This window comes from Hydrogenophaga sp. NFH-34, from assembly GCF_021401345.1.
Classification (GTDB): Bacteria; Pseudomonadota; Gammaproteobacteria; order Burkholderiales; family Burkholderiaceae_C; genus Hydrogenophaga; species Hydrogenophaga electricum.
The window spans coordinates 1-55,303 of sequence record NZ_JACBGE010000008.1; the positions used below are offsets into that span (position 1 = coordinate 1).

A 55,303-nucleotide genomic window follows, 5' to 3' on the forward strand; every position below is an offset into this window, starting at 1 on the left:
GTTGGCCGAGATATTCAACCGGGTGGCCGGGCAGGGCACGGCGCTGCTGCTGATCGAGCAGAACATGTCTTTGGTGGTGCGGGTGGCGCAGCGCTACCTGGCCATGGCCAAGGGCTCGGTGGTGGCGCAGGGGCCGGTGGTGCATTCGCGCCAGGGGCTTGAGGAGCTGGAGCGCCACGTGATGGTCTGAGGCCGGCGGCGGCTGGTGTTGCCCAGCGCAGATGGGTGCTCGGTCGCGAGGCAGCGACGCACGGACCAGCGCTCCCGCGGCAACCCAACCTTCAGCCTTTGTCCCTCCCCTTTGTTCAACGGCTGCCGGACCGCTTCCGGCTTTCTCTCTCATTCCTACAAGGAGACATCCATGTTTGCTCGAAGAACTCTGGCACGCCTGATCGCGGGCGCTGCTGTCGCCGCCTGTCTGCCCATGGGCGCGTGGGCGCAAGGCAAGGAGCCCGTCAAGGTGGGCCTCGTCACCTCCAAGACGGGCGTCTGGGCGGAGATGGGCGAAGAGGTTGCGCGCGGTATCAAGTTCGCGATCGACGAGGCCAACGCGGCAGGTGGCGTCGATGGTCGCCGCATCGAGGTCGCTGAAGGCGACGACGAGGGCACGCCCGACGCCGGCCGTCGGGCCGCCGAGAAGCTGGCCCGCGAAGGCCACAACCTGCTGATCGGCTCGATCGGTTCGGCGGTCTCGCTGGCGATCATGCAGAGCCTGGACCGCTGGGACGCGGCCTACTTCGCCACCATCAGCAAGAGCGACAAGATCACCGGCGACACCTGCAAGGCCCGCGCCATCCGGACGGTGCAGTCCGATGCCATCGACATCGCCATGATCAACAAATGGGCGGCCAATCTCAAGGGCGACAACTTTGCGGTGATCGCCTCGGACTATGCCTGGGGCCACGATTCCGCTTCGTCCTTCAAGAAGGCGGTCGAAGGCAAGGGCAAGAAGGTGGTGCTGAACCTGTTTGTGCCGCTCGGCACCAAGGACTACTCGCCTTACATCGCCCAACTCAAGGCGGCCAAGGTCGACACCATCTGGGCGGCGATCCCCGCCCGGGACGGCATTGCCTTCATGAAGCAGGCCGGCGAGTTCGGCCTGATGCCCCAGACCCACGTGCTGGGCCACGCCATGCTGTCGGACTTCATGGTGCGCGGCACCAGCAACTTCCAGGAAAACATGGTCGGCACGCTCGGTTATGGGCCTGACTTCGACTACCCGCGCAACAAGGCCTTTGTCGCCGCCTGGCGCGCGAAGTTCAACCGCCCGCCGACCGAGACCGAGGGCCTGGGCTACCTGGGGGCCGCGGTGATGCTGGAAGGCGTGAAGCTGGCCAAGAGCCCCAAGCCGGCCGAGGTGATGGCGGCGCTGCGGGGCGCCCAGGTCGACACCGTCCTGGGCAAGCTCACGGTGCGTGCGGCCGACAACCAACTGCTCGTGCCCAACTTCATCGCCCGCGTGAAGAACGTGGGCGGCCAGATGCGACCGGTGGTGGAAGAGGTGTTCGAGCCGTCCAACGCACCCGCCGCTTCACCGGCGTGCCGTCTCTGACCTGAACACCGGCCAGCCACCCTCCGGTGGCTGGCGCTTGTGCACCCCCTTTCATGAGAAGGCATATGGCAAACAATCAGGCAGTGCGGCGGACGGAGACGTTCGACGTGGTCGTCATCGGCGGCGGTGGCTCCGGCATGGCGGCGGCGATCTCGGCCGCCGAGAACGGTGCGCGCGTCATCCTGCTGGAAAAGAACCCGCACCTGGGTGGCACCACCCGCCTGTCGGTTGGCTCGATCACCGCCACCGGCACCCGCTTCCAGAAAGCCAAGGGCATTGCCGACACGCCCGACGAGCATTTCAACGACATGTCGCTGTTCCTGTCGCCGGAACTCGCGGCCAAGGAAAACCTGGAACTGCGGCGCGTGCTCGTGGACCACGTGCCCGAGACGCTGGAGTGGCTGATCGGCATCGGGCTGTGCTTCTACGGCCCCATGCCCGAGCCACCGCACCAGAAACCGCGCATGCACAACGTGCTGCCCAATTCGCGCGCCTACGCCTACTACCTGGAGAAGGAATGCCGCCGCCAGGGTGTGGACATCCGGCTGAACGCCCGTGTGGACCGGCTGCTGCGCGACGGCGACCGCATCACCGGGGTCGAGGCCCACGACGGCCGCGGCCCGGTGACGCTGCAGGCCCGGGGCGGCGTGATCATCGCCAGCGGCGACTTCAGCGCCAGCGCCGACTTCAAGCGCGAGCACGTGCCGCACGCCGCGCACGTGGACGCGATCAATCCGGCCAGCACCGGCGACGGTCACCAGCTCGCCCAGCGCGTCGGCGGCTTCATCAAGAACCCCGAAGTCATGTGGGGGCCGAGCCTGCGCTTCAAGGCGCCGCCGGTCGAGACGCTGCTGCGCCGCCTGCCGCCCTCGCGCTGGGTGACGCGGCCGATGCAGTTCGCGCTGATGAACCTGCCGCTGTGGATGTTCCGCCCCTTCGTCACCCGCTTCATGACCGCCTCGCTCGCGCCCGAACCGTCGATGCTGCGTGCCGGCGCGATCCTGGTGAACCGGCGCGGTGAGCGCTTCGCCGACGAGCTGTCGCGCCCCGAGCTGCAGGTGCCCCACCAACCCGGCAAGGAGGCTTTCCTGGTGTTCGACGACGCGCTGGCCAAGGCCTTCGAGGATTGGCCCAACTTCGTCTCGACCGCGCCGGGCGTGGCCTATGCCTACCTGCGCGACTACAAGGCCACGCGGCCCGACCTGTACCACGAGGCGCCCACGCTGGCCGGGCTGGCCGATCGCCTGGGCGTGCCGGCGCAGGTGCTGGAGCGCCAGGTGCGTGACTTCAACGACCAGCTCCCGCCCGGCGACACCCGCCCCGGCCTGCGCCGCGGCCCCTTCTACGCCCTGGGGCCAGTGCTGAGCTGGATCGTGTTCACCGAAGGCGGGCTCGCCGTGACGGTGCGCCACGAGGTGACGCAAACCGATGGCCGGGTCATGCCCGGGCTGTATGCGGCCGGCTCGGCCGGGCAGGGCGGGACCATCCTTGCCGGCCACGGCCACCACATCGGCTGGGCCATGACCTCGGGCCGGCGCGCCGGCCGCTTTGCGGCGGAGCGCGCGCGGCAGGCCTGAGCAACGGGCGCCCACCTTTCCGCCAAACCAAGGACTCTTTTGCATGAATACCCCCACTTACCCCGTCGTCCAGTTCCTGGTGGCCCGCGGCAAGGGCGTCGCCCTGGCCCTGTCGCTGCTGGTGCTGATCGCGGCCTGGGCCGGTGGCCTGGCCACCGGCCAGCTCTGGCTCGCCCTGGCCGGCACCGCAGCGGCCGGGGTGCTGCTCGGCCTGCTGCTGAGCTACGTCGAGGTGCTGCGCATCATCGCCGACACCCTGCTGCCCAAGTACTGAACACGACGGCGAGGAACACACGATGACCCCATCGAACGATGCCGACGTGCTGGTGGTCGGCGCCGGCCTGGCCGGGCTGTCCGCCGCGAACCGCGCTGCGCAGGCCGGCCTCAAAGTGCTGGTGCTGGAAAAAAGCACGGACGAGGCCTACCTGTGCAACAGCCGCTACACCGGCGGGCTGTTTCACATCGCCATGGACGACATGGCCGGTGAGCCCGACTGGGTGCGCGCCAATCTGGAACGCACCACGCGCGGCACCACCGACCCGGTGCTGGCCACCGCGCTGACCGACAACGCCCGGCGCACGCTGCGCTGGCTCGCGAGCCTGGGTGTGCGCTTCATCAAGGCCGGCCCCGACGGCCTGCGCCAGAACGCGCTGTCGCCGCCGGGCGTGCGCCAGACCGGCCTGAACTGGAAGGGCCGCGCCGGCGACGTGATGCTGCGCACCCTGGCCGAGAGCCTGCAACGCCTGGGTGGCCGCTTGCAGCGCGGCGTGCAGGCCCGGCAACTGGTCATGGAAGACGGGCGCTGCGCCGGCATCGAGGTGCTGGCCGACGGCGCCCCGCGCACGCTGCGGGCGCAGGCCGTGGTGATCGCCGACGGCGGCTTCCAGGGCAACCTGGCGCTGTTGCGCCACCACGTCTGCGCGCACCCCGAGCGGCTGTTGCAGCGCAACGCGCAAACCGGCCAGGGCGATGGCCTGCGCATGGCCGAGGCCGTGGGCGCCCGCCTGGTCGGCACCGACCGTTTCTACGGCCACGTGCAGCACCGCCGCGCCATGACCGATGGCGCGCTCTGGCCCTACCCGGTGCTCGACTCGCTGGCCACGGCGGGCCTGGTGCTCGACGCCAGCGGCCGGCGCTTCTGCGACGAGGGCCTGGGCGGTGTGTACGTCACCAACGCCATCGCGCAACTGGACGACCCCCTGTCGGCGGTGATCGTGTTCGACGACGCGACCTGGAACGGGCCGGGCCGCGACTGGCTGCTGCCCGCCAACCCCTACCTGCTGAGCGCGGGCGGCAGCCTGGTCACGGCGCCGACGCTCGATGCCCTGGCCGGGCAACTGGGCCTGCCGCCGGCCACCCTGGCCGACACCGTCGCCCGCTACAACGCGCTGGCCGACGGCGGCCCGGCCGAGGGCCAGCCGCCCCGCACCACCACCGCCTACCGGGCCTGGCCGGTGCGCCAGGGGCCGTTCCACGCGGTCGAGGTCTGCGCGGGCATCACCTACACCATGGGCGGCATCGCCACCGACGGCCAGGCGCGCGTGCTCGGCCAGGGCGGCCAGCCGATCGACGGCCTCTATGCCGCGGGCGCCTGCACCGGCGGCCTGGAAGGCGGGGGCGAAGCGGCCGGCTATTCGGGCGGGCTGTCCAAGTCGAGCGTCTTCGGCATGCTGGCCGGCGAGCACCTGGCCGCCACGCTGCGCGCCGCGGCGTGAGGGCGCATCAGGAGGAAACGAGATGAGCGAGCAAGAACACTGGGACCGCGAGACCGACCTGTTGGTCATCGGCGGTGGCGCGGCGGGCATGGCCACGGCGCTGGTCGCGGCACTGGAAGGGCTGCGGCCCCTGCTGGTGGAAAAAACCGATCAAGTCGGCGGCACCATGTCCACCTCGGCCGGCACGGTCTGGATTCCCGGCAACCGCCAGAGCCGCGACGCGGGCTACGGCGACACCGAGGCCGCAGCGGCGGCCTACATGGACGCGCTGATCGGCGCGCCCGACCACACCGGCATCCGTGCCGCCTACCTGCGCACCGGGCCGCAGGCGATCGATTACCTGCGCCAGCGCAGCGAGGTGCGCTTCGTGCCCAGCGGCAAGCACCCCGACTACCGCGACATGCCGGGTGCGGCGGTCTCGGGGCGGGCGCTGGCACCGGAAATGTTCGATGGCCGCCGGCTCGGCCGCGATTTCGAGCGCATCCGCCCGCCGATTCCCGAGTTCCTGGTGCTGGGCGGGATGATGGCTGGCAAGGACGACATCCCCCGGCTGATCAACCGCTTCCAATCGGTGGGCAACTTCGTCTACGCCGGGCGGCTGTTCCTGCGCTACCTGACCGACCGCCTGCGCTACTCGCGCGGCACGCGGGTGGTGATGGGCAACGCGCTGGCGGCCCGCCTGTTCTACAGCCTGCGGCAGCAGAACGTTCCGGTGCTGTTCGAGACGACGGTGCAGTCGCTGGTGCGGCGCGGCGGCGCCGTGGCGGGTGCGGTGCTGCGAACGGGTGACGGACAAACGCTGCGGGTGCGCGCCACGCGCGGCGTCGTGATCGCCACCGGCGGCTACGGGCACAACGCGGGACTGCGGGCGCGCTTCATGCCGCGTCCCACGCCCGAGCTGAGCGTGGCCTGCACCAGCAACACCGGCGACGGCATCGAGCTGGGCCTGGCCGAAGGGGGCACGGTGGCGCCCGACACCCAGGGCCCCGGCGCGTTCTGGACCCCGGTATCGGTGACGCGCCGGGCCGACGGCAGCCGGGGCGTGTTTCCCCACCTCTCGCTGGACCGCGCCAAGCCCGGGCTGATCGCGGTCAACAGCGCGGGCCGGCGCTTCGTCAACGAAGCCCACTCGTACCACGACTTCGTCGAGGGCATGTACGCCTCCCATCGCGAGGTGCCCACGATGCCCGCCCACCTGATCTGCGAGGCCGGGTTCGTCCGGCGCTACGGCCTGGGTCACGTGTATCCCGGAACCACCGACCTGGGGCCGGCCGAACGGGCGGGTTACCTGGTGACGGCGCCCACGCTGGCGCGCCTGGCCGAGCGCATCCAGGTGCCGGTCGAGGCCCTGCAGGCCACGGTCGCGCGCTACAACGACATGGCGCGGCAGGGCCGTGACCTGGACTTCGGCAAGGGCGACACCGAGCTCAACCGTTTCAACGGCGATCCCACCCAACAGCCCAACCCCTGCCTGCGGCCGATCGAGCAAGGGCCGTTCGTGGCCCTGGCGGTCTGGCCAGCCGAGATCGCGACCTCCACGGGCCTGCAGACCAACGCCGACGGCCAGGTGCTGGCCACTGACGGGACGCCCATCGCCGGGCTGTACGCGGCCGGCAACGACATGGCCTCGATCATGATGGGCACCTACCCCGGGCCCGGCACCACGCTCGGGCCGGCCCTGACCTTCGGCTACCGGGTGGCCATGCATGCCGCCGGCCGGCCCGTGGATGCTGCGACCGGAAACGGAGGCCAGCCATGAGCGACACCCCCTACCTGCAGCGCACGTTCGGCCTGTCCCGGCGCACCGCCCTGCTGACGGGCGCCGGGCGCGGCATCGGGCGCGCCGTGGCCCTGGCGCTTGGGCATGCCGGCGCGCGCGTGGTGGTCAACGACCGCCGTCCCGAGGACTGCGAGGAAACGGTCGGGCTGTTGCGCCAGGCAGGAGCAGAGGCCCGCGCCGCCGCCTTCGACGTGTCCGACCGCGCGGCGGTGATGGCTGCCCAGCACCAGCTGGATGCCGACGGCTGGTCGGTCGACATCCTGGTCAGCAACGCGGGCGTGCAGAACCGCAAGCCGCTGCTGGAGATGCGGATGGAGGAATGGCAGGCCCTGATGGACGTTCACGTGCACGGCGCGTTGCACTGCACCCAGGCCTTCCTGCCCGGTATGTGCAGCCGGGGCTTCGGCCGCGTGGTGATGATGTCTTCGGTCTCGGCCGTGGCCACCATGCCGCTGATCGCTGCGTATTCCACCGCCAAGGCCTCGCTGGCTGCGCTGGCGCGTGCGATCGCCGTCGAGTACGGCCCCTATGGCGTGACGGCCAACGCGGTCGCCCCGGGCTTTGTGCGCACCGACTTCACCGTCGGCCTGCAGCAGCGCGAGGGCTTTGAGCACTTCCTGCAGGAGGCGGTGCCCTGCGCGCGCTGGGCGGTGCCCGAGGACATCGCGCCGGCGGTGCTGTTTCTGACTTCGCCGGGTGGCAGCTTCGTCAATGGTCAGTTGCTGGCCATCGATGGCGGCATGTTGGCGCGCATGTGAGCCCGTTGCCGGGCGCACGTTCAGGCCGGGCTCAGTGTCACGGCCGCGCCAGTGCGCGCGGCCTCGTGCACAGCCAGGGTGGTCTGCAGGGTGCGAAGTCCATCGCGTCCGCTGCACACCGGCTTCTCGCGGCCTTCGGCCACCGCGCGCAGATGGCGCAACTGTTCGGCGTAGGGGTCCAGGCGGTGCAGCGGCGTGCGCGCCTGGCTCAGCGGCTCGTGCCAGCCGCGGGCGCCCTGGTAGCGAAACAGCTGCAGCCGCGGCACCGTGAGCGACCCTTCGGTGCCGGTCAGGAAGATCGAATCCACGTCCTGCTGGGCGTAGTGGTCGGCCTCGCCAGCGGCCAGATCCCAGTTCCAGGGCGCCACGGCGGCGTCGCTGACCACGAGGGTGGCCAGGGCGCCGTTCTCGAAGCGCAGCATGGCGGTGGCCGTGTCCTCGACCTCGAAGCCGCGGACCCGGTTCGACGTCTGCGCCTGGACCGACACCACCTCGCCTAGCAGAAAGCGCAACAGGTCGATGTCGTGGATCATGTTGATCAGCACCGGTCCACCGCCCAGGGTGCGTCGCCAGGCGGCCTCGAAGTAGCTGTCGGGCTTGAGCCAGGTGGCCATGGCCGTGGCGCTGACCGGTTGCCCCAGTGCGCCTTGCGCGATCAGCGCGCGCGCCTGGCGCAGGATGGGGTTGTGGCGGCGTTGGTGGCCGACCATCAGCGGCACGCCGGCCGCTTCGGCGGCCTCGCACAGCCGGGCTGCGTCGGCCACCGTGTCGGCCACCGGCTTTTCGACCAGCACCGGCAGGCCACGTTCGATGCAGGCCACGCCCAGGTCGGTGTGGGTGTGGTTGGGCGTGGCGACGATGACCGCACGGGCGTGGCCGCGGTCCAGCAGCTCAAGGGGGTCGGCGGACCAGGGAACCCCCAGTTCCGACGCCAGGGCGCGGCTGGCGTCGGCCGGGTCGGCGATGCCGGCCAGGGTCACGTCGGGGTGGCGAACGATGCGTTCGATGTGCATGCGGCCGATGGCGCCGCAGCCCATCACGAGCACGGGCAGGCGGGCGGCGGAAGCCGGGGAAGGTGTGTTCATGGCAGAGGTCGGTTGCGGATGGGCGGGGGGCGGCGGGTCGGCTCAGACGCCGCGGCCACCGGACAGGTCGTAGCTGGCGCCGGTGGAGAACGAGCATTCTTCCGAGCACAGCCAGGTGACCAGTGCCGCCGCCTCGTCCAGGGTGCCAGGGCGGCCCAGGGGGATGCGCGCGAGCGCGGCGGCCATGTACTCGGGCGTGAGCTGCTCCAGCAGTTCGGTGGCGATCAGGGCCGGCGTGATGGCATTGACCAGCACCCCACTGCCCGCCAGATCCTTGCCCATCGACTTGGTCAGGCCCACCACGCCCGCCTTGGTGGCGGCATAGGGCCCCAGGTGCCTGGGCCCCTCGTTCGCGGTCACGGACGCGATGTTGACGATGCGGCCCCAGCCGTTGTGCCGCAGGTGCGGGGTGGCGGCGCGCGAGACCAGGAAGCTGCCGGTGAGGTTGATGCGGACCACGCGCTCCCATTGCGCCACCTCGGTTTCCCAGAACGGGCCGTTGGGGCCGACGATGCCCGCGCCGTTGACCAGGATGTCCAGCCGCTGCCACCGCGCCACCGTCTCGGCCATCGCCGCCTCGATGGCCGCTGCATCGCCCACGTCCACGGTCTGGACCAGCACCCGGTCGCCGTGCCGCGCGTGGCAGCGGGCCAGTTTGCCGCCATCGATGTCCCAGATGGCCACGCGTGCGCCCTCGCGCACCAGGCGGTCCACCACGGCCAGGCCGATGCCCGACGCGCCGCCGGTCACCAGTGCCACGCGGTCCTGAAACCTGAGCGAATGCCCGTTCGACATGCTGTCTGTCTCCTCTGGTTTTTGAAAAGCCCAGTGTCCCGGATCAGGTATATCTGCAGAAATGACTTCTTCTTATAGTCAATACACTTTTCGCAATACGTGGAGACGCTCACGATGTCAATGGACTGGACCCACCGGCTGCGCCTGCGCAACCTCCAGATGCTGCTGAGCCTGGCGCAGACCGGCAACATGAGCCTGAGCGCCGAGGCGCTGCACACCACGCAGCCGGGGCTGTCCAAATGGCTCAAGGAACTGGAAGACGACATCGGGTTGCCGCTGTTCACGCGCCACGCCCGCGGATTGCGGCCCACCACCTATGGCCAGGTGCTCATCGAACACGCACGCCGCGTCGAGGCGCATCTGGACACCGCCCGTGAGGACATGCGGCTGATGCGCGAAGGCAGCAGCGGCATCGTCACCATCGGGTTCGCCGGGGTTTCCTCGGTGGATACCGTGCCAATGGCGGTGCTGCGCATCGTGGACAAGGTGCCCAACGCCCATGTGCGGCTGATCGAGAACAACCTCGACAACCTGATCAACGCACTCCACGCGGGCGAAATGGACATCGTGGTCGGACCGGGCGAGGCCAGTTCGTTGCTGCCCCAGGTGCGCTCGGAAACGCTGTACGCCGAGCCCATTCATGTCGTGGCGCGTCATGACCACCCGATCTTCGGCTTGCCGGAGATCACCTGGGACGACGTGCTCGCCTATCCCTGGGCGCTGTGGGCCAAAGGCACACCGGTGCGCCGTGCGTTCGACAAAGCGCTGGCAGAGATTGGGCGCTACCCACCGGTCCACCACGTGGAATCGAACTCGGCCACACTCAACGTGACCTTGCTGCTGCACAGCGACATGATCGGCGTCACTTCACGACGGCCCGCATCCCGCTGGGAGCGCCTGAACCTGTTGTCCATCATCCCCCTGAGCCTGGGGGTGCTGGGGTCCATCTCCATGTATTGGCGCGAGGACTCGGTGAACCGGGTCGCGGTGCGGGCAGCCCTGGAGTCGATCCGCGAGGTCGGTCGCGACGGTCTCCTGGACTGACGGGCCGTTTACGGGCCGTTTCCCAGACCGGCTTCAGGCAGGCTGCAGCGCCAGTTGCGCAAAGCGCGGCAGCACGGAGGCGGCCTCCGGGGTGGGTTTGAGCGCGTCCGCGATGGCGGCCGCATCCAGGCCTTCGCGGGCCAGGGTGGGCTGCAGGCCTTCCAGGTACAGGCGCAGCGCCGCATCGGAGAACTCGGGGTGGAACTGCACGCCCCAGGCGCGTTCGCCGATGCGGAAAGCGTGGTGGTTTTCGTGGGCGCTGCTGGCCAGCAAGGTGGCGCCCGCTGGCAACGCGCGCACCGACTGCCAGTGCACCGCCTGGGCCGCAAAGCGGGTGGGCAGCGCGCCCAGCAAAGGGTCGTGCACGGCCTGCGGCGTGCGGGTGACGGTCACGGTGCCGATCTCCACCCCGTCCGGATGGTGCGCCACGGTGCCACCGAGCGCGTGCGCCAGCAACTGGTGGCCGTAGCAGATGCCCAGCGTGGGCACACCCAGCGCCACGGCCGTCTGCAGCCAGGGCACCAGCGCTTCGCTCCAGGGTTCGCGGTCGCTGACCATGGCGTGCGACCCGGTGATCACGACGCCGCTGAAGGTGTCGGGTGCCGGTGGCACCCCGGTGCGGGCGTCGTGGGCCATGGCGGGGGCACCGCCGGCGCTCAGACCGGACGCGATCCAGTCGTCGAAGTCGCCCAGACGTTCGCGGATGTGGGCGTGCGTGGCGCCGGTCTTGAGGATGAGGAGGGGCCGGGCAGTGCGGGGCGAGGTCATGCCCGATTCTAGGAATCGGGCGCCCGGGCGGTTCGGCCGGCCAAAAAAAAGCCCGTCACCAGGACGGGCCAGAGGAGCCGGGGGCCGGCGTCTCAGTGCAGCAGGGCCATCGGGCCCGAAGGCAGCTCTTCCGGTGCGTGGTTGGGGTGGTGTTCGACGAAGAAGCGCAGCTTGTGATCGAGCCGGGCGACGCGGTTGTGAGCGATGTTTTCGCAGTGGTGTTTGGCGATCAGGTTGAACAGCTTGCCGCGCAGGAACCACAGGTCCTTGGGGGTCTGGGCCGAGATCAGGGCGGCGTGCAGGCGCGTGCGCAGCGGGTCCTGGATGTCGGCCATCGCGTCATGGAACTCGTCCACGAGGAAATCCAGCTCCAGGACTTGCGTGTCGAGCTGCGAATCGCTGGCAGCGGGCTTCTTGTTGAACCAGGGCAGTTTGAAAAACATACCGAACTCCGTCAGGCAAAAGGGGCACGGAGGCTTTCTCCGGCTTTCCCGTCTGATCGGCGCCCGGGCGTGCGCCTTGAGTCGGCAAAAGGGAAAAGACGGTCTGAAACCGACAGGCGGTCGCCGGTTTTTTCAAACGTCAGTCAATGGTTGTCACCCTGGAAAGCGTACCCGAAACGAAAGCACTCAGGCATGTCGGCGGGGGCGAAAAGGGGGCATGTACCGTTTTCGGGCGGGTCGCGTTTTTCTTGAGAACTTTCGGCTGCCCTGCCAGCCGGTGGCTGCGCGGTTCAGCCCGCGCTGGCCACCACCCGCAGCACTTCGCTGCCATAGGCTTCGAGCTTTTTGGCGCCGATGCCGCTGACCCCTTCCAGGTCCGACAGGCGCTGCGGTTGCCGTTCGGCAATGGCGCGCAGGGTGCTGTCGTGAAAGATCACGAAGGCCGGCAGGTTGTGCTCGCGCGCAACCTCGGCGCGCCAGGCGCGCAGGGCGTCCAGGCATTCGCGCTGCGCCAGCGTGAGCGGCAGGCCGTCGGTGGCCGTTGGCGCGGCGCGTCGCGCGCGGGAGGGCTTGCCCTTTTCGGTCGCGGTGCGCAGCCACACCTGGGTGTCGCCCTTGAGGATGGGGCGTGCCGCGTCGGCCAGCGACAGGGTGTTGTATGGGGGCTCCTGCACCTGCACGGCTTCGCGTGCGATGAGCTGGCGCAGCAGGGCGCGCCATTGCGATTCGGACAGGTCGGCGCCGATCCCGAAGGTGCTGAGCTTCTCGTGCCCGTACTGGGTCACCTTGTCGGTGCTTTTGCCGCGCAGAATGTCGGTGATGTGGCCGGCGCCGAAGGCGTGGCCGCTGGCCTGTTGCACGCGGTAGATGCACGAAAGCAGCTTGCGCGCGGCTTCGGTGGCGTCGTGCAGCGCGGGCGGGTTCAGGCAGTTGTCGCAGTTCATGCAGACCGGGCGCAGCCGCCCCGCTGCCGGTCCGCCCGAAGGCGGGATGGCCCCCTCGGGGGGCTGCGACCCGCGCGCCGACGCAGCGCCGGGGCCGGTGTACTGCTCGCCGAAGTAGTCGAGCAGGCGCACGCGCCGGCAATCGCTGGCCTCGGTCAGCGCCAGCAGGGCGTCCAGCTTGCCGCGCAGCACCTGCTTGAATTCATCGCCGGCCGGGCTTTCATCGATCATGCGGCGCTGGTTGACCACGTCCTGCAGGCCGTAGGCCATCCAGGCGTTGGCCGGCTCGCCGTCGCGGCCGGCGCGGCCGGTCTCCTGGTAGTAGCCCTCGATGTTCTTGGGCATGTCCAGGTGGGCCACGAAGCGCACGTCGGGTTTGTCGATGCCCATGCCGAAGGCGATGGTGGCCACCATGATCAGGCCCTCTTCGCGCAGGAAGCGGTCCTGGTGGCGCTGGCGCGTGGCGGCGTCCAGCCCGGCGTGGTAGGGCAGGGCGGTCAGGCCGTGGGCGCAGAGCTGCGCGGCGATGTCCTCCACCCGCTTGCGCGACTGGCAGTAGACGATGCCGGCGTCGTGGCGGCCCTGGCCGTCGGTGTGTTCGTCGCGGATGAAGCGCAGCAACTGCTGCGTGCCGTCCTGGCGCTCGACGATGGTGTAGCGGATGTTGGGCCGGTCGAAGCTGCTGACGAAGCGCCGCGCGTCCTGCAGCTGCAGGTGGGCCACGATGTCCTCGCGCGTCAGGTCGTCGGCGGTGGCGGTCAGGGCGATGCGGGGCACGCCCGCGTAGCGCTCGGCCAGCACCACCAGTTCGCGGTATTCGGGCCGGAAGTCGTGCCCCCACTGGCTCACGCAATGCGCCTCGTCGATGGCGAACAGCGACAGCAGGCCACGTTCGTGCAGCGAATCGAGCAGGGCCAGGAAGCGTGGCGTGGTCAGCCGCTCGGGCGCGGCGTACAGCATCGTGATGTCGCCCTTGAGCAGCCGGCGTTCGATCTGCTGCGCCTCGTCGCCGGTGAGGCTGGAGTTGAGAAAGGCCGCGTCGACGCCGGCTTCGAGCAGGGCGCCGACCTGGTCGTGCATCAGCGCGATCAGGGGCGACACCACGATGCTCACGCCCTGGCCCGCGCGCTGGCGCACGATGGCCGGGATCTGGTAACAAAGGCTCTTGCCGCCGCCGGTGGGCATCAGCACCAGCGCGTCGCCGCCTTCGCTCACGTGCGTGACGATCTGCGCCTGCGGACCCCGGAAGGCGTCGTAACCGAACACCTCCTGCAGAACCGCGGCGCAGGCTTCGAGGGTTTCGCCTTCGGCCGAGATGTCGATCACATCTGTTCCCACGGCAGCCCTTCAAAGCGCCAGCCATTGAGCGTGCTGCGTTTGAAGGATTCGTTCAGATCGCCCTCGAAGCCATGGACAACGTGGTTCACGGCGGTGAAGCCCGCCTTTTCCAGGGCGGTGCCCGCGTCCAGCGTGCGTTTGCCGCTGCGGCAGATGAGCAGGATGGGCCGGTCCCGGCCGCCCGCTTCGCGTTCCACCGCCGCCGCGAAGCGCGTGGCATCGGGCGTGAGGTCGGGGTATTCGTACCAGGGAATGTTTTCCACGCCGGGTGGCCGCCCGACGTAGAGCGACTCGATTTCCATGCGCACGTCGACGAACAGCGGCGGTTCCTGGCCCAGGGCGGTGCGGCTTTCGGTCTCGGCCTGCAACCAGGCCCAGGCTTCCGTGGGGGTCAGGTGTCTCATCCCGCTATTGTCGGGCACCGCGGGCACCGCGGGCAGCGGTCGCCGCGACGCCGGCCCCGCCATGGCCCGACAACCCACAGGGCAGGGCTCAGCTTTCTACAATCGCGGGATCATGAACACCCCCGTCTACACCCGCGCCCAGGCGCTGCCACAGATCCTGTCCCATCGCATCGCCATTCTCGACGGCGCCATGGGCACCATGATCCAGCGCTTCAAGCTGGGCGAGGCGCAGTACCGCGGTGAGCGGTTCAAGGACTTCCACAAGGACGTCAAGGGCAACAACGAGCTGCTGAGCCTCACGCGGCCCGACGTGATCCGCGACATCCACGAAGGCTACCTGGCGGCCGGTGCCGACCTGATCGAGACCAACACCTTCGGCGCCACCACCATCGCGCAGGAAGACTACGACATGGCCGGGCTGGCCTACGAGATGAACGTGGCCTCGGCCCGCATCGCGCGTGCCGCCTGCGACAAATACAGCACGCCCGACAAGCCGCGTTTCGTGGCCGGCGCCCTGGGCCCGACGCCCAAGACCGCCAGCATCAGCCCCGACGTGAACGACGCCGGCGCCCGCAACGTCACGTTCGAGCAGTTGCGCGCGGCCTACCTGGAGCAGATCGAAGGCCTGGTCGAGGGCGGGGCCGACGTGCTGCTGGTCGAGACCATCTTCGACACCCTCAACGCCAAGGCCGCGCTGTTCGCCATCGACCAGTTCTTCGAACAAAGCGGCGAGCGCCTGCCGGTGATCATCAGCGGCACCGTGACCGACGCGTCCGGCCGCATCCTCAGCGGCCAGACCGTCACCGCCTTCTGGGCCAGCGTGCGCCACATCCAGCCCCTGGCCGTGGGCCTGAACTGCGCGCTGGGCGCCACGCTGATGCGCCCCTACATCCAGGAACTGGCCAAGGTCGCGGGCGACACCTTCATCAGCTGCTACCCCAACGCCGGTCTGCCCAATCCCATGAGCGACACTGGCTTCGACGAGACGCCGGACGTCACCAGCCGCCTGCTGCGCGAGTTCGCGGCCGAAGGCCTGGTGAACATCGTGGGCGGCTGCTGCGGCACCACGCCGCAGCACATCGGCGCCATCCACGATGCGGTGTCGAAGCAGACGCCGCGCACGGTGTTCTACCCGGAAGCCGCCTGACCCGGGCCGGTCCTGGCCCGCATGACACGCCGCGGCATTGACGCGCTGAAGGCTGGGCTGCCCTTTGCGCTGGTGGCGGCGTGGGCCGCCTGGGCGATGTGGGGGTTCTCCTGGTTCGGGCTGTATGAAATCAACCCGGACGAGGGGCTCAATCTCGCCAAGGCGGCCCTGGTGTGGGCCGGGCACGACCTGTATGCCGATATTTGGAGCGACCAGCCGCCGCTGCTGACCCACGCCCTGGCGCTGGTGCAGCAACTGTTTCCCTGGAGCGTGACGGCCGCCCGGTGTCTGGTTCTGACCAGCGCCTGCCTGCTGCTGGGCGCGCTCTACAGCCTGGTGCAGCGCCTGCACGGCCGGGCGGCGGCCCTGGCGACCTTGCTGCTGCTGATGACGGCACCGCTGTTCGTGCAGCTGTCGGTGTCGGTCATGGTGGGCCTGCCCGCCATCGCGCTGGCGGTGCTGGCGATGGACCTCGCGTCCCGGCGCTGGGGGATGACCGGTGCGGCGCTGGCCGGCGGGGTGTTCGCGCTGTCGCTGCAGACCAAGCTGTTTACCGGCCTGATGGCGCCGGCCCTGTTGCTGCTGCTCTGGCAATGCCGTGCGTCCGAGGGGCTGCGGCGCCAGTGGGGTGCGCTGGGGGCTTTCGGGGTTGCCGCTGCCGCCGGGCTGGCCTTTGTGGCCGCATCGGCGGGCGAGGCGTTTTTTGACCAGTTGTTGCGACCACACGTGGCGCAGGAACTGCGCCGGGCGCACGACTGGCGGCTGAGTGCCGAAGCCATCTGGACGGTGCTGTCGCAGCAGCGGATGCTGGGCATCGCGGCTCTGGCCGGCCTGCTCTGGTGGGGCTGGCGCAGGCCCGGACATGGCGGGCCGGTGCTGCTCTGGCTGGGGGTACCGGCGGTGGCCTTGGTAGGACACACCCCGGTGTGGTTTCACCAGGTGCTGCTGTTGCTGCCGCCTCTGGCCTGGCTGGGGGGCGTGGCGCTGGCAGCACTGGTGACGCGGTTGTGGTCGACCGGCGCCCGCGCCGGACGAGCGCTGGCGATGGCGCTGCCTGCCGCCCTGGCCGGCGGCGCCGTCTGGCTGGTGCAGGCCTTGCCGGCCCCCGATGCCGGCGCGCTCAAGGTCTCCATGGGCGAGGCGCTGCGGCGTTTTGCGCCCCTGGGGGCTACGTGGTCACCGATTCGCCCATGGACGCTTTCCGGGCCGGGCTGCTGGTGCCGCCGTCGCTGGCGGTGTATTCGCACAAACGTGTGCTGGTGGGCGCGATCACGCCCGACGACGTGCTGCAGGCCCTGCAGACCTGGCGGCCGCCACAGGTGGCGTTCCGCCGATTTCCGGTCGATCCGCAGGTGCGGCGCTACCTGGTGGACCACTACGTGCAGACGGCTGCCTGGGGGGCGGCCGAACACCACGTGATTCGCCAGCCCGACGTGCCGGTGCCCGGCCCTGCGGTGCTGGGCGCACGCTGGCGCGACCTCACCCAGGGCTTGGTCGCCACGGGTGTGCAGGGCGGTTATGCCGCGGCGGTGTCGGCCGATGGGGCTCGGCGTCATGGTGAGCAGTTGTCCAAGACGCTGCGGGCAGACGCGATCTGGATGCGCCCCCCGGGGTCGACACCGCGCGTCGGCGCCTGCCTGCTGCAGATGGCGGCGCTGACCGGCGATGCGGCCTACTTGGCATGGGCCCGCGAGGCCGCCCGTGCGGTGGTGCGGACCCAGCAGTGCGTGGGTGGCTGGTCGGCCGAGGCCGTGACGGCCGGGGCGTGTCTCGACACGGCCATGCCGTCCCGGCAGCGGCCTACGCTGGACGAGGGCATGACGGCCGAGGCCATCGGCTTCCTGCTGGACCTGCGGGCGCGTTCGGCAGCCGATGCCGGCTGGATCGACGCCAGCGCCACCCGGGCACTGGATTTCCTGGTCATGACGCAGAACGCGCAGGGTGCCTGGCCCTACGACTTCCTGCGTGGCAAGTCGTACTCCCCGCTGGCCACGATCAACGACGACCTGAGCACCTCGCACCTGCGGGCGCTGTTGCGTGGGTACCGCGTGTACGGGCATGAGCGCTACCGGCAGGCGCTGGAGCGCGGGGTCGGGTTCTTGCTGCGGGGCCAGTCGCGCCGTGGTGGCTGGGCCCAGCAGTACGACGCGCAGGGCGGCGCGGCGCCCGGCCGCAGTTTCGAGCCGGCGGCGCTGGCCACCATCGAGTCGGCCTATGTGCTGCACACCCTGATCGAGGTGGACCGCTGGCGGCCCGATCCGGCGGTCCGGGACGCCATCGCGCGCGGCGCCTGGTGGTTGACACACACCGCCCTGCGCCCGGGTTTCTGGGCGCGGTTTCACGATTACCGCGACGGCCGGCCGCTGTACCAGGACCGCGATGGCCGGTTCGTCGAGCGCGTCGACCTGCTGTCGCTGGAGCGCCAGCGCGGCTATCGCTGGGAGGGGCCTTTCCCGGAGGTGGCGCACGCGATCGCGCTCGCCGAGGCGCACCTGTCGGCCGATCCGGCCGCGTTCGACGCGGCGCGGGGGCAGTTGTCGCAGGTCGCGCGGATCGCGGCAGTGGCCGGGCTGGCGCAGGCCGAGGCCCTGTTGGGCGGGAACGCCGGCCTTCTGCCCCTGCAGGGCGAGCAGGGCCTGATCTGGGCTGCGGATTTCGTCCGCAACTGCCAGCGTGCCCAGGCGCTGTGGGCCGCAGGGGGCGGAGCGGTGCCACCGCTGACCCTGGAAGCCCTGCTGCGCGAGTAGGGGCACCGGGCACCCAGCGTATTCCCCTGGTGGCTGGGTTTGCCACCTTCAGGTTTAGACAGAAGGTCCTTCCGCTTGTGCGGTTTCGGATCGGCGGCAGAATCCGGGCTTCCCATCAAGGGGAGTAACCAGCCCGCCGCCGGACGCACAGCCCGGCCTCGGCGGGCGGGGCATCCGTCAGTACGCGGTCGCTGTGAGCGGTCGCCGGATGTCCCGGGCCGGACGCCCGTCCGGTTCCGGCCAGACCTTGGAGGGTGTTTGTTCAACACCATCCTTGCAAGGTCCGTTCATGGAAACCATCGCACCCCTGTGGCTCTGGGGCGTCTTCGTCGCCTTCGTGCTCGCCGCGCTCTTTGTCGACTTCGTCGTGCTGAAAAAGCAGGGCGCCCACGAGGTCAGCGTCAAGGAGGCGCTGAACTGGTCGCTCGCCTGGGTGGCCGTGAGCTTCGTCTTCAACGGCCTGCTGTGGTGGGCGATCAAGGACATGACGGGCTCGACCGCCGTGGCCAACGAAAAATCGCTGGAGTTCCTGACCGGCTACCTGATCGAGAAGAGCCTGGCGGTCGACAACATCTTCGTCTTCCTGCTGATCTTCACCTACTTCGCGGTACCGCCGGCGTTCCAGAAACGGGTGCTGATGTTCGGCATCCTGGGCGCCATCGTGCTGCGCACCATCATGATCCTGGTGGGCGGCTGGCTGCTGTCGCAGTTCCACTGGATCCTCTACCTCTTCGGCGGTTTCCTGATCCTCACCGGCATCAAGATGTGGTGGGCCGCGGGCCAGGAAGAAAGCCTGGACGACAACCCCGCACTCAAGCTGCTGCGCCGCGTGATGCCCATCAGCGAGCGCTACGACGGCGAAAAATTCTTCACCGTCGAAAACGGCAAGAAAATCGCCACGCCGCTGCTGATGGTAATCGCCATGGTGGGCCTGACCGACGTGATCTTCGCGGTCGACTCGATCCCGGCCATCTTCGCCATCACCAAAGACCCGTTCATCGTGCTGACCAGCAACGTGTTCGCCATCCTGGGCCTGCGCGCCATGTTCTTCCTGCTGCAGGCTGCGGCCAGCCGCTTCCACCTGCTCAACTACGGCCTGGCGGTGATCCTGGTCTTCATCGGCACCAAGATGATGCTGATCGACGTGTTCAAGATCCCGGTGGCGGTGTCGCTGGGCGTGGTGCTCGGCATCCTGGCGATCACCATGATCTGGAGCGCCAAGACCGCGCCGAACACCTGAGCCCGCCGCGCGCACGATGGCCAACCCGATGCGCGCCACCCACCCCGTCATTCCCGCGAAAGCGGGAATCCAGAGCGTGGAAGCACATGGGCACTGGATGCCCGCCTGCGCGGGCATGACGGGAGGGCTGGCCTCGGGGATGTCTGCAGGGGTCCGGTTCGTGCGCACGATGGCCCGACCCGATGCGCACCACCCGCCCCGTCATTCCCGCGAACGCGGGAATCCAGAGCGTGGACGCACACGGGCACTGGATGCCCGCCTGCGCGGGCATGACGGGAGGGCTGGCTTCGGGGATGTCTGCAGGGGTCCGGTTCGTGCGCACGATGGCCCGACCCGATGCGCACCACCCGCCCCGTCATTCCCGCGAAAGCGGGAATCCAGAGTGCGGACGCACATGGGCACTGGATGCCCGCCTGCGCGGGCATGACGGTGTTTATGGGGCAGCGACCCGCGTCAGCGGCGGAGCGTGGGGGCTTTGGTTCACAAACGCCGGTCCGGCGTCGGCATGAGCCGGTCCACTTCCTGCTGCAGCGTTTGCACCAGCTTGGCGTAGACCTGCAGTTTCTGGCTGTTTTCACGCAGGCGTTCGGCCAGGCGCTGGGCCACCGCGGTCATGAGCTTGGCCGCAGTGGCCGGTTGTTCGGTGGTCAGGGTTTCGAGCGCGTCGCGCGTGAGCACGGCGCAGTGCACGTCGGTGCTGGCCAGGCAGGTGGCCGACCGGGCCTCGCCGTCGACCAGGGCCATCTCGCCGATCAGGCTGCCAGGGCCCAGCACGTTCAGGGTGACTGGGTCGCGCCGACTGATGCGCTGTGCCTCGACCGTGATCTCGCCTTCGAGCACCAGCACCATGAAACCGGTGTCGCTGGCCTCGCCCTGGCGAATGATGGCGGTGCCCGCCGGGAAGCGGCGCGGTTTCATGAAGCCGACCACGGTGAGGGCTTCGGCTTCGTCCAGCTGCATCAGCGCGGTGGGCGCGCGCAGCAGGTGGGCCGCTTCGTGCGCGCTGGCGGAGGCTTCGACCGCGGCCTGACGCCGGGCAGGCGCCAGGGTTTCCGGGGCCTGCCGCGTGCGGCGCGGTCCGAGCAGTTTCTCGAACAGGGACATGGGCGTGGGGGAGCGTGTGGCCGTGATCCGGCCATTGTGGCGCCAAAAAAACGGCCGGCGCCTCAGCCCGGCAGCGGAATCCACTCGTCGTGGTCGTCGGGGGGCAGCGGCATGCGCCCTGCGGCCCAGTCGGCCTTCGCCTGCTCGATGCGTTCGCGGCGCGACGACACGAAGTTCCAGAAGATGTGGCGCTCGCCCAGCGGCTCGCCGCCGAACACCATCAGCGTGCTGTTGGCGCGTGCGGTTAGGCTGTCCTGCGCGCCGTCGAACACCAGCAACTGGCCGGGCGTATACACCTGGCCGTCGTGCTCGACGGTGCCGCGGGCCACGTAGACGCCCTGTTCGCTGTAACCGCCCGGCAAGGGCAGGGTGGCGCCTTCCGGGCATTCGGCGTGCAGGTAGAACATGGGCGAATGCGTGCGCACCGGGCTGGTCTTGCCGTAGGCGGTGCCCGCCACCAGGCGCCGCCAGACGCCGTGGTCGGTCCACTCCGGCAGGTCGGCCTTGGGGTAGTGGGTGAAGGCGGGCTCGCACTCTTCGTCGGCTTCGGGCAGGGCGACCCACATCTGGATCAGCTCCAGCCCGCCGCCGGCGAAGGAGTCCGGGTGGGTGAACCGTTCCGAATGCGAGATGCCCCGGCCGGCGGTCATCCAGTTCACGTCGCCGGGGCGGATCTCCTGGCGCACGCCCAGGCTGTCGCGGTGCGTGATCTGGCCGCTGAGCAGGTAGCTCACGGTCGCCAGGCCGATGTGCGGGTGCGGCCGCACGTCGGCCGAACGGGTGTGTTCCGGCGCCAGTGTCACGGGCCCGGCGTGGTCCAGAAAGACGAAGGGGCCCAGGTGGCGGCGCCTGGCGTAGGGCAGCAGGCGCCGCACTTTCAGACCGTGCCCCAGGTCGCCTTCGCGCGCGTCGATCACCATGTCCAGCATCGAGGGTCTCCTTGTGGTGGTTGTGGGTCCATTGTCGGCCGCCGGGCGGGGGCTGGCCACCCGGGCCGCCATGTCCGACGGCTTGCTGGGACAATGGCGCCATGCGCATCCAGTCCCTGCGCGAGCGCCTGCGGGCGCTCGGCGCCCTGCCCCAACACGAACACCGCGTGCTCCGCCTCTGGAGCCAGGCTTTGCCGCAGACGGCGGGCAAGCGGGCCATCGAGCACTTTCTGCCGGCCACGCTGCGCGCCGCGCTGCCGGCCATCGAGGCCGACCTGGCCGGGCTGGCGCAGCTGGAATCGGCCCACCCGGGCGACGACGGGTCGGAGCGCCTGCTGGTGCGGCTGGGCGACGGGCAACTGGTGGAAAGCGTGCTGCTGCTGCCCGACCGCACGCCGGGGCTGTGCGTGTCCACACAGGTGGGCTGCGCCGTGGGCTGCACCTTCTGCATGACCGGCACCACCGGGCTGATCCGCCAGCTCGGCAGTGCCGAGATCGTGGCCCAGGTGGCCCTGGCGCGCACCCGGCGCGAGGTCAAGAAGGTGGTGTTCATGGGCATGGGCGAACCCGCGCACAACCTCGACAACGTGATGGAGGCCATCGAGCTGCTGGGCACGGTGGGCAACATCGGCCACAAGAACCTGGTGTTCTCCACCGTGGGCGACCCGCGCGTGTTCGCAGAGCTGCCGCGCGGCGTGGTCAAGCCGGCGCTGGCGCTGTCGCTGCACACCACCCGGGCGGATCTGCGCGAGCGCCTGCTGCCGCGTGCACCGCGCCTCACGCCCGAAGAACTGGTCGACGCCGGCGAGGCCTACGCCCGCGCCACCGGCTACCCGATCCAATACCAGTGGACGCTGCTGGACGGCATCAACGACAGCGACGACGAGATCGAAGGCATCGTGCGCCTGCTCACCGGCAAGTACGCCATCCTCAACCTGATCCCCTACAACACCACCGAAGGCATGCCCTTCCGGCGCCCGAGCTGGGAGAAGGCGGCCGATATGGCGCGCCGCCTGCACCGCCAGCGCATCCTGACCAAGCTGCGCATGTCGGCCGGGCAGGACGTGGACGGCGGCTGTGGGCAGTTGCGCGCGCGGGCGGAGCGGCCCGTACAACCGCCTCGGCGGACCATCCCGCTCACTGTTTCACTCACGACCTGACGGCGGCCCTGGCAGGGGCTTGGTCGCTGCGCCAAGCGCTGTCTCGCGCCGCTGACAGGGGGCTGGTGCAAGGGCTGGGCGACCACCGCGGCGTGCTTGTCGCCCACGAAGCTGAGCGAGCGGTACAGGCCTTCCATCACGGTGTGGACCTTGTTGGTGCCGCGCCGCGCCGGGTTGGCCTTGCCGGCGGCTGCGTCGGCGGCATCATTCTTGCCGCGCTTGCCCGAGAGGCGGTAGGGGACGACGAACTTGGGCGCCATCAGGCACACGGTGTGACCGAACCGAGCAAACTCGCGCACCCAATGGTGGGCGCCGGAGCAGGCCTCCATGCCGATCAGGCAGGGCGGCAGCGAGGCGATGAGTTCGAGCAGCTTGCCGCGTGCAACGTTCGGGCGAACCAGCGCGGGCTTGCCTGCTTCGTCCATGCTGTGAACGGCAAAGATGTTCTTGGCAAGATCAATTCCGATGGTGACAATGCTCATGATTTCCCCTTCCAACAAACGCGTGAGTTGATGAGAGTTCGCACTTCCCATCGTGGCGCTTTGATGCCGTATCCCAAAAATGCGCGGATTACCCGGGACGGGGATGCCCCTTTCATTCGTTAGGCGTCATATGAAACTCTATCGCGGCGACTCGGTGCCGAGTAATTCAGGTTCCGGCAAAGCAGGCGACAGAGGACGCACGTTCGCTGAATACTTTGTCTCTAATGGCCTCATGGCCAAGTTTTCTGACGGCGGAAGCTGCGCCCTTTTGGATGGCAAAGACTTGATCGATCTTGTTCTTGCACATGTGGGATATGAACAAAACGGATCTGAAAAGGCCCTTGCTTATCGCAGTCCTATGCTCTCATTCTCCGAGTGCGAGTCGACGGCATTGAAATTCACAACTGGACGCCGGAAGGCGGAGAATTTCAATCTATGCTCATTCGAAGATGCTACCCATTTCGTCTGGATGCTCCAAGTCGATTTGCCGGAAGAATCCTCAGCTGGAGTCTTTGAATTGGGGTTTGAGGCTGACGCGAAAAATCTGAATGAACTCATAGACGATCAGTTGCACCGTTCCCGCCTGCGTCAGGCTGAGACGGGTGACATGAGCCTCATTCCTGTCGCTATAATGAATCGGGCGTCTGCGCAGCTTGCCGCGGGAGACAAATCGGAGCATCGAGCGATCTTAGTTAACGTCGTGCGCATGCTCAGTGCAATCAAGCAGGAAGGCAGAAATCCGCTACTTTTGAGCAACACCATCGTGAGGGCATCACGCGACAAACAGTGGCTTCTGTACCCCAGCGATCCAATGCCTGACGGCTCAGGCTTATCTAGTAGATTTCCGATGAATATTCATCTACATATTCACAAGTACTTTCGTGCAACGCCACGGTGACGCCTAACTACTTAGCTGGGGTTACGAACAGCATTCCGAGCTAGATCCATCAAAGGTTCAGTTCCGGCTGTTCAAGACAAAATTCTTTGGTCGGGACTTCGAGCTGAAATGATGTGCCGCCCAACCCATCATTCCACCGGACCTGCACGAAAAGCCGCGCTGGCCTGTGAATTCAGACGTAAGACAGCAAGCAACAGATGCGCTCTTGGCATGACTTCCATATCACAGGCTTTGCGGTCGCCGGAAAGCTTCAAGAACTCGCGTTCGATCTTGAGTGGCCATACGAGTCAGAGACGGACGTTCGCAGGGCACAGTTGAAGTTCACGGGAGTCGAGTGCTACTACCTTGAGCACGATCTCGGCGCAAACATCGTTTACGCGTTCTCCGAGGAATCGCTGGGGGAGTTTTTGACGGAATGGAGCGAAAAGTTCGAAGTCCAATGCAAGTGGGGCTGGCCGTCGTTCTGGCGTGCTAAGCCGCACCCGCCTCGCTCTTTAGAACTTGAACTGAAGGATTCCCTGGCCTACCTCTCTGAAAAGCAAGTCAAGTGCTTTGACCTTTCCAGTTCGTACGGTCTCAGCGGCTGGGTCTTGGCGTCGGGCGTTCAAGAGGTGCATATTGCTGTCTAACAACTGTCAACCGGACCTGCTACAGCCGGCTCCGCCGCCTTACGCAGTCCGGTTACGGCGGACGTTGAGCGTCCGCTCCTGACCGTTGGTCGACATGCCCACATCGCCGTCTTGGCCTGTGAACTGGCAAGTAACTTCTCCGGTGCGCTGCCTACAGGCAAACCAGATCGCCCGCATCCAGCGCCGGCGGGCGCGTCAGGTCGTTGTCGATGCCCATGACCTCGCTGGCGCGTTCGACGGCCCGCCACAGCAGGGGCGGCATTTTCAGAATCTCGTCGGGTGACGTGGCCTGCGCGATCCAGTGACTGATCTGTCGGTGCTCGTCCGGGGTCAGCAAGGCCAGGTGAAGCATTTCGTCGATGGTTTTCATGGGTCACTTCGCTCAAGTCTCTGGGAATGAAACGGATGCTGTCACAGATCGGGTGTGCCAGCGTTCATTTCAAGCCAAGCCGCCACGTCCGCTTCTCACCGCAACCCCGCCTTCTTCCCCAATCGGTACCAACTGTCGTAGCGTCAGCCCCAGGCTCTGGGCGGCGCGGCCATGGGTGCCGGGGTGTGGGGGGCGGCTGCTCGGGCAGGTGCCGCGCCAGGCGTTCGATCACGTTGCCCAGTTCGCGGATGGCCCAACAGCTTCATCACCTCGCGCATGAGCAGCAGCTCCTGGGCGTGCCAGGCGGTCGGCGCGGCCAAGTCACCGGTGTCGGGCGGCATCCGTCAGAGTTTGGGGCAAAAGGGACATGCCCCCGACAAGCAATTTGCTCGCCAGCGCGGTGGCCGCCGAGCGGTCCGCTTCACGACGGCACGGTCCAGCACCGTGCCGTCTCGTGCACGCACCACCGGGTGCCATCTTGCTCAACCCGGTGGGCGATCAGGTACTCGCGCAGCAGCGCGAAGTCCATCGCGTCGGGCTGGACCAAAATCCAGCGGCGGTCCAGTCCGGCCGCACAGGCCGCCCAGTCGGGGTCAGCCGGCGCCACCAGCACCGGTTGGCGAGGGCGGGTGAAGGTGTGCGCCAGGTCGTTCCACAAGTTGGGGCTGGTGTGCCGGATATCTATCTCGGCGGCACCCGGCCCGGTGATGTAGACATGCTCCCGGCTTCGGGGGTGCGTCAGCGAGCGCACATGACCGAAGACGGTGTTCATCAAGCGGGCGATGCATTGCTCTGGATCGGTGTCGATGGGGATGACCAAAGCACCCTGCTGTGCCAGCAGTTCACGGGCCACGAACAGGTTCACCGTCAGTTCGGCCAATGCCCTGGCGCGGTGCAGGACGAAGCCCAGCGGTGACGCTGCCGATTCCACCGCCGGTGGTAGTGTCTGCGCCAACCAAACCAGGGGTATGCCCGCGCGCAGCGGGGCTTGTGATCCCCGGCCGCCGAGCAAGCCCAGCATGGCGCTGAGCGTGTCGCCGCGCAGCAGGTGCACGCGCGCGCTGTTGGGCCAATCGGCCGCCTCTGTGTGGGCGTCCTCCAGCTGGGTCATGAGGTCCCGGGCGTGCCGGTGAGCAAAGGCCGCGATATCGGGCAGGTGGTGCAACAGTGAGCGGTTCATGGCTTGTTCTTCCCTGGTTTTGTGAACAGAAAGTTTATCCAAAAACCAACCGAAAGTGTCTATTTGATGGCACGCCTTACTACGTTTCTGTTCATGAACGAAAAAGCGGAATTTGCCCAGCGGTTGCGCGACGCGATGGTGCAGGCGGGCTATCCCGTGCGCCCGGTGGTGCTGGAGCGTGAGTTCAATACGCGCTACTGGGGGCGTTCGGTCACGCTCCAGGGCGTGCGCCGCTGGCTGCGCGGCGAGGCGATTCCGTCGCAGGACAAGCTGCAGGTGCTGGCCGACTGGCTCGGTGTCGAACCCGAGGTGCTGCGCTTTGGCGTGGCGGTGCGGCAGTCGGTGCAGGAGCGCCGCCAGCGCTGGGAGGACGGGGCGGGTTACGTGGAGCGCGAAACCTTCGAGGCCTTCCTCTCGCTGCCCGCGCCGCAGCGCAAGATCGTGCGCGAGGTGATCCTCACGTTTGCCAAGGCGCACGAGAGCGACAACCGCTAAAATCGCCGCTCCTCAAGGAGCGCTGCAGCGCTGCCCGCCACCCGCTGGCGCAGGCGGTCGTCAGGCTTGAGGTTCCGGGCGTTCACCGCCCCGCCGGCCCCACCGGTTTCCAACGGCGCTCACCAGTTCCCGATGTCTTCCCTGGTGAGCCCCATGACCGTTGTGACCGCCCCTGCCCCCACTTCCGTTCGTCCCATGCTGCTGTCCGGTCTGGAGCCGCTGTTCATTGGCGTGGGCAGCCTGTTCGTCAACGTGGGCGAGCGCACCAACGTCACCGGCTCCAAGGCGTTCGCGCGCATGATCCTGGAAGGCCGCTACGAGGACGCGCTGGCGGTGGCGCGCCAGCAGGTGGAAAACGGCGCGCAGATCATCGACATCAACATGGACGAGGCCATGCTGGACAGCCAGGCCGCCATGGTGCGCTTCCTGAACCTGATCGCTGGCGAGCCCGACATCGCGCGCGTGCCGATCATGATCGACTCGTCCAAGTGGAGCGTGATCGAGGCCGGCCTGCAGTGCGTGCAGGGCAAGGGCATCGTCAACTCCATCTCCATGAAGGAAGGGGTGGAGAAGTTCAAGCACGAAGCGCGGCTAATCAAGCGCTACGGCGCGGCTGCCGTGGTGATGGCGTTTGACGAAGTGGGCCAGGCCGACACCTACGCGCGCAAGATTCAGATCTGCGAGCGCGCCTACCGCGTGCTGGTCGACGAGGTGGGCTTTGCGCCCGAAGACATCATCTTCGACCCCAACATCTTCGCGGTGGCCACGGGCATCGAGGAGCACAACAACTACGCCGTCGACTTCATCGAGGCCACGCGCTGGATCAAGCAGCACCTGCCCGGTGCCAAGGTGAGTGGTGGTGTGTCCAACGTGTCGTTCAGCTTCCGCGGCAACGACCCGGTGCGCGAGGCGATCCACACCGTGTTCCTGTACCACGCGATCCAGGCCGGCATGGACATGGGCATCGTCAACGCCGGCATGGTGGGCGTGTACGACGAGCTGGAGCCCGAGCTGCGCGAGCGCGTGGAAGACGTGGTGCTCAATCGCCGGCCCGATGCGGGCGAGCGCCTGGTCGAGGTCGCCGAGAGCGCCAAGGGCGCGGCCAAGGACGACAGCAAGAAAAACGAATGGCGCGCGCTGCCGATCCGCGAACGCCTGACGCACGCGCTGGTGCGCGGCATCAACGAACACATCACCGAAGACACGGAAGAGATGTGGCAGCTCATCCAGGCCGATGGCGGGCGCCCGCTGGCCGTGATCGAAGGCCCGCTGATGGACGGCATGAACGTGGTCGGCGACCTGTTCGGCCAGGGCAAGATGTTCCTGCCGCAGGTGGTGAAAAGCGCGCGCGTGATGAAGCAGGCCGTGGCCCACCTGCTGCCCTACATCGAAGAAGAAAAGCGCCAGCTCGAAGCGGCCGGTGCCGACGTGCGCAGCAAGGGCAAGATCGTGATCGCCACCGTCAAGGGCGACGTGCACGACATCGGCAAGAACATCGTCACCGTGGTCCTGCAGTGCAACAACTTCGAGGTGGTGAACATGGGCGTGATGGTGCCCTGGCAGGACATCCTGGCCAAGGCCAAGGAAGAGGGCGCCGACATCGTGGGCCTCTCTGGCCTGATCACCCCCAGCCTGGAAGAGATGCAGGTGGTGGCGGCCGAGATGCAGAAGGACCCGCATTTCCGCGACAAACAGATTCCGCTGCTGATCGGCGGCGCCACCACCAGCCGCGTGCACACGGCGGTGAAGATCGCGCCGCACTACGCCGGCCCGGTGGTCTACGTGCCCGACGCCTCGCGCAGCGTGAGCGTGGCCCAGGGGCTGATCGGTGACGGCCGCGTGCAGTACCTGGCCGAACTCAACGCCGACTACGAAAAGGTGCGCCAGCAGCACGCCAACAAGAAGGCCGTGCCGCTGTGGCCGCTGGCGCAGGCGCGCGCCAACGCCACGCCGGTGGACTTCAGCACCTACACGCCGCCCGCGCCCAAGTTCATCGGCCGGCGGGTGTTCAAGAACTTCGATCTGGCCGAAGCCGCCCGGTACATCGACTGGGGGCCGTTCTTCCAGACCTGGGACCTGGCCGGTCCGTACCCCGCCATCCTCGACGACGAGATCGTGGGCGAGCAGGCGAAGAAGGTGCTCGCCGATGGCAAGGCCATGCTGAAAAAGATCATCGACGGCCGCTGGCTGACGGCCAACGCGGTGATCGGGCTGTACCCGGCCAACCGCGTCCACCACGACGACATCGCGCTCTACGCCGACGAAACCCGCCGCCAGCCGGTGCTGACCTGGCACGGTCTGCGCCAGCAGACCGAAAAGCAGGACATCGACGGCGTGATGCGCCCCAGCCGCTGCCTGGCCGATTTCGTGGCGCCAGAAGGCACGGCCGACTACGTGGGCGTGTTCGCGGTCACCGCCGGCATCGGCGCCGAGAAGAAGGAAAAGCAGTTCCTCGACGCTCATGATGACTACAACGCCATCCTGTTCAAGGCCCTGGCCGACCGCCTGGCCGAGGCCATGGCCGAATGCATGCACGAGCGCGTGCGCAAGGACCTGTGGGGCTATGCGGCCGACGAGGCCCTGAGCAACGAAGACCTGATCAAGGAAAAGTACCGCGGCATCCGCCCGGCGCCGGGTTACCCGGCCTGCCCCGACCACTCGGTCAAGCGTGGCATGTTCGAGCTGCTGGCCGCTGGCGAGATCGGCATGGCGCTGACCGACAGCCTCGCCATGACGCCGGCCGCCAGCGTGAGCGGCTTCTACCTCGCCCATCCGGCGTCGACCTATTTCAACGTCGGCAAGATCGGCGACGATCAGGTGGAGGACCTGGCCGCGCGCAGCGGCGTGGACGTGGCCGAGCTCAAGCGCTGGCTCGGCCCCAACCTCTGAGGACACACGCCGTGCGGCGCAGGCTGGGGGCGTGGGCGATGGGGCTGGTGGTCCTGGCCCTGGCCCTGACCGGTTGTGCCACGCTGCCGCCGCCCCTGGCCGCCGAACTGCAGGCCGGTCCGGCACAAGGGCCCGACCCCTACCGCTTGCGCACCCCTTCGCCGGTCGTGCCGATGGCCGCACCCGACGCCGCCCACCTCGCCCGTGCGCCGGACCCGGGCCAGCTTGTTTCGGGTCTGGTGCTGGTGTGGTCCAACCCGGGCGCCACGGGCCTGTTCGTCGGCCTCTTCGGTGAGCCCTTCATGCCCTGGACCCACATCGGCCTGATCGCGGTCGAGCCCGACGGCGTGTTCGTCTACGACACCAACGCCAACCTCAGCCTGACGGACCAGGGCCCGGCCACCGGCCACGAGGGGCGCGGCGTGCAGCGCATTCCTTACGAGCGCTACGTCGATTCGGGCCAGATATTCGGGCTTTACGCGCCGCCGCCCGATGTGGACACCGACCGCCTGCTGCAACACGTGCGCGAGCAGTACGCGCGGCGCACGCCGTTCGACGCCCGCTTCGATGCCGACGATCCGTCGGCGCTGTACTGCTCGGAGTTGGTGGCCCATGCCTGGGTGGCCGCGGGAGCGCCGCCGTTGCGGCCGGTACCCGCGCGCGACCACCGCAGCTACAACCTGGTGCGCCAGCTGCTCGGCATTCCCGACACCGGGTTCTACCTGCCCGACCAGTTCATCGACCCACAGCGGCAATTGGCGCTGTGGAGCCGGACGCATTCGCCGGCCCGGATCGAGGCGCTGTTTGCGGCCCGGCGTGAACTGGCGCTGCGGCTGGCGCCCGACGCGCCGCTGGGCCGGCTGATCCGCTGGGACGACGCGGCCCTGTCGCTCTCGGCCGCCCTGCACCTGCGCGAAGCCCCGCAGCGCTTCGTCGACGCGGCCCTGGCCAGCACGCCGGTGGTGGAAACCCCGGCGCAGGCCCGCGTGCGGGTACACGCCTTGGCCGATGCGTTCTTCGGCCCCCTGCCGCAGCCCGCCGGGCGCCCCTGAGCGGTTTTTCGCGCAGCTTTCAGCCGCGTGTCCACTGTTGGGTGATGGTGCCCGCGCTGCCGCCCGAGAAGGTCAGCGTCAGCGTGTTGCCGCTGATGCGGTAGGTGGCGCTGCCATTGCCCACGAAGCTGATGGGCAGGGTGCTGCCACCCAGGGTGATGCCGCCGCTGGTGGTGGCGTTGCTGAGGGTCAACTGGTCGCCGCTGGTGCGGTAGTTGCCGGTGGTGACGAGGGTGCCGTTGCCGGACATCGCCCCGGCTGTGCAGACCACCTCACCGCCGACGTTGAAGCTGTCGCCCGCCTCGAAGCGCAGTTGCATCAGGCCCGAGCAGTCGACGCCCGGGGTGCCCACGTTGGCGGTGTTGGCGGCGAGCAGGGCGTTGGCGTCGGCTTGCCACAGGCCCACCAGATTGGCGCCGCCCGCGCCGCCGCTGCTGGCATCGCTGTCGCTGCTGCCGTCGCCGCAGGCGGCCAGGGAGAGGGTCAGGGCCAGCAGGCCCGCGTGGTGCCAGGTTCGCTGGTGTCGGATCGTCATGGGGCATCTCCCGTGGGGGTGGAACATGGGAGTCGATGCTAGAAAGCCCGGCGCCGGCGCACCAGTGACATTTGTCATGCGCTGCTTGTGCGCGGCCACACGGGCCGTCACGCGCCGTCGGGTGGCTGCGCGGCCGGCACCTCCAGCCAGAACACCGAACCGCGGCCGGGCCGGCTGCGAAAGCCCAGCGGCCAGCCGAGCTGCCGGCACACACGCTGCACCGCGCTCAGGCCCAGTCCCAGTCCTGGCGCGGCCGCCTGACCGGCCGGTGCCGGGGCGCGGAAGAAGGCCTGGAAGACCTGGGGCTGGTGTTCGGCGGCGATGCCGGGGCCGGTGTCCCACACCTCCAGCCGCAGCACCGGGCCGCTGGCGCGCTGCCGCTGCCGCACGGCCACCAGCACCCCGCCGTGCCGGGTGTACTTGAGCGCGTTGTCGATCAGGTTGTAGAGCATCCGCTGCACCGTGATGCGGGGAGCGTGCAAGGCGCCAGGCAGGCTGTGGAAGCGCAGCGACAGGCCGCGCCGTTCGGCGATGTCGCGCCACAGCTGGGCGGCTTCGAACAGCAGGGCTTCGGCGTCGACGCGGTCGCCCGGCGCGGGTGCCGGCACGTGGTCGAGCTGGTGCAGGTCCAGGATGGCGTCGAGCGTCTGGCTCAGCGACTGCGTCACGTCGCCGATGCGCCGCGCGGCGGCGGCCTGCGGCTGGCCGTCGAGGGCCTGGGCCAGGGTCTGGGCCTGCAGGTTCAGCGCCTGCACCGGCTGGCGCAGGTCGTGGCTGGCGGTGGCGAACAGGCGGCTGCGTTCCTGGTGCAGCCGTTCGAGTTCGGCTTTCTGCTCGGCCAGGGTGCGGGCCTGGGCCGCCTGTTCGAGTCGCGCCCGGATGAGCTGCACCAGGTGGCGCTGCTGGTTGCGGAACATCAGCATCAGCGTGCCGGTGAACACCGCGGTGCTGACGGCCAGCACGGTGTCGGTCAGTGTGCGCTGCCACAGCAGCCAGGCCATCAGCAGCCCACCCAGCGTGGCCTGGAAGCTCAGGCCGGCGCGTAGCGAGAAGGCCAGGCCGTTGGCCGATCCGGCCATCACGCCGACCAGCATCAGCAGCATCACCGAGAGCTGGGCGTGGTCCTGTTCGGGCATGAGCATCCACGGCGCCAGGCCCCAGAGCAGGGCGAAGGTGACGACGTGGCCCACGGCGCGCCGCTCGGCCGCCTGCAAATCGGCCAGCGCTGCCTGCTGGTATTCGGGGCGTGTGCCGGCGTGGATGCGCAGCGCCTGCCAGCCGTGGATCAGCGCGGCCCAGGCGAAGCACCCAGGTGTGCGGGTGACCCACCAGAAAAACAGCCAGATCGCCAGCGCGGGGTAGAGCGTGGTCGGCAGCGAGCGCACGTTCTGCGCAAAGAAGCGCCGCAGCCGTTCGGTCTCGATCGGTTCGCTCAGCGCATCCGCGTCGGCCATGGCAGGGCTCAGCGGCGGAACAGGGCCAGCAACTGGCTGCGGCTGTGCACGTCGAAGGCGGTGAACACGTCCGAGACGTGGTTGCGCACGGTGCCGTGCGACAGGCCGGTGTGCTGCGCGATGTCCTTGTTGGAGCGGCCTTCCAGCATCTGCTGCAGCACCACCAGTTGCCGCGGGGTCAGACCCGCCGCCGCGGGGATCGGGGCGGTGTGGCGCGCCAGCGGCGCCGCGGCGCGCCGGTACAGCAGGGGCAGGAGCGCCTGCAGCAGTTCGTCGCGCCGGCCGGATTTGGCGACGAAACCATCGGCACCCTGTTCCCGCAGGTGCTGGGCCACGCCGTCGTCGCTCAGCGCCGAGAGCACCACGATGGCGCTGGCGGGGCAGGCGCGGCGCATGGCCGACAGCGCGCTGAAGCCGCTGGCGTCCTGCAGGGTCAGGTCGAGCAGGATCAGGTCGGGCGCCTGGGGCCGCACCGCCTGGAGCGCCTGCGCGAGGCTGGCGGCTTCGGCCACGGTCACGTGCGGCCAGTGGGCCCGCAGGTAATCCACCAGCGACTCGCGCAGCATCGCGTGGTCTTCGACGACCAGCAGAGAGGTGCGGGGTGGGGTGTGCATGGCGGGACGTGTGACGATCCCGGATTGTGGGTGCTGGGGCTCGCTTTGGCGCACCACCCACCATTTGGGGGGTATGCCGCCTCCCACGCTGCCCGCGCCGCCCCTGCGGACGGCGGCGGGATCAGCCGCCCGACCGCAGCGCGCGCCGGTACTGCACCGCTTCGGCCACGTGGCCAGGCGCGACCGTGTCGCTGTCCGCCAGATCGGCGATGGTGCGGGCCACGCGCCAGACGCGGTGCATGCTGCGCGCACTCCAGCCGAGCCGCGCGGCCGCCGTGTGCAGGAACTGGCGCGCGGCGGTGTCGGCCTGCAATTGCCCGTCGAGTTCGCGCCCCGCCAGTTGCTGGTTGGGCTGGCCCTGCCGGGCCTCGGCACGGGCGCGCGCCGCCACCACGCGCGTGCGCACGGTGGCGCTGTCTTCGCTGGGCGCGCTGTGCAGCAGCTCGGCCGGCGGCAGGGCCGGCACTTCCACGTGCAGGTCGATGCGGTCCAGCAGCGGGCCGCTCAGGCGCCCCTGATAGCGGGTGATCTGGTCGGGCGTGTCGCGGCAGGCCCGGGTCGGGTGGCCGAGGTAGCCGCAGGGGCAGGGGTTCATGGCTGCCACCAGTAAAAAACGGGCCGGGAACTCGCTTTGCATCGCCGCGCGCGAGATGCGGATGTGCCCGGTTTCGAGCGGTTCGCGCAGGGCTTCGAGCGCGGCGCGCGGGAATTCGGGCAGTTCGTCGAGAAACAGCACCCCGTGGTGGGCCAGGGAGATTTCGCCGGGGCGCGGGGGTGAGCCGCCGCCCACCAGCGCCACCGCGCTGGCACTGTGGTGCGGGCTGCAGGTCGGCCGCCGGCCCCACTGGTCGAGCGCGAAACGCCCGGCCAGCGACGCCACGGCGGCCGATTCCAGCGCCTCGTGCGTGGCCATCGGCGGCAGGATGCCCGCCAGCCGCTGCGCCAGCATGCTCTTGCCCGAACCGGGCGGGCCGACCATCAGCAGGCTGTGGCCGCCGGCGGCGGCGATTTCGAGCGCGCGGCGCGCGGCCACCTGGCCTTTGACGTCGGCCAGATCGGGCAGGCCGACGCCGGCGGCAGGCGTCGCGGCGTGCACGCGGGCCCAGCCGTTGTCGTCGGCCGGGCCGGCCTCGCCGTCGGGCCGTTCGGGCAGGAACTGCCGCACCACGTCCAGCAGATGCCGCGCCCGGTAGACCTGTGCGTCGGGCACCAGGGCCGCTTCTTCAGCACTGCCGGGCGGCAGCACCAGGCGCCGCGGCGCGGTGTCCCCGGCGGTGTGCACCGCCAGGCTCATGGCCAGGGCGCCGCGGACCGGCCGCAACTCACCGCCCAGTGACAGTTCGCCGGCGAATTCCCAGCCGTGCAGGCGCTCGCCGTCGATCACGCCACTGGCGGCCAGGATGCCCAGCGCCACGGGCAGGTCGAAGCGCCCCGAGTCCTTGGGCAGGTCGGCCGGCGCGAGGTTGACCGTGATGCGCTTGTTCGACGGAAATTCCAGCCCCGCGTTGGCCAGTGCCGAGCGCACGCGCTCGCGCGACTCCTTGACCTCGGTGTCGGCCAGGCCCACCAGCGTGAAGCTGGGCAGACCGTTGGCCAGATGCACCTCGACCTGCACGGGGCGGGCATGCAAGCCGTGCAGCGCACGGCTGTGAACCAGTGACAGACCCATAGAACTCCCTGTTTTGGTGCATTCTGGCCAGAAGGTGGGTGGGCCTTTCCCGGCATGAATTGCACGATTTTGGTGCTTTTTCAGGTGCCACACGGGTTGCGCGTCTGCAGCGCGCGGCACCGGGGCACCTGAGGGCGAACTTAAGGCTTGAAACGCGGATGCGTGGCCCGCGCGGGTCGGCCGATGCCCGAAATGTGACTTTCTTTGCAGGCCAGGGAACTCCCGGCTGGCACGTTCCCTGCTTGGGGCTGAAGGCGATGGATTCGCGGCCCGGCGTACCCGGGGCCACAGTCTGCATCCAAAGAGGGCACTGCGCTTTCCGGCCAGTGCCATGCGTTTCACCCGATGTCGGCCCCCGGGCCCTGACAACCTCCTGTCGAAGAGGAAACACAGCATGAAAATGGTTTCAGCCATCATCAAGCCGTTCAAGCTGGACGAGGTGCGCGAAGCACTCTCCGGTATTGGCGTGCAAGGCATCACCGTGACCGAAGTCAAAGGCTTTGGCCGTCAGAAAGGCCATACCGAGCTGTACCGCGGCGCGGAGTACGTGGTGGACTTCCTGCCCAAGGTCAAGATCGAAGCCGCTGTTGACGACGCCCTCGTCGAGCGCGTGATCGAGGCGATCGAAGGCGCGGCCCGCACCGGCAAGATCGGCGACGGGAAGATTTTCGTTTCCTCGCTCGAACAGGTGGTCCGCATCCGCACCGGTGAAACCGGCAAGGAAGCGCTCTGATCGCATCTCCCTGACACAAGAAAGATCACGGACATGAAAAAATTCCTTGCAACCCTGATGTTGGGACTGGGTCTGGCTTTCGGCGGCCTCAACGCCGTCGCCCAGACCGCCACCGAAACCGCCCCGGCTGCCGAAGCCGCCGCCCCGGCCGCTGCTGCCGAAGCCGCGCCGGCCGCCGAAGCCCCGGCTGCTGCGGAAGAAGCGCCCAAGGTCGATTCCGGCGACACCGCCTGGATGCTGACCTCCACCCTGCTGGTCATCCTGATGACCATCCCGGGCCTGGCCCTGTTCTACGGCGGTCTGACCCGCTCCAAGAACATGCTGTCGGTGCTGATGCAGGTGTTCGTCATCTTCTCCCTGATCAGCCTGCTGTGGGCCATCTACGGCTACAGCCTGGCGTTCTCGGGCGAGGGCAAGTTCTTTGGTGATTTCAGCAAGCTCTTCCTGAGCGGCGTGACCCCCGACACCTTTGGCGCGCTGTCGACGATCCCCGAATACGTGTTCATCTCCTTCCAGGGCACCTTCGCCGCCATCACCGTGGCGCTGATCGTCGGCTCCTTCGCCGAGCGCATCAAGTTCTCCGCCGTGCTGCTGTTCGCCGTGCTGTGGTTCACCTTCTCCTACGTGCCGATGGCCCACATCGTGTGGGGCGGCGGTCTGCTGGCTGCCGATGGCGCGCTGGACTTCGCTGGCGGCACCGTGGTGCACATCAACGCCGGTATCGCGGGTCTGGTGGGTGCCTACGTCCTGGGCAAGCGCATCGGCTACGGCAAGGAATCCATGGCGCCTCACAGCCTGACGCTGACCATGGTGGGTGCTTCCCTGCTGTGGGTGGGCTGGTTCGGTTTCAACGCCGGTTCCGCCGGTGCCGCCAACGGTGGTGCAGGCCTGGCCTTCATCAACACCGTGCTCGCCACCGCCGCTGCCACCCTGAGCTGGATCGCTGCTGAAGGCCTGATCAAGGGCAAGGCTTCGATGCTGGGTGCCGCTTCCGGTGCCGTCGCTGGCCTGGTGGCCATCACCCCGGCTGCTGGCTTCGTCGGCCCGATGGGCTCCATCGTCATGGGTCTGCTGGCCGGTGTGATCTGCCTGTGGGGCGTGACCGGTCTGAAGAGCATGCTCAAGGCCGACGACTCGTTCGACGTGTTCGGTGTCCACGGCGTGGGCGGCATCCTGGGTGCCATCCTGACCGGCGTGTTCGCTGCACCCGGCCTGGGCGGCACCATGGGCGACGACTTCGCCATCGGCGCCCAAGTGTGGATCCAGGTCAAGAGCGTGCTGTTCACCATCGGCTGGTCTGCCGTCGTGGCCTTCATCGCCTACAAGATCGCTGACCTGACCATCGGCCTGCGTGTGACCGAAGAACAGGAACGCGAAGGTCTGGACATCAGTTCGCACGGCGAAACGGCCTACAACCGTTGAGTCGTCCCCCGCGTGGCGGGCAGCATGCCGGCCTGGCCTGAAGCTGCCACGCATTTTTGAGAGTCTCCTTTGGATGTTCACCCCGCGTTGCCGCAAGGCACGCGGGGTTTTTTCTGGGGCGTGGCCCGCGGCGCCGGGCTGTGCCCGTTTGCAGGGTTTCATGCAAAAAATTCAACGGCATGTCCCAGGGGGCTCGCTACCATGGCGCCCATGCGAGACAGCCCCACGAACGAAGAACCCCAGGCCCTGATCGAGCGCGTCCGGGCCGCAGCCGCGGCAGCGCAGCCGCTGCGCATCACCGGTGGCCAGACCAAAGCCTTCTATGGCGAACCCGTTTCGGCAGAGCCCCTGAGCACCCGCGACTGGTGCGGCATCGTCAGCCACGAACCGAGTGAACTGGTGATCACCGTGCGCGCCGGTACCCCGCTGGCCGAAGTCGAGGCCGCGTTGGCCGAACAGGGGCAGCACCTGCCTTTCGATCCGCCGCACTTCGTGTCCGGTTCGGGTACGGGCGCCACCATCGGGGGTGTGGTGGCGGCGGGCCTGGCCGGTCCGGCGCGCGCCACCGTGGGCGGCGTGCGCGACTTCGTGCTGGGGGCACAGTTCATCAACGGCAAGGGCGAATGGCTGACCTTCGGCGGCCAGGTCATGAAAAACGTGGCCGGCTACGACATCAGCCGCGTGCTCGCCGGCTCTCTGGGCACGCTGGGCGTGATCACCCACCTGTCGCTCAAGGTGCTGCCGGTCGCGCCGGCCGAGGCCACGCTGGTGTTCCCGCTCGGCCAGCACGACGCGCTGGAGCAGCTGCACCGCTGGGGCGGGCAGCCGTTGCCCTTGAACGCTTCGTGCTGGGTGAAGGACGGCACCGCACCCGATGCGCCCGAACTGCTGTTCGTGCGGCTGCGTGGTGCGGTGGCGGCGGTCGAGTCGGCCTGCGAGCGGATGACCCGCGAAGCCGGCGGCCAGCGCATGGACAACGCCCAGGCCGGGCCGGACTGGGCGGCCTGCCGCGACCAGACCCTGCCATTCTTCACGGCGCCCTCGCCCGAGCTGTGCCTGTGGCGCCTGTCGCTGCCGCAGACCGCGCCGGTGCTGGACCTGCCGTTTGCCCCACTGATCGAGTGGCAGGGCACGCAGCGCTGGCTGTGGGCGCCGGCCTCGGCCGCCGACCAGATCCGCGCTGCGGCTGCTGCGGTGCAGGGGCACGCCACCCTGTTCCGGGCCGGGGCCGACGGTGCGCCCGGTGTGCGCCGCTTCAGCGCCGAAAGCCCGGCGCTGCAGGCCATCACGCAACGCCTGCGCGCCGCCTTCGACCCGAAGGGCCTGTTCAACCCTGGCCGGATGGGCTGAGTCATGCAAACCAACCTCGCCCCCGAATTCCAAGGCACGGCCGATGGCCTGGCCGCCGAGGCCATCCTGCGCAAGTGCGTGCACTGCGGTTTCTGCACCGCCACCTGCCCGACCTACCAACTGCTTGGCGACGAGCTGGACGGCCCGCGCGGCCGCATCTACCTGATGAAGCAGGTGTTTGAGGGCGCGCAGCCCACGCGCGCCACCCAGCAGCACCTGGACCGCTGCCTGACCTGCCGCAATTGCGAGAGCACCTGTCCCAGCGGCGTCGATTACGGCCGCCTGGTCGACATCGGCCGCAAGGTGGTGGACGCCAAGGTGCCGCGCCCGGCCACCGAGAAGGCGGTGCGCTGGCTGCTCAAGGAAGGCCTGACTTCGCCGGCCTTCGGCCCCGCCATGAAACTGGGCCAACTGGTGCGCGGTCTGCTGCCCGAGACGCTGAAGAACAAGGTGCCCGCGAAGCAGGACGCTGGCCGCTGGCCCACCGCCACCCACGCGCGCCAGGTGCTGATGCTCGCGGGCTGCGTGCAGCCGGCCATGATGCCCAACATCAACAGCGCCACCGCGCGCGTGCTCGACGCCGCCGGCATCCAGACCGTGGTCGCGCCCGAGGCCGGCTGCTGCGGCGCGGTGAAGTTCCACCTGAACGACCAGGATGGTGGCACGGCGCAGATGCGCGCCAACATCGACGCCTGGTGGCCGCATGTCGAAGCGGGCGTGGAGGCGATCGTGATGAACGCGTCCGGCTGCGGTGTCACGGTCAAGGAATACGGCCACATCCTGCAGCACGACCCGGCGTACGCCGCCAAGGCCGCGCGCATCAGCGCACTGACGAAAGACCTCAGCGAGCTGCTGCCCGCGCTGGTGCCGGTGCTGCAACCCAAGCTGGCCCAGAAGCCCGAGGCGAACAAAGTGATCGGCTTCCACCCGCCCTGCACGCTGCAGCACGGGCAGAAGCTCAAGGGGGGTGTCGAGACCCACCTGGCGGCGCTCGGCTTCACGGTGCAGGTGGCGCGCAACGAATCGCACCTGTGCTGCGGCTCGGCGGGCACCTACTCGGTGCTCAACCCCGAACTGGCCTACCAACTGCGCGACCGCAAGCTCGGACACCTGAACGAGCTGCAACCGGCCGTGATCGCCAGCGCCAACATCGGCTGCATCACCCACCTGCAAAGTGGCACGGCCACGCCGGTGCGGCACTGGATCGAGCTGCTGGACGACGCGCTGGCCGCCTGAGTGGGGCGGCGTCCGGCGTCGCGCGCAGGGCACAGTCAGCGGTACTGCCTCACGGCCGGCCGCTGGCTCGGTGGCCGGAGGGCGCCTGTCACGCGGTGGTGACACACCCGGGGTTATGCTGGCGGGCCGAGGCCGTTCGCGTCCGGTCCGGACCTTTTGCCACCCGACGCCACAGGAGCACCAGCATGGGTTTCTTCAGCAACATTCTCGAAAAACTGGGCATGAAGGAAGCGGCCGCTGCCCCCGTCATCATCCCGCCGGCTGCCGCCGCTCCAGCCCCGGCTCCCGCTGCAGCACCGGCTGCCCCGGCCGCGCCTGCAGCCCCCGTGGTCAACCCCATTGCCATGGTCGACGTGATGGCCCTGCTGACCGACAAGGCGGCCAAGCACCCCGAAAAGCTCAACTGGAAGACCTCCATCGTCGACCTGCTCAAGCTGCTGGGCCTGGACAGCAGCCTGGCTGCGCGCAAGGAACTGGCCAAGGAGCTGTACTGCCCCGACGAACTGATGGGCGATTCGGCCAAGATGAACATGTGGCTGCACAAGCAGGTGCTCGGCCACATCGCTGCCAACGGCGGCAACATTCCCGCCGAGCTGCTGTAAGCCGGTGCCGGACCGCTGACAGCCGCTGCCAAAACGCTGTCAGCAGGGTGGGCGCAGACTGCAAAGCCTGTTCAACACCCTTCCGGAGATTCCATGGCACACGCCCGCAACTGGTTTGAAATTCCCGTCGCCGACATGGCCCGTGCGATGCGCTTTTACGCTGCGCTCATGGGGCGGCACGCTGGCCGATCTGCTGCGTCCCGAAGGCCTGCACTGAGCGCGCCGGCTCAGGCCAGCGCGGCCTCGATGTCCTTGGCCAGCTTCTCGGGCGCGTCCTGGGGCGCGTAGCGCCGGACCACGCGGCCGTCCTTGCCGACCAGGAACTTGGTGAAGTTCCATTTAATGGCCTTGCTGCCCAGCAGCCCGGGCGCTTCGGCCGTCAGCCAGCGGTACAGCGGGTGGGCATCGGCGCCGTTGACGTCGATCTTGCTCATCATCGGAAAGCTCACCCCGTAATTGCGCTGGCAGAAGGCGCCGATTTCGGCGTTGCTGCCCGGGTCCTGGTGGCCGAACTGGTTGCATGGAAAACCCAGCACCACCAGACCGCGTTCGCCGTAGGTCTGGTGCAGTTTTTCCAGGCCGGCGAACTGGGGCGTGAAGCCGCAGGCGCTGGCGGTGTTGACGATCAGCAGCACCTGGCCCCGGTAGCGGTCCAGCGGGACGGTCTGCCCCTCGATGGAAAGGGTTTCGAAGGCGTAGAGGTCGGTGGCCATGGGCATTCCTGTCCGGAAAAATGAAACGGCGGACAAGCACTATGGCAGAGCGGGAACGCCCGTGTGTGAAATCGGACATGCCCGGCCGGCCGCGCCCACCGGGCGTGTGCAGGCCGGGCAATCCGGGCATACTGCGAAAAGTTAATTCCAACGTACACATTCCCGGGCAGGAACATGGGCAGCGCTTATTCGGTCGCCTTGGTCGGTTTCTCTGAAGCCGAATCGGCCACCTTCGATTCGTTTTTTCGCATGGCGGCGCGGCGCCCGCCGGCCTACCGGGTCCAGGACGAGGTGTTGGACGCCCAGATCCTGGTCGTCAACGCCGACAACGCCCAAGCCCTGCACCTGGTGCGTTACGCCGAACTGCCGGGCAAGGTCCTGCTGGTGGGCCATCACGACGGCGGCACGGGCTGGCCGCTGCAGCGCAAGCCGGTGCGGCTGGTGTCGGTGCTCGCGGCGCTGGACGCCCTGACCGGTGTGCGCCGCGGGGCGGCCGCCCCGCGGGAACAGGCGCCGGTGGCCGCCCAAGGCTTTGCGGCCACCGAGCCGTTCCACGCTTCCCTGTTGCAGGGGCTGGATGTCAGCATGCAGCGTGGCGGCCAGGTCACGGCGGCTACGGCCCCCATGGTGCCCGCGGTCAGAACGTCGCGACGCCGCTCGGCCGACAGCGAATTTCCGCCCACGCGGCCGTTGCGGCGCGCGGCTGCCGAGGAGCGCGTGGCCGCGCCGCCCGCGGCCCCCCCTGCGCCCCCGCCGGCACCCGTGGCCGCACCGGCCCCCCGGGCTGCCGCCCCGCGCGGCGAGCGCCCGGGGGTGGTGCGGCTCACCGACTTCGGGGGGCTGGAAGACCTGCCCGCACCCCTGTCGGTGCGGCCAAAGGCGCGGTCCACGCGCTCGCGCGCGCCGGCGGTGCCCGAGGTGCAGCGCGGGGACGCGCTGCTGGTGGCCGAAAGCCTGGTCGAAGGTCGTATCCTCTTCAAGCGTTTTGCCCGCTACGGCCTGTCGGTCGACTGGTCGCGCGAAGGGTCGCAGGCGCTGGCCATGCTCAAGGCCCACCCGTACCGGCTGGTGATCGTCGACCGCATGTCGCGCGATCCCGACGGCTTCCAGGTCTGCCGGCAGGCCAAGCAGGTGCGCCTGCCCAATGGCCAGGCGCCGGTGGTGGTGATGTTCGCGCCCAGTGCCGGCAGCATGGAGCGCATCAAGGCCGGGCTGGCCGGCGCCGACGCGTATTACTCGCGCTCGGTCACCGAAGCCGAGCTGTACCGCACCCTGGCCGCGCACCGGCTGATCAACCTGCACGCGTTCGAGCCGACCAACGTGAGTTTCTGAGCGCGCGCGGCGCTCAGCCGTGCAGGTCGTCCCGCCGGGCGATCTCCAGCAGGCGTTCGAGCTCGACGCCGTGGTGCCGCTGGTTGTGCTGGTGCCAGCGCATGATCAGCCCCATCACTCCGGCCACGATCAGGCCGAAGATGGTGATGGCGGCAAAGGCCGACAGCCCCAGCCCGGTCGACAGGCTGTAGAGCGCCCCCAGGCCCAGGATGCAGGTCTGTTCGTTGAAGTTCTGGACCGCGATCGAGCGGCCCGAGCCCATCAGGTTGTGCCCCCGGTGCTGCAGCAGCGCGTTCATGGGCACCACCAGGAAGCCGCCCAGCCCACCCAGCAGCACCAGGAACGGGGCGGCGACCCAGACGTTGTCGATGAAGTTCATGCCGATCACCAGCAGCCCCATCGCGATGCCCAGCGGCATCACCCGTGTGGCCTGGTCCAGCCGCATGCGCAGCGAGGCGACCACCGCGCCCACGGCCGTGCCCAGCGCCACGACGCCGACCAGGCTGGACGCCTGCGTGGTGCTGTAGCCCAGCGCGGCGCCGGCCCAGGCCAGCACGATATAGCGCAGGTTGCCGGACACGCCCCAGAACAGGGTGGTGGTCGACAGCGAGATCTGGCCCAGGTGGTCGCGCCAGAGCCGGCTGTTGCAGCGCCAGAAGTCGGGCAGCAGGGCCAGCGGGTTGCGCGGCATGGGCCGCGGGGTCACGCCGGTCAGCGGGATGCGCAGGTTGAACATGGCCGCCAGGGCGTAGACACCCACCAGCACCGCGATGGCGGCCTCGGCCGGGTGGTCGATCCCGAGCGAAAGGCCTGGCAGCTGGATCGCCATGAGTTGGGCCGAGAGGTAGGGGCCAACCAGCTGGCCGCCCAGCAGCACGCCCAGAATGATGGAGGCGATGGTCAGGCCCTCGATCCAGCCGTTGGCCTTGACCAGCTGAGAGGGGGGCAGCAGCTCGGTGAGGATGCCGTACTTGGCCGGCGAATAGGCCGCTGCGCCCAGGCCGACCAGCGTGTACGCGGCCAGCGGGTGCACGCCGGTGAGCATCAGCAGGCAGCCGGCGACCTTGATCGCGTTGCTGATGAACATCACCTGCCCTTTGGGCCGGGCGTCGGCGAAGGCCCCCACGAAGGGGGCCAGGGCGACATAGAACAGGGCGAACAGCGGCACCAATGCCGCGCTTTGCCATTCGGGTGCGTGGCGGCTGCGCAGCAACTCGATGGCGGCCACGAACAGCGCGTTGTCAGCCAGGGAGCTGAAGAACTGCGCCGTCATGATGGTGTAGAAGCCGCGCTTCATGGGGATGATTCTGTGGACCGGGTGGTCTGGGCACCGTTTGGGCCCGGGTCAGCAGCGGTTTTTTGTGCGAAAGTCGGCGCTATCTCCAAGGATGCGGGGTTATAGCATGGCACCCTGAAGGGCCCATGAAGCGCCACCGCCGCCCGTTCTCCCGCCGTTTTCTGTCGTTGCCATGCCCCGCCCGATCCTCGCCACCGTCCACCCCGAAGGGCTTCGCCACAACCTCGCACAGGCCCGGGTGCGGGCACCCGATGCCCGGGTCTGGGCGGTGGTCAAGGCCAATGCCTACGGGCACGGCATCGAGCGCGCCTTCGAGGCCCTGCGCGGTGCCGACGGTTTTGCGCTGCTGGACCTGGCCGAAGCCGAACGGCTGCGGGCCCTCGACTGGCGCGGTCCGATCCTGCTGCTCGAAGGCGTGTTCGAGCCGCGCGACCTGGAGCTGTGTTCGCGCCTGGGGCTGTGGCACGCGGTGCACTGCGACGAGCAGATCGACTGGCTGGCCGCGCACAAGACCCAGCAGTCGCACCGGGTGTTCCTCAAGCTCAACAGCGGCATGAACCGGCTGGGCTTCACGCCCGGCGCATTCCGCGCGGCCTGGGCCCGCCTGAGCGCCTTGCCCCAGGTCGACGAAATCGCCTTCATGACCCACTTCAGCGATGCCGACGGCCCCCGCGGCATCGACCACCAGGTGGCGGCTTTCGAGGCCGCCACCGCCGACCTGGCCGGTGAGCGCACGCTGTGCAACACGGCTGCGATGCTGCGCCACGCCAGCCGGCCGCTGCGCGGCGTGGGCGTGAGCACGCTCGCGGCCGACTGGGTGCGCGAAGGCATCGCGCTTTACGGCAGCGCGCCCGACTACCCGGAAAACAGCGCTGCGCACTGGGATCTGCAGCCGACCATGACGCTGAGCACCCGCGTCATCGGCACCCAGCGGCTGCAGGCCGGGGATACCGTGGGCTACGGCTCCACCTTCACGGCGGACGGACCGCTGCACATCGGCGTGGTGGCCTGCGGTTATGCCGACGGTTACCCGCGCCACGCCGGCACCGGCACGCCGGTGCTGGTGAACGGGGTGCGCACCCGGCTGGTCGGCCGGGTCAGCATGGACATGATCACCGTCGACCTGTCGCCGCTGGACGCCGCAGGGGTGCCCGCCGGCATCGGCAGCGAGGTGGTGATGTGGGGCGTCTCGCCCAGCACCGGCGCCGTGCTGCCGGTGGACGAGGTGGCCCGTGCTGCCGGCACCATCAGCTACGAGCTGTTGTGCGCCGTGGCGCCGCGCGTGCCCTTCGCGCCGGTCTGACCGGTCGGGCACGGTCCGGTCGGCGTTCCGGCACCGGGGCAATCGCCTGTAGGGGGTGGGGGTATTGTACCCCTGGGGGTATATGAATATACTCGGCCCGTACAGGAGAACCCCATGCGTGCCGCCGATCTGTTTGCTGTTTTTGCCTTGCCCCTGGAACGGGCATCCACCCGCCGGAGCCGGCCTGGGCGCGTGCGAGCGGCCTGGCGTCTGATCGTGGCGGCGGCCTTGCTGCCGCTGGCGGCGCTGGCGCAGACCGGCCCCCGCGTGCCGGTGATCACGCTCGGTGCGCAGGCGGTGGCGCCCACGGCGGTGTTCGACGGCACCCTGCAGGCGGTGCAGCAGAGCGTGCTGTCGGCGCAGGCCAGCGGCCGCATCACGGCGCTGCACGTGAAGGCGGGTGACCGGGTCAAAGCCGGCCAGTTGCTGGCGGTGATCGACGACCGTGCCACCCAGGCCGGGGTGGCGCAGGCTTCGGCGGGTGTGGCCCAGGCCGATGCCCAGCTGGCCAATGCCCAGGCCGCGTATCAGCGCACCCGCGACCTGCGGGCGCAGGGCTTCGTGGCCCAGGCGGCGCTGGACGCCGCGCAGGCGCAGTACCGCGCGGCCCAGGCGGGCGCGGCGGCGGCGCGTGCCGGCCAGACCCAGGCCAGCGTGGCGCAGGGTTTCACCCGCGTGACCGCCCCGTACGACGGCTGGGTCCTGTCGACCCAGGCCGAGGCCGGGCAACTGGCCCTGCCGGGCGCGCCGCTGCTGACCGTGTACGCCCCTCAGTCCCTGCGGGCGGTGGTGTACGTGCCGGCGTCGCAGCAGGCCGTGGCCGCGCAGGCGCAGACGGTCGAGGTGCTGCTGCCCGGCGCCGAGCGCTGGGTGGCGCCGGCCGCGAAGACCGCGATGCCGGCGGCCGACCCGGTGTCGCAAACGGTGGAGTGGCGGCTGGACCTGGCCCAGGCCGACGTCCATGGCCAGGTGCCGGGGCGCCAGCTCCAGGTGCGTTTCGTGGGCAGCGCTGCGGCCGGTGCGCAGGCCGCGCGGCTGATGGTGCCGGCCTCGGCCCTGGTGCGGCGGGGCGAGCTGACGGCGGTCTACGTGGTGGCCGGCCGCGGCGAAGGTCAGCCGGACGGCTTTGTGCTGCGGGCCGTGCGCGTGGGCGCCACCCACGCGGCCGGGCAGGGCGCGACGGTGGAAGTCCTGGCGGGCCTGCAGGCGGGCGACCGCGTGGCCACGGACCCGGTGCGGGCCGGGCTGAACGGGGCCCAGCCCGCAGACCGTTGAGGGCCTGACCATGAAACCCATTGCTCCCGATTCCCGCGAAAAGCTGGGCCTGTCCGGCACGGTGGCGCGGGCTTTCCAGGCCAATGCCATCACCCCGCTGCTGGCGCTGGTGGCGCTGCTGCTGGGCCTGTTCGCCGTGCTGGTCACACCGCGCGAGGAAGAGCCGCAGATCAACGTGACCATGGCCAACGTGCTGATTCCTTTCCCGGGTGCGTCCAGCGCCGACGTGGAGAAGATGGTCGCCGCGCCGGCCGAGCAGGTGCTCTCGCAGATCCAGGGCATCGAGCACACCTACTCGGTGGCGCGCCCCGGGGTGGCGGTGCTGACGGTGCAGTTCCAGGTGGGCGTGCCGCGCACCGAAGCGCTGGTGCGCCTGTACGACGTGCTCAACGCCAACCAGGACTGGCTGCCTGCCGGCCTGGGCGTGCTCACGCCCATCGTCAAGCCCAAGGGCATCGACGACGTGCCGGTGCTCGCGGCCACGCTGTGGACCGATGGCGCGGACAGTGCGCACGCGCTGGAGCGCGTGGCGCACGCGGTCGAGACCGAGCTCAAGCGTGTGCCGGGCACGCGCGAGGTGGTGACCATCGGCGGCCCCGGCCGCGCCGTGCACGTGTGGCTGGAGCCGAACCGCCTGCGCGAGCGCGGCGTCAGCGTCCAGCAACTGCAGGCGGCGATCGCGGCGGCCAACCAGGCCATGCCTTCGGGCTCGGTGGTGAACCCGAACCCGGCGCCGGGCGAACCCGGCATGTGGTCGGTGGAAACCGGCGAGTTCCTGCGCAGCGAACAGGACGTGGGCGACATCGTCGTCGGCGTGAACGCCGGCCGGCCGGTCTACCTGCGGGAGGTGGCGCGGGTCGAAGCGGGTGCCCAGCTGCCCCAGCGCTACGTCTGGTTCACCCCGGGCGTGGTCGACGAAGCCCATCCCGGCGCCCAAGGCCGGAACCACCCGGCCGTCACGATCACCGTGACCAAGAAGCCGGGCGAGAACGCGGTCGACGTGGCGCGCGGCGCGGCCGAGCGGCTGGACAACCTGAAGAACACGGTGATCCCCGACGACGTGCAGGTCAGCATCACCCGCGACTACGGCCAGACCGCGGCCGACAAGGCCAACAAGCTGATCCAGAAGCTGATCTTCGCCACCGGCAGCGTGATCGTGCTGGTCGGCCTGGCGCTGGGCCGGCGCGAGGCGGTCATCGTCGGCACCGCGGTGATCCTCACGCTCACGGCCACGCTGTTCGCGTCCTGGGCCTGGGGCTTCACGCTCAACCGGGTGTCGCTGTTCGCGCTGATCTTCTCCATCGGCATCCTGGTGGACGATGCGATCGTGGTGGTCGAGAACATCCACCGGCACCGCCAGCTCACGCCCGACGCGCCGCTGCGCGAGATCATTCCGCGCGCGGTCGATGAAGTGGGCGGGCCGACGATCCTGGCCACCTTCACCGTGATCGCGGCGCTGCTGCCCATGGCGTTCGTGACCGGCCTGATGGGGCCGTACATGAGCCCGATCCCGATCAACGCCAGCATGGGCATGGCGATCTCGCTCGCCATCGCCTTCACCGTCACGCCCTGGCTGGCGCTGAAGCTGACCAAGGCCCATGGCGCCGACGGACACCACGCAGACCACGGTCCGGGCAAGCTCACGCGCGGCCTGCAGAACACGTTCACGAAGATCCTCACGCCCTTCCTGGCGAGCGCCCGCAAGCGCTGGCTGCTGGCGGGCGGCATCATCGCGGCGCTGCTGCTGTCGGTGGGGCTGGCGATGGTGCAGTGGGTGGTGCTGAAGATGCTGCCCTTCGACAACAAGAGCGAATACCAGGTGGTGGTCGACATGCCCGCCGGCACGCCGCTGGAAGACACGGCCGCCGCGCTGCAGGACATGACGGCCTGGCTGGCGCGGCAGCCCGAGGTGACGAACGTGCAGGGCTATGCCGGCACCGCCAGCCCGATCACCTTCAACGGCCTGGTGCGCCAGTACTACCTGCGCGCGGAGGCCGAAGGCGGCGATCTGCAGGTCAATCTGGTCGACGCCCACCACCGCAGCGACAAGAGCCACACCATCGCGCAGCGCCACCGGCCCGCGCTGGAGCGGATCGCGGCCGCGCACGGTGCGCGCATCAAGGTGGTGGAAGTGCCGCCGGGCCCACCGGTGATGTCGCCCATCGTGGCCGAGGTCTACGGGCCGGACGAGGCCGGGCGGCGCGAACTCGCGCAGCGTGTGGCCCAGGCGTTCGCCGACACGCCCGACATCGTGGCCATCGACACCACGCTCAAGGAAGCCGCGCCGCGCGCCTTCCTGCGCATCCAGCGCCAGCGCGCCGAGTCGCTCGGCATCCCGGTGCAGGTGATTGCGCAGACCGCGTACGCCGCGCTGTCGGGCGCGGACGTGGCCTACCTGCACGACGGGCAGGCCAAGTTCCCGGTGCCGGTGCGCCTGCAACTGCCGCTGGAGCGGCAGGTCGGGCTGGACGCGGTGCTGGCGCTGCCGCTGAAGGCCGCCAACGGAGCCATGGTGCCGCTGTCCGAACTGGTGACGGTGGAGCGCGGCGTGATCGACCAGCCGCGTTACACCAAGGACCTGATGCCCGTGAGCTACGTGTTCGGCGACATGGCGGGCCACACCGACTCGCCCCTGTACGGCCTGTTCGGCATCCGGCCCCGGCTCCAGGCGGCGGCGCTGCCGAATGCGGGCGAGCTGGGCGAATACTGGATTTCGCAGCCCCGGGACCCGTACCGCGAATACGCGATCAAGTGGGACGGCGAATGGCAGATCACCTACGAGACCTTCCGCGACATGGGCGCCGCCTACGGCGTCGGCCTGATCCTGATCTACCTGCTGGTGGTGGCGCAGTTCCGCAGCTACGTCACGCCGCTGATCATCATGGCGCCGATCCCGCTGACGATGATCGGGGTGATGCCGGGCCACGCGCTGCTGCAGGCGCAGTTCACGGCCACCTCCATGATCGGCATGATCGCGCTGGCCGGCATCATCGTGCGCAACTCCATCCTGCTGGTGGACTTCATCGAGCTGGAAACCGCGCGCGGCGTGCCTTTCGCGCAGGCGGTGGTGCAGTCGGCCGCGGTGCGGGCGCAGCCCATCGCCCTGACCGGCCTGGCGGCCATGATGGGCGCCTTCTTCATCCTCGACGACCCGATCTTCAACGGTCTGGCGATCGCGCTGATCTTCGGCATCGCGGTGTCCACGATGCTGACCCTGGTGGTCATCCCGGTGCTGTATTACGCGGTCTATCGCCGCCGGCACGAGGCGGCCGACGCCTGAACCTGTGTTCCCCGTTTTTCATCAAGGAGTTCCCCATGACCGTTGAACGTTGCATCCGCATCCTGGCCGGTTTTGTCGTCATGCTCTCGCTCGCGCTGGGCGTCGAAGGCAGCCCGATCTTCGTCAACCAGTGGTTTCTGGCGCTGACCGCTTTCGCCGGCTTCAACCTGTTCCAATCCGGCATCACGGGTTTTTGCCCGCCCGCGTTTCTGTTCCGCAAGCTGGGCATTCCCGACGGCGGCGGCCACTGCGGCAGCGGCAAGTGCCAGTGAGTTGATTCCGCCGGGCGCGGCCTGACCGCCCGCCCGATCCTGTGAGCCGTTTCCCGAACCGATCATGTCCCACCCGACGCCCTTGAAATTCCTCATGCCCGGCTGGTTTGCCATCGTCATGGGGCTGTCCGGCCTGGCGCTGGCCTGGCACCGTGCCCAGGGCCTGCTGGGCGATCTGGCGCTCGGCGTGGCGCTGGTGGCCGGGGCGGCGGCAACGCTGGTATTCGGGGTCTTGCTGGTGGCGTCGGTGCTGCGCTGGCAGCGCTACCCGGCCGCGCTGGCCGAGGACCTGCGCCACCCGGTGCGCCACGCCTTCATCGCCACCGTGCCGGTGTCGCTGCTCCTGCTGGCCACGGTGGGCCTGGCGCTGGGCGGTGGCGGCGGTGCCGCCGTGCTGAACGCGCTGTGGTGGCTGGGCAGCCTGGGCCAGCTCGCGGCCACGGTGTGGGTGCTGGGGCGCTGGCTGGCACCGGCCCCCGCGGCGGCGCCAGCGGGCGGTCTGTGGCCGGCCGTCACCCCGGTGCTGCTGATTCCGGTGGTCGGCAATGTGGTGGCGCCGCTGGCCGGTGTGGCGCTCGGGCACGACCTGTGGGCCCTGGCCCAGTTCGGCCTCGGTGCGTTCCTCTGGCCGGTGGTCATCGTGCTGGTGATGGTGCGCCGCATCGCCCACGGGCCCCTGCCCGACCGGGTGCTGCCCGCCTGGTTCATCACGCTGGCACCGCCGGCGGTCATCGGCGTGGTCGCGGCCCAGATGGGCGCCCCGCGGGCGGTGGTGCTGGGGTTGTGGGGCACGGGGCTGTTTTTCCTGCTCTGGCTGCTGCCGCTGGTGCGACGCATCGCACAGCAACCGTTTGCCGTGCCGTTCTGGGCGCTGTCCTTCCCCCTGGCGGCCTTCACCGTGCTGACGCTGCGGGTGGCCGAACTCACGCTCTCGGGCGGCTTTCGCACCCTGGGCGTGCTGATGCTGGCGCTGACGTCCGTGGTGATCGTCTGGCTCGGCTTCGCCACCGTGCGCGGCCTGCGCGAAGGCTCGCTGCTGGCGCCGGAACCGGTGGCCAGCATCACGCCGGTGACCCCGTGAAAACCCCGCACGGCGAGGCGGTCGATGCCCGGCGGCTCGCCGAGCTGATGCACCGCCTGCGCCGGGCCGAAGGGCAGGTGCGGGGCGTGCGAAAACTCCTGGAAGACGGGGTCGACTGCACCCTGATCGCGCAGCAGCTGCTGGCCGCGCGGCACGCGCTGGACAGCGCGTTTGTCGATCTGAACCTGGCGCTGGCCGCCTCCGACCTGACGGCGGCCCCCGATCCCGGTGGCGAGCGCCTCGGGGCCGTCATGGCGCGTCTGCAACGCCAGCTGGGCGGCACGCGATGAGGCTGGCGGCGGGCAGTTTTGCGTTTCGGTGACGCAATCGGGCGGGCAGTCGCTCCCACAATGCACTTTTCTGTGATTTGTGGTCCCGCCTGCCGTGATTGCCCTGCCCGACGTTGCCCTCTGGAGCCTGCTCATCGCCGCCGCCTTCGGGGCCGGTGTGCTCAACGCCATCGCCGGGGGCGGCAGCTTTCTGACCTTTCCGGCCCTGGTGTGGGCCGGTGTGCCGCCCATCAGCGCCAACGCCACCAGCGCGCTGGCCGTGAGCCCCGGTTATCTGGGCAGCACGCTGGGCTTCCGCCCGGAACTGCGCGCACTGCCGGCCCGCCGCCTCCGGCGGGAGACGGCCATCGCGGCCGCCGGTGGGGTGGCCGGCGCCTGCCTGTTGCTGGTGACGCCGGCCCACCTGTTTGCCGGCCTGGTGCCCTGGCTGCTGCTGTTTGCCACCGCGCTGTTCGCCGCCGGTCCGGCGCTGGCCCGGCGTACACAGGCCGGGTCGGGCCGCGGGCCCGATCGCTGGCGCGAACCCGGGCTGCTGCTGGTCGCCATCTACGGCGGCTACTTCAACGGCGGGCTGGGCATTCTGCTGATGGCGCTCTACACCCTCACCGGTGAAACGCGCCTCAACACCGTCAACGCGCTCAAGAACCTGAATTCGCTGGTGCTGTCCTGGCTGTCCGTGGCCGCCTTCGTGATGGCGGGCGCCATCGCCTGGCAGCAGGGCCTGGTGATGATGGTGGCCGCTACGGCAGGCGGTTACTTCGGTGCGCGCTGGTCGAAGGCGCTGCCGGTGGCCTGGGTGCGCGCGGGCGTGATCGTCACCGGGCTGGTGATGAGCGTGCTGTTCTTCCTGCGGGGCTGAGCGGCGGTTTCCCGGCAGGGCTCACCACCCCAGCCAGGCCCCGGCCTGCTGCCAGGCCGCGATGGCCAGGTGGCCGACCGAGATGGCGTAGCCCACACCAGCGGCGCCCACGGCGGTGGACACCAGCAGGGCCAGGCCATCGCGGAACAGCCAGCCCAGGCCGAGCAGCATCAGGCTGGTGCCGGGCAGCACGTTGCCCAGCGGCAGTGGCAGGAAGATGAGCGCCGCCATCAGCGCCATCCACAGGCCCCAGAGCACGCGGGTGCGGTGGTGGCACAGCGCCTGCCAGCGCGGACGCAGCCAGCGTTCGGCGCGTTCGTAGGTCCAGGCGAGGCCGTGCAGGCAGCGCTGCGACCAGCGCGGATTCAGGTGCAGGGCGCTCAGGCGCTCGGGCAGGTGCAGGCTGTCGCGGCCGCGCAGCCAGGCACCCGCCAGGGCCAGGATGCCGAAGCTCAGCACCGTGCCCGCGCCGGCCACCGGCAGCATCGACAGCAAGGCCATCAGCAGGAGCAGCACCGCCCCGGAACCCTCGCCGTGCAGGTGCAACAGCTCGCGCAGACTCAGCGGTGTGGCGGTTTGGGTGGGAGCCGCCTGCCGGGTGGCGGCCTGCCGCAGGCGCTGGGCGAGTCCGGCGTGCACGGTGTCAGCTCCCGAAACCCGGTTGCGGACCCGGTGCCGTGCGCGCCGGATTCCAGCGGCCCGCGAGCCAGTGCAGGACGCCGGCCACCGCCAGCAGCAGGGCCATGCCCAGGCCCCAGCCGACCCCGATCAGAGGGCCGAGCCAGGCCATCACCGCATCGCCCGAGGGCAGCACCGCCGACAACCCGCGCAGCAGGTCGGCCGCCAGGGCCTGCCAGGCGGCGAGCGTGGCGGTGTCGAGCCAGGGCGCGAGCCAGTCGGGCAGCGCGGGTGGCGTGGGCGCGCCCACCGATCCGGCCGCCTGGTCGAGCGCACCGGCGGCCAGCGTGCCCAGCAGCCAGTCGGTGACGCGGTGGGTGAGGGCGGCCAGGCCGGTCCACAGCACAGCCAGCAAGGCCGTCAGGCTCCAGATCAGCGTTTTCATGGCGGCTTGCGTCAGTCGTTGCCGCCGATGCCGAACAGGTGCAGCAGGCTGGTGAACAGGTTGAAGGCCGAGACGAACAGGCCCACCGTGGCCAGCACGTAGTTGGTCTCGCCGCCGTTGACGATGCGGCTGGTCTCGAACAGGATCAGACCGACCGACAGCAGCGCCACCAGGGCCGAGACCGCCAGCGCCAGGGCCGGCAAGGTGAAGAAGTAGGCCACCAGCGCCAGCACGATGGCGATCACCAGGCCGGCGAACAGGAAGCCGCCCATGAAGCTGAAGTCGCGCCGCGTGGTCAGCACGTAGGCCGACAGGCCGACGAAGGTGGCCCCGGTGGCGGCCAGCGCGGCGACGATGGTGCCGGCGCCGCCGGGCAGGGCCAGGGTGTGCGAGAGCAGCGGGCCCAGCGTGTAGCCCATGAAGCCGGTCAGCGCGAACACTGCCGGCAAGGCCCAGCCGCTGTTGCGCAGCTTGTGCACCGCGAACAGCAGGCAGAAGTAGCCCACCAGCGTGAGGACCAGGCCGGGCGAGGGCCAGGCGTTGGCGACGGCCAGGGCCGCGGTGCCGGCGGCGAACAGGATCGTCAGCGACAGCAGCGCATAGGTGTTGCGCAGCACGCGAGCGACCTCGGGGCGGTCGCTCAGCAGGGTGGTGCCGCGGGCGGCGGCGGGGTGGCGTTCAAGGTGTTCCATGCGGGTCTCCGGTGAGGGACGAACGGGATCCTGAAAGATAGGGGTGCAGATCTGCTCGATAAAGCAGAAAATGCATGAACCAGCTTCTGTAAAAATCAGACCATGCAGTCGGAACTCAATTACAAGCACCTGTATTACTTCTGGGTCGCCGCCAAAGAAGGGGGCATGTCGCACGCGGCGGCACGCCTGGGCATGGCGGTCCAGACGGTGAGCGCACAGGTGCGGCTGCTCGAACAGTCGCTGGGCCATGCGCTGTTCAAGCCGGCGGGCCGGGGGCTGGCCCTGACCGAGGCCGGGCAGACCGCGCTGCAACTGGCCGAGCAGATCTTCCTGCTGGGCGAGCAGTTGCCCACGGTTGTGCGTGACGCCGCCACGCAGACCAGCGTGCGCCTGATCGTCGGCATTTCCGGCGGGCTGCCCAAACTGGCGGTGCGCGACCTGCTCGAACCCGTGATGGACGAACCCCGGCTGCGGCTGATGTGCCACGAGGACGACTTCGACGACCTGCTGGCCGACCTGGCGCTGCACCGCATCGATGTGGTGCTGTCGGACCGGCCGGCCCCGGCCAACCCCAACCTGCGCCTCTACAGCCACGCGCTCGGTCACTCACCGCTGGCGTGGTTTGCGTCCGCGAACTGGCTGGTCGGCGCGCGCGAGGGCTTTCCCCGGAGCCTGGAGCACGTGCCCGTGCTGCTGCCCACGGCCCACACCTCGGTGCGTCTGCGGCTGGACCAGTGGTTCGAACGCCAGGGCATCGCCCCGCGCGTGGTTGGCGAATTCGAGGACAGCGCGCTGCTGGCCACCTTTGGCGCCTCGGGCATGGGCGTGTTCCCCGCGCCCGAGCACGTGCGCGAAAAGCTGGAAAACGGCTACGGCCTGACCTGGGTGGCGCCCTGCGACGGGGTGCAGGAGCACTTCTACGCCATCGGCACCGCGCGCAAGGTGCAGCACCCGCTGGTGCAGCGCCTGCTCGAAGCGCATCTGGGCGAGCAGTGACGGTGCCGGCCGGGTTTTTCACGCCGGCGGTCGATATGCCGTGGACCGTGCAGGGCCCGTTTCGCATGCGGCCCGGGCTGTCGCGGCTGGCGGCCGAGGGTGCCCCACCTGGGGCCTTGTTCCACCGCGATGCGCTGGCGCCCGCGTACGCCGCCGCCAAGCGCGCGGTGCTGGCCCACCAACCCGCGCGGGCCCAGGTCGGTGAGGCCGATCCGGCGGTGCTCGCCGCCATCGCCGAAGCGTATGCGCGCGAAACCGGCGTGCACCTGGCGCCCGAGGCCGATGCCCTGGCACGGGGCCTGCAGGAAGACTTCGTGATCCTGCACGACGAGCCCGTGCCCGACGGCGCCACCGGCACGTTGCGCACGCGGTTCCTGTCCGTGTGTTTCCCCTCCAACTGGGTGCCGCAGGAAAAGCAAGGCCTGGACTTCCTGGCCATCCACGCGCCGGTGGCCGACAACGCGCTGCTGCTGGCCGGTGCCCGCGGCATCGTGGACATGGCGTTCCGCCAGGCGCCCATGCTGCGCCATGTGTGGCTGCTCACGCCCGGTGGTGAACTGCCCCAGCACCCCGACACGCGCCGGGTCCGCTGGGAAGACGCGCTGGCCCGCGCCGAGGCGGGTAGCGGCCGCCTGATCGAGCAGGTGTTCTTCCGCGTCGAACGCCAGACCACGCTGCCGCTGCCCGCCCTGCGGCGCGGCGTGTTCTTC

Annotated in this window: 51 protein-coding genes, 2 pseudogenes and 1 riboswitch (1 of these 54 cut by a window edge); of the genes and pseudogenes, 33 read left to right on the top strand and 20 right to left on the bottom strand. The window is 69.3% G+C overall.

What is annotated here, in order from left to right; all coding sequences use genetic code 11:
• The 7 genes and pseudogenes from L0977_RS09020 to L0977_RS09050 form a co-directional block, all read left to right on the top strand.
• Window positions 1-190: pseudogene (locus L0977_RS09020) on the top strand (ABC transporter ATP-binding protein); the annotation flags it as partial.
• Between the two features lie 171 nt (window positions 191-361).
• Window positions 362-1,552: an ABC transporter substrate-binding protein gene (locus L0977_RS09025; RefSeq protein ID WP_234264532.1), complete on the top strand. Its 1,191-nt coding sequence runs from the start codon at window positions 362-364 to the stop codon at window positions 1,550-1,552.
• 65 nt (window positions 1,553-1,617) lie between these two features.
• Window positions 1,618-3,129: an FAD-dependent oxidoreductase gene (locus L0977_RS09030; RefSeq protein WP_234264533.1), complete on the top strand. Its 1,512-nt coding sequence runs from the start codon at window positions 1,618-1,620 to the stop codon at window positions 3,127-3,129.
• 43 nt (window positions 3,130-3,172) lie between these two features.
• The gene (locus tag L0977_RS09035; RefSeq protein WP_234264534.1) at window positions 3,173-3,403 is read left to right on the top strand and encodes a hypothetical protein; all 231 of its coding nucleotides are present in this window, start codon (window positions 3,173-3,175) and stop codon (window positions 3,401-3,403) included.
• Between the two features lie 22 nt (window positions 3,404-3,425).
• Entirely contained in the window at window positions 3,426-4,844 is a 1,419-nt protein-coding gene (locus L0977_RS09040; protein WP_234264535.1) for an FAD-dependent oxidoreductase, read from the top strand.
• A 22-nt stretch (window positions 4,845-4,866) separates the two neighbouring features.
• The gene (locus L0977_RS09045; RefSeq protein ID WP_234264536.1) at window positions 4,867-6,603 is read left to right on the top strand and encodes an FAD-dependent oxidoreductase; all 1,737 of its coding nucleotides are present in this window, start codon (window positions 4,867-4,869) and stop codon (window positions 6,601-6,603) included.
• Window positions 6,600-7,382 (top strand): SDR family NAD(P)-dependent oxidoreductase, encoded by a 783-nt coding sequence (locus tag L0977_RS09050; protein ID WP_234264537.1) that lies wholly within the window; start codon window positions 6,600-6,602, stop codon window positions 7,380-7,382. Before L0977_RS09045 ends, L0977_RS09050 begins: the two co-directional genes overlap by 4 nt.
• 20 nt (window positions 7,383-7,402) lie before the next feature.
• Here the strand turns inward: L0977_RS09050 and L0977_RS09055 are convergent, their stop codons facing one another.
• A complete protein-coding gene (locus L0977_RS09055) occupies window positions 7,403-8,467 on the bottom strand; it encodes a Gfo/Idh/MocA family protein (protein ID WP_234264538.1) in 1,065 nt (354 codons plus the stop codon).
• Between the two features lie 42 nt (window positions 8,468-8,509).
• A complete protein-coding gene (locus tag L0977_RS09060; protein WP_234264539.1) occupies window positions 8,510-9,262 on the bottom strand; it encodes an SDR family NAD(P)-dependent oxidoreductase in 753 nt (250 codons plus the stop codon).
• A gap of 120 nt (window positions 9,263-9,382) precedes the next feature.
• Between L0977_RS09060 and L0977_RS09065 the strand changes: the two genes are divergently transcribed.
• Complete coding sequence (locus L0977_RS09065; RefSeq protein WP_234264540.1) at window positions 9,383-10,306, top strand: LysR family transcriptional regulator; 924 nt, start codon at window positions 9,383-9,385, stop codon at window positions 10,304-10,306.
• Window positions 10,307-10,339: 33 nt separating this feature from the next.
• Here the strand turns inward: L0977_RS09065 and L0977_RS09070 are convergent, their stop codons facing one another.
• From L0977_RS09070 to L0977_RS09085, 4 genes are all read right to left on the bottom strand, one after another.
• On the bottom strand, window positions 10,340-11,074 hold the full coding sequence (locus L0977_RS09070) for a glutamine amidotransferase (protein ID WP_234264541.1): 735 nt from the start codon (window positions 11,072-11,074) through the stop codon (window positions 10,340-10,342).
• A 92-nt stretch (window positions 11,075-11,166) separates the two neighbouring features.
• Window positions 11,167-11,517, bottom strand: coding sequence for a hypothetical protein (locus tag L0977_RS09075; protein WP_234264542.1), 351 nt, complete (start codon window positions 11,515-11,517; stop codon window positions 11,167-11,169).
• Window positions 11,518-11,807: 290 nt separating this feature from the next.
• Complete coding sequence (locus L0977_RS09080) at window positions 11,808-13,799, bottom strand: RecQ family ATP-dependent DNA helicase (protein WP_234264543.1); 1,992 nt, start codon at window positions 13,797-13,799, stop codon at window positions 11,808-11,810.
• Entirely contained in the window at window positions 13,784-14,203 is a 420-nt protein-coding gene (locus L0977_RS09085) for a rhodanese-like domain-containing protein (protein ID WP_234264544.1), read from the bottom strand. Before L0977_RS09085 ends, L0977_RS09080 begins: the two co-directional genes overlap by 16 nt.
• Window positions 14,204-14,315: 112 nt before the next feature.
• Here L0977_RS09085 and L0977_RS09090 point away from each other — a divergent pair, with 112 nt between their 5' ends.
• From L0977_RS09090 to L0977_RS09105, 4 genes are all read left to right on the top strand, one after another.
• Complete coding sequence (locus tag L0977_RS09090) at window positions 14,316-15,350, top strand: homocysteine S-methyltransferase family protein (RefSeq protein WP_234264545.1); 1,035 nt, start codon at window positions 14,316-14,318, stop codon at window positions 15,348-15,350.
• A gap of 21 nt (window positions 15,351-15,371) precedes the next feature.
• Entirely contained in the window at window positions 15,372-16,769 is a 1,398-nt protein-coding gene (locus L0977_RS09095; RefSeq protein ID WP_234264546.1) for a glycosyltransferase family 39 protein, read from the top strand.
• A gap of 227 nt (window positions 16,770-16,996) precedes the next feature.
• The gene (locus L0977_RS09100) at window positions 16,997-18,097 is read left to right on the top strand and encodes a pectate lyase (RefSeq protein ID WP_234264709.1); all 1,101 of its coding nucleotides are present in this window, start codon (window positions 16,997-16,999) and stop codon (window positions 18,095-18,097) included.
• A gap of 289 nt (window positions 18,098-18,386) precedes the next feature.
• Window positions 18,387-19,337, top strand: a complete 951-nt coding sequence (locus L0977_RS09105) for a TerC family protein (RefSeq protein WP_234264547.1) — start codon at window positions 18,387-18,389, stop codon at window positions 19,335-19,337.
• Window positions 19,338-19,817: 480 nt separating this feature from the next.
• Here the strand turns inward: L0977_RS09105 and L0977_RS09110 are convergent, their stop codons facing one another.
• Together L0977_RS09110 and L0977_RS09115 are read right to left on the bottom strand one after the other, a co-directional pair.
• Entirely contained in the window at window positions 19,818-20,441 is a 624-nt protein-coding gene (locus tag L0977_RS09110) for a cyclic nucleotide-binding domain-containing protein (protein WP_234264548.1), read from the bottom strand.
• A gap of 62 nt (window positions 20,442-20,503) precedes the next feature.
• Window positions 20,504-21,370, bottom strand: a complete 867-nt coding sequence (locus L0977_RS09115; RefSeq protein WP_234264549.1) for a pirin family protein — start codon at window positions 21,368-21,370, stop codon at window positions 20,504-20,506.
• A 101-nt stretch (window positions 21,371-21,471) separates the two neighbouring features.
• Here L0977_RS09115 and L0977_RS09120 point away from each other — a divergent pair, with 101 nt between their 5' ends.
• A complete protein-coding gene (locus L0977_RS09120) occupies window positions 21,472-22,530 on the top strand; it encodes an RNA methyltransferase (protein WP_234264550.1) in 1,059 nt (352 codons plus the stop codon).
• A gap of 185 nt (window positions 22,531-22,715) precedes the next feature.
• Here the strand turns inward: L0977_RS09120 and L0977_RS09125 are convergent.
• Window positions 22,716-23,012 (bottom strand): annotated as a pseudogene (locus L0977_RS09125) (IS110 family transposase); the annotation flags it as partial.
• Window positions 23,013-23,142: 130 nt separating this feature from the next.
• Between L0977_RS09125 and L0977_RS09130 the strand changes: the two are divergent.
• Both L0977_RS09130 and L0977_RS09135 read left to right on the top strand, forming a co-directional pair.
• Window positions 23,143-23,910 (top strand): hypothetical protein, encoded by a 768-nt coding sequence (locus L0977_RS09130; protein WP_234264551.1) that lies wholly within the window; start codon window positions 23,143-23,145, stop codon window positions 23,908-23,910.
• Between the two features lie 197 nt (window positions 23,911-24,107).
• Window positions 24,108-24,539 (top strand): hypothetical protein, encoded by a 432-nt coding sequence (locus L0977_RS09135; protein WP_234264552.1) that lies wholly within the window; start codon window positions 24,108-24,110, stop codon window positions 24,537-24,539.
• Between the two features lie 151 nt (window positions 24,540-24,690).
• Here L0977_RS09135 and L0977_RS09140 read toward each other — a convergent pair whose 3' ends face one another.
• Both L0977_RS09140 and L0977_RS09145 read right to left on the bottom strand, forming a co-directional pair.
• Window positions 24,691-24,909, bottom strand: coding sequence for a hypothetical protein (locus L0977_RS09140; protein ID WP_234264553.1), 219 nt, complete (start codon window positions 24,907-24,909; stop codon window positions 24,691-24,693).
• A gap of 421 nt (window positions 24,910-25,330) precedes the next feature.
• Complete coding sequence (locus L0977_RS09145; RefSeq protein WP_234264554.1) at window positions 25,331-26,089, bottom strand: hypothetical protein; 759 nt, start codon at window positions 26,087-26,089, stop codon at window positions 25,331-25,333.
• A gap of 93 nt (window positions 26,090-26,182) precedes the next feature.
• Here L0977_RS09145 and L0977_RS09150 point away from each other — a divergent pair, with 93 nt between their 5' ends.
• The 3 genes from L0977_RS09150 (at window position 26,183) to L0977_RS09160 (ending at window position 30,525) form a co-directional block, all read left to right on the top strand.
• On the top strand, window positions 26,183-26,584 hold the full coding sequence (locus tag L0977_RS09150; RefSeq protein ID WP_234264555.1) for a transcriptional regulator: 402 nt from the start codon (window positions 26,183-26,185) through the stop codon (window positions 26,582-26,584).
• A gap of 8 nt (window positions 26,585-26,592) precedes the next feature.
• Window positions 26,593-26,712: riboswitch (S-adenosyl-L-homocysteine riboswitch) on the top strand.
• Window positions 26,713-26,737: 25 nt separating this feature from the next.
• Window positions 26,738-29,473: a methionine synthase gene (metH, locus tag L0977_RS09155; protein WP_234264556.1), complete on the top strand. Its 2,736-nt coding sequence runs from the start codon at window positions 26,738-26,740 to the stop codon at window positions 29,471-29,473.
• Between the two features lie 11 nt (window positions 29,474-29,484).
• A complete protein-coding gene (locus L0977_RS09160; protein ID WP_234264557.1) occupies window positions 29,485-30,525 on the top strand; it encodes a hypothetical protein in 1,041 nt (346 codons plus the stop codon).
• Window positions 30,526-30,544: 19 nt separating this feature from the next.
• On the opposite strand, the gene L0977_RS09165 is transcribed toward L0977_RS09160, so the two are convergent.
• The 4 genes from L0977_RS09165 to L0977_RS09180 form a co-directional block, all read right to left on the bottom strand.
• The gene (locus tag L0977_RS09165) at window positions 30,545-31,060 is read right to left on the bottom strand and encodes a hypothetical protein (RefSeq protein WP_234264558.1); all 516 of its coding nucleotides are present in this window, start codon (window positions 31,058-31,060) and stop codon (window positions 30,545-30,547) included.
• A 107-nt stretch (window positions 31,061-31,167) separates the two neighbouring features.
• Window positions 31,168-32,514: a sensor histidine kinase gene (locus L0977_RS09170; RefSeq protein WP_234264559.1), complete on the bottom strand. Its 1,347-nt coding sequence runs from the start codon at window positions 32,512-32,514 to the stop codon at window positions 31,168-31,170.
• Window positions 32,515-32,522: 8 nt separating this feature from the next.
• Window positions 32,523-33,128: a response regulator transcription factor gene (locus L0977_RS09175; RefSeq protein ID WP_234264560.1), complete on the bottom strand. Its 606-nt coding sequence runs from the start codon at window positions 33,126-33,128 to the stop codon at window positions 32,523-32,525.
• A gap of 121 nt (window positions 33,129-33,249) precedes the next feature.
• Window positions 33,250-34,797 carry a YifB family Mg chelatase-like AAA ATPase gene (locus tag L0977_RS09180; protein WP_234264561.1) on the bottom strand — a complete coding sequence of 516 codons (1,548 nt, stop codon included), beginning with the start codon at window positions 34,795-34,797 and terminating at the stop codon, window positions 33,250-33,252.
• A gap of 394 nt (window positions 34,798-35,191) precedes the next feature.
• Here L0977_RS09180 and L0977_RS09185 point away from each other — a divergent pair, with 394 nt between their 5' ends.
• The 5 genes from L0977_RS09185 to L0977_RS09205 all read left to right on the top strand — a co-directional run bounded on the left by L0977_RS09185 (window position 35,192) and on the right by L0977_RS09205 (window position 40,140).
• Window positions 35,192-35,530 carry a P-II family nitrogen regulator gene (locus L0977_RS09185; protein WP_234264562.1) on the top strand — a complete coding sequence of 113 codons (339 nt, stop codon included), beginning with the start codon at window positions 35,192-35,194 and terminating at the stop codon, window positions 35,528-35,530.
• A 33-nt stretch (window positions 35,531-35,563) separates the two neighbouring features.
• The gene (locus L0977_RS09190) at window positions 35,564-36,952 is read left to right on the top strand and encodes an ammonium transporter (protein ID WP_234264563.1); all 1,389 of its coding nucleotides are present in this window, start codon (window positions 35,564-35,566) and stop codon (window positions 36,950-36,952) included.
• Window positions 36,953-37,162: 210 nt separating this feature from the next.
• Window positions 37,163-38,302 (top strand): glycolate oxidase subunit GlcE, encoded by a 1,140-nt coding sequence (glcE, locus tag L0977_RS09195; RefSeq protein WP_234264564.1) that lies wholly within the window; start codon window positions 37,163-37,165, stop codon window positions 38,300-38,302.
• A gap of 3 nt (window positions 38,303-38,305) precedes the next feature.
• Complete coding sequence (gene glcF / locus L0977_RS09200) at window positions 38,306-39,538, top strand: glycolate oxidase subunit GlcF (protein WP_234264565.1); 1,233 nt, start codon at window positions 38,306-38,308, stop codon at window positions 39,536-39,538.
• Window positions 39,539-39,723: 185 nt separating this feature from the next.
• Window positions 39,724-40,140 carry a DUF3597 domain-containing protein gene (locus tag L0977_RS09205; protein WP_234264566.1) on the top strand — a complete coding sequence of 139 codons (417 nt, stop codon included), beginning with the start codon at window positions 39,724-39,726 and terminating at the stop codon, window positions 40,138-40,140.
• 227 nt (window positions 40,141-40,367) lie between these two features.
• Here the strand turns inward: L0977_RS09205 and L0977_RS09210 are convergent, their stop codons facing one another.
• Window positions 40,368-40,853 (bottom strand): glutathione peroxidase, encoded by a 486-nt coding sequence (locus L0977_RS09210; RefSeq protein ID WP_234264567.1) that lies wholly within the window; start codon window positions 40,851-40,853, stop codon window positions 40,368-40,370.
• 174 nt (window positions 40,854-41,027) lie between these two features.
• Here L0977_RS09210 and L0977_RS09215 point away from each other — a divergent pair, with 174 nt between their 5' ends.
• A complete protein-coding gene (locus L0977_RS09215; RefSeq protein WP_234264568.1) occupies window positions 41,028-42,185 on the top strand; it encodes a response regulator transcription factor in 1,158 nt (385 codons plus the stop codon).
• A 13-nt stretch (window positions 42,186-42,198) separates the two neighbouring features.
• Here the strand turns inward: L0977_RS09215 and lplT are convergent, their stop codons facing one another.
• Window positions 42,199-43,482: a lysophospholipid transporter LplT gene (lplT, locus tag L0977_RS09220; protein WP_234264569.1), complete on the bottom strand. Its 1,284-nt coding sequence runs from the start codon at window positions 43,480-43,482 to the stop codon at window positions 42,199-42,201.
• Window positions 43,483-43,654: 172 nt separating this feature from the next.
• Between lplT and alr the strand changes: the two genes are divergently transcribed.
• The 7 genes from alr (at window position 43,655) to L0977_RS09255 (ending at window position 51,842) form a co-directional block, all read left to right on the top strand.
• Window positions 43,655-44,785: an alanine racemase gene (alr, locus tag L0977_RS09225; protein ID WP_234264570.1), complete on the top strand. Its 1,131-nt coding sequence runs from the start codon at window positions 43,655-43,657 to the stop codon at window positions 44,783-44,785.
• Between the two features lie 114 nt (window positions 44,786-44,899).
• Window positions 44,900-46,060, top strand: coding sequence for an efflux RND transporter periplasmic adaptor subunit (locus tag L0977_RS09230; RefSeq protein WP_234264571.1), 1,161 nt, complete (start codon window positions 44,900-44,902; stop codon window positions 46,058-46,060).
• A gap of 10 nt (window positions 46,061-46,070) precedes the next feature.
• Window positions 46,071-49,340, top strand: coding sequence for an efflux RND transporter permease subunit (locus L0977_RS09235; RefSeq protein ID WP_234264572.1), 3,270 nt, complete (start codon window positions 46,071-46,073; stop codon window positions 49,338-49,340).
• Window positions 49,341-49,375: 35 nt separating this feature from the next.
• Complete coding sequence (locus L0977_RS09240; RefSeq protein WP_234264573.1) at window positions 49,376-49,612, top strand: YgaP family membrane protein; 237 nt, start codon at window positions 49,376-49,378, stop codon at window positions 49,610-49,612.
• Between the two features lie 64 nt (window positions 49,613-49,676).
• Entirely contained in the window at window positions 49,677-50,693 is a 1,017-nt protein-coding gene (locus L0977_RS09245) for an SLAC1 anion channel family protein (protein WP_234264574.1), read from the top strand.
• Window positions 50,690-50,983, top strand: coding sequence for a metal-sensitive transcriptional regulator (locus L0977_RS09250; protein ID WP_234264575.1), 294 nt, complete (start codon window positions 50,690-50,692; stop codon window positions 50,981-50,983). Before L0977_RS09245 ends, L0977_RS09250 begins: the two co-directional genes overlap by 4 nt.
• Window positions 50,984-51,077: 94 nt before the next feature.
• On the top strand, window positions 51,078-51,842 hold the full coding sequence (locus tag L0977_RS09255; protein ID WP_234264576.1) for a sulfite exporter TauE/SafE family protein: 765 nt from the start codon (window positions 51,078-51,080) through the stop codon (window positions 51,840-51,842).
• A 21-nt stretch (window positions 51,843-51,863) separates the two neighbouring features.
• On the opposite strand, the gene L0977_RS09260 is transcribed toward L0977_RS09255, so the two are convergent.
• Genes L0977_RS09260 through L0977_RS09270 form a run of 3 tightly spaced genes read right to left on the bottom strand, consistent with a single transcriptional unit; the run spans window position 51,864 to window position 53,597 of the window.
• Complete coding sequence (locus L0977_RS09260) at window positions 51,864-52,481, bottom strand: exopolysaccharide biosynthesis protein (protein WP_234264577.1); 618 nt, start codon at window positions 52,479-52,481, stop codon at window positions 51,864-51,866.
• A 4-nt stretch (window positions 52,482-52,485) separates the two neighbouring features.
• Window positions 52,486-52,905: a hypothetical protein gene (locus L0977_RS09265; protein ID WP_234264578.1), complete on the bottom strand. Its 420-nt coding sequence runs from the start codon at window positions 52,903-52,905 to the stop codon at window positions 52,486-52,488.
• A gap of 11 nt (window positions 52,906-52,916) precedes the next feature.
• Window positions 52,917-53,597 (bottom strand): Bax inhibitor-1/YccA family protein, encoded by a 681-nt coding sequence (locus L0977_RS09270; RefSeq protein WP_234264579.1) that lies wholly within the window; start codon window positions 53,595-53,597, stop codon window positions 52,917-52,919.
• A 102-nt stretch (window positions 53,598-53,699) separates the two neighbouring features.
• Here L0977_RS09270 and L0977_RS09275 point away from each other — a divergent pair, with 102 nt between their 5' ends.
• Together L0977_RS09275 and L0977_RS09280 are read left to right on the top strand one after the other, a co-directional pair.
• Entirely contained in the window at window positions 53,700-54,593 is an 894-nt protein-coding gene (locus tag L0977_RS09275; protein ID WP_234264580.1) for a LysR substrate-binding domain-containing protein, read from the top strand.
• Window positions 54,594-54,628: 35 nt separating this feature from the next.
• Window positions 54,629-55,303, top strand: partial view of a heme-dependent oxidative N-demethylase subunit alpha family protein gene (locus L0977_RS09280; protein WP_234264581.1) — the 5' portion only. The gene runs 162 nt beyond the window's last position; the window shows 675 of its 837 coding nt (coding positions 1-675); the start codon lies at window positions 54,629-54,631; the stop codon falls past the right edge of the window.

Coding starts and splice junctions, on each gene's coding strand:
- L0977_RS09040 (WP_234264535.1), top strand. CDS start 3,426: ATGACCCCATCGAACGATGCCGACGTGCTGGTGGTCGGCGCCGGCCTG.
- L0977_RS09190 (WP_234264563.1), top strand. CDS start 35,564: ATGAAAAAATTCCTTGCAACCCTGATGTTGGGACTGGGTCTGGCTTTC.
- glcF (WP_234264565.1), top strand. CDS start 38,306: ATGCAAACCAACCTCGCCCCCGAATTCCAAGGCACGGCCGATGGCCTG.
- L0977_RS09120 (WP_234264550.1), top strand. CDS start 21,472: ATGCGCATCCAGTCCCTGCGCGAGCGCCTGCGGGCGCTCGGCGCCCTG.
- L0977_RS09035 (WP_234264534.1), top strand. CDS start 3,173: ATGAATACCCCCACTTACCCCGTCGTCCAGTTCCTGGTGGCCCGCGGC.
- L0977_RS09240 (WP_234264573.1), top strand. CDS start 49,376: ATGACCGTTGAACGTTGCATCCGCATCCTGGCCGGTTTTGTCGTCATG.
- lplT (WP_234264569.1), bottom strand. CDS start 43,482: ATGAAGCGCGGCTTCTACACCATCATGACGGCGCAGTTCTTCAGCTCC.
- alr (WP_234264570.1), top strand. CDS start 43,655: ATGCCCCGCCCGATCCTCGCCACCGTCCACCCCGAAGGGCTTCGCCAC.
- L0977_RS09025 (WP_234264532.1), top strand. CDS start 362: ATGTTTGCTCGAAGAACTCTGGCACGCCTGATCGCGGGCGCTGCTGTC.
- L0977_RS09275 (WP_234264580.1), top strand. CDS start 53,700: ATGCAGTCGGAACTCAATTACAAGCACCTGTATTACTTCTGGGTCGCC.
- L0977_RS09095 (WP_234264546.1), top strand. CDS start 15,372: ATGACACGCCGCGGCATTGACGCGCTGAAGGCTGGGCTGCCCTTTGCG.
- L0977_RS09050 (WP_234264537.1), top strand. CDS start 6,600: ATGAGCGACACCCCCTACCTGCAGCGCACGTTCGGCCTGTCCCGGCGC.
- L0977_RS09060 (WP_234264539.1), bottom strand. CDS start 9,262: ATGTCGAACGGGCATTCGCTCAGGTTTCAGGACCGCGTGGCACTGGTG.
- L0977_RS09150 (WP_234264555.1), top strand. CDS start 26,183: ATGAACGAAAAAGCGGAATTTGCCCAGCGGTTGCGCGACGCGATGGTG.
- L0977_RS09245 (WP_234264574.1), top strand. CDS start 49,677: ATGTCCCACCCGACGCCCTTGAAATTCCTCATGCCCGGCTGGTTTGCC.
- L0977_RS09110 (WP_234264548.1), bottom strand. CDS start 20,441: ATGTCCCTGTTCGAGAAACTGCTCGGACCGCGCCGCACGCGGCAGGCC.
- L0977_RS09165 (WP_234264558.1), bottom strand. CDS start 31,060: ATGACGATCCGACACCAGCGAACCTGGCACCACGCGGGCCTGCTGGCC.
- L0977_RS09055 (WP_234264538.1), bottom strand. CDS start 8,467: ATGAACACACCTTCCCCGGCTTCCGCCGCCCGCCTGCCCGTGCTCGTG.
- L0977_RS09105 (WP_234264547.1), top strand. CDS start 18,387: ATGGAAACCATCGCACCCCTGTGGCTCTGGGGCGTCTTCGTCGCCTTC.
- L0977_RS09085 (WP_234264544.1), bottom strand. CDS start 14,203: ATGAGACACCTGACCCCCACGGAAGCCTGGGCCTGGTTGCAGGCCGAG.
- L0977_RS09265 (WP_234264578.1), bottom strand. CDS start 52,905: ATGAAAACGCTGATCTGGAGCCTGACGGCCTTGCTGGCTGTGCTGTGG.
- L0977_RS09045 (WP_234264536.1), top strand. CDS start 4,867: ATGAGCGAGCAAGAACACTGGGACCGCGAGACCGACCTGTTGGTCATC.
- L0977_RS09115 (WP_234264549.1), bottom strand. CDS start 21,370: ATGCTGGACATGGTGATCGACGCGCGCGAAGGCGACCTGGGGCACGGT.
- L0977_RS09175 (WP_234264560.1), bottom strand. CDS start 33,128: ATGCACACCCCACCCCGCACCTCTCTGCTGGTCGTCGAAGACCACGCG.
- L0977_RS09235 (WP_234264572.1), top strand. CDS start 46,071: ATGAAACCCATTGCTCCCGATTCCCGCGAAAAGCTGGGCCTGTCCGGC.
- L0977_RS09185 (WP_234264562.1), top strand. CDS start 35,192: ATGAAAATGGTTTCAGCCATCATCAAGCCGTTCAAGCTGGACGAGGTG.
- L0977_RS09215 (WP_234264568.1), top strand. CDS start 41,028: ATGGGCAGCGCTTATTCGGTCGCCTTGGTCGGTTTCTCTGAAGCCGAA.
- L0977_RS09090 (WP_234264545.1), top strand. CDS start 14,316: ATGAACACCCCCGTCTACACCCGCGCCCAGGCGCTGCCACAGATCCTG.
- L0977_RS09180 (WP_234264561.1), bottom strand. CDS start 34,797: ATGGGTCTGTCACTGGTTCACAGCCGTGCGCTGCACGGCTTGCATGCC.
- L0977_RS09210 (WP_234264567.1), bottom strand. CDS start 40,853: ATGGCCACCGACCTCTACGCCTTCGAAACCCTTTCCATCGAGGGGCAG.
- L0977_RS09070 (WP_234264541.1), bottom strand. CDS start 11,074: ATGACCTCGCCCCGCACTGCCCGGCCCCTCCTCATCCTCAAGACCGGC.
- L0977_RS09170 (WP_234264559.1), bottom strand. CDS start 32,514: ATGGCCGACGCGGATGCGCTGAGCGAACCGATCGAGACCGAACGGCTG.
- L0977_RS09145 (WP_234264554.1), bottom strand. CDS start 26,089: ATGAACCGCTCACTGTTGCACCACCTGCCCGATATCGCGGCCTTTGCT.
- metH (WP_234264556.1), top strand. CDS start 26,738: ATGACCGTTGTGACCGCCCCTGCCCCCACTTCCGTTCGTCCCATGCTG.
- L0977_RS09205 (WP_234264566.1), top strand. CDS start 39,724: ATGGGTTTCTTCAGCAACATTCTCGAAAAACTGGGCATGAAGGAAGCG.
- L0977_RS09100 (WP_234264709.1), top strand. CDS start 16,997: ATGGCGGCGCTGACCGGCGATGCGGCCTACTTGGCATGGGCCCGCGAG.
- L0977_RS09230 (WP_234264571.1), top strand. CDS start 44,900: ATGCGTGCCGCCGATCTGTTTGCTGTTTTTGCCTTGCCCCTGGAACGG.
- L0977_RS09065 (WP_234264540.1), top strand. CDS start 9,383: ATGGACTGGACCCACCGGCTGCGCCTGCGCAACCTCCAGATGCTGCTG.
- L0977_RS09130 (WP_234264551.1), top strand. CDS start 23,143: ATGAAACTCTATCGCGGCGACTCGGTGCCGAGTAATTCAGGTTCCGGC.
- L0977_RS09030 (WP_234264533.1), top strand. CDS start 1,618: ATGGCAAACAATCAGGCAGTGCGGCGGACGGAGACGTTCGACGTGGTC.
- L0977_RS09135 (WP_234264552.1), top strand. CDS start 24,108: ATGCGCTCTTGGCATGACTTCCATATCACAGGCTTTGCGGTCGCCGGA.
- L0977_RS09140 (WP_234264553.1), bottom strand. CDS start 24,909: ATGAAAACCATCGACGAAATGCTTCACCTGGCCTTGCTGACCCCGGAC.
- L0977_RS09075 (WP_234264542.1), bottom strand. CDS start 11,517: ATGTTTTTCAAACTGCCCTGGTTCAACAAGAAGCCCGCTGCCAGCGAT.
- glcE (WP_234264564.1), top strand. CDS start 37,163: ATGCGAGACAGCCCCACGAACGAAGAACCCCAGGCCCTGATCGAGCGC.
- L0977_RS09270 (WP_234264579.1), bottom strand. CDS start 53,597: ATGGAACACCTTGAACGCCACCCCGCCGCCGCCCGCGGCACCACCCTG.